Genomic DNA, 57,671 nt, shown 5'->3' on the forward strand with positions numbered 1-57,671 from the left:
AGTGATCCCCTGCGGGAGTCAACGCCTTCGCCAACAGCTGAGGCCAGATGGCCGCCCAGTCCGATCCGTGCGCCATGCCGCTGACAACGTCAACCTGAGTACAATGCCCACCAACGGCCCGCTGAAAACGCCGGGCTACGGTGGGCGGAACGGTTTTATCGGCATCACCGCTAAAATGGATCTGCGGCAGCGTACGCAGTGCGGAAGCGCTGTCGATGGCGCTGACCGCATCAGGCATTGCCGTAACATGATGTAGCGCATTCACATAGGCAACGTCGAGATTACCTGCGACGGTACGCAGCGAACGCACATCGGTACGACGCGCCGCCAGCAGCGCGGCAATGTTGCCTCCGCCGGAATAGCCTACCAGTTCAAGCTTTACGCCCGGATAGCGCGTCACAACCTGGCTAAGCGCATTGTCCATGGCATCAATGACGGCAGGAGAAAAACGCTCGTTCGTCCAGCGACTTACGCTGCAGCTGGGCGGTAAGGGCGGCCCGATGAACTGGCAGGGTCGGGCGAGATACAGCACGTTTTCATTTACATCGGCGGCGGCCAGCATCAGCCCGGTTGGGTTACGCGGCGTTGGATCGTCTGAAGCCTGCGTGCGGCTTTTCCAGGCAAAGCCATCACCCTCAATGTATACACGCAAGCTGTTAACCGGCGGCACGATCCGGCTCCATGTGGCGAGCAAAAACGGTTCGGTTTGTAAATTTTCCCTGAGCAGTCCAGATCGTGCTGCTATCTCATTTGCCCCTGTCCGCGGATCGGTAGACGCGCACCCCGCCAATAAAAAAGATAAATTAATCAATGAAGCTATCACTAAGCCGTGGCGTTTTTTACTCATCCCCTGACGCTCCCTAACCCAAACCGCAATACTCATGGACACCGTGAATTTATTTCACAAAGAAATAATTAAACAAACCTTATTGTTTTTTGCAACGAAATGTATATTCTCCACACAAATGGTATCGGATTAATCCGAAGTGCCTCTCATCTGTTCTTAACAACTATCGCAACATTGCAGTGGCAAAAAATGAAAAAAAAACGTCTTAGCCAGCTGATTTCCCTGCTGGTAGCTTCAACGGCGGCACAGGGCGTGCTGACGACGCACGCTTTCGCAACCTCTGATGTGATTATCGACACACCCTCGAATAATCTTCAGATCGATCACTCCGCTAATCTTGTTCATATCACTGACACGGGCATGCTTACCGGCGCACCCACCACGGCGTTAACCGTGAATCAGGACGTAATGGTCACCACCCTGACCAACGATGGCGTTATTAATGATGTCGTAGATGATTCCTACAGCCCAAACAGCAATATTGTTCAGATTGATGGGACAGTAGACGCATTTAATAATAACGGGACTATTGCCAGCGTTAATCCATATCACAATGGCAGTATTGTTGCGGTAGGGGCCTCAGGCACGGTGGGTTCATTCACCAACAGCGGGACCATTAAAAACGCGCCGGATAATTACAACTACGGTTATGATAATACGGGTGCTGTGAATAACACCGGCCATATCACCACGTTAACCAATACCGTGGATGGTACCATCACGGGCTATCGCGGCATCAATAACCAAGGCATCATTGATACCCTGACCAACGCGGGCGTTATCTCCACGGCCACTAACAACAATGGTATGTTTTACGGTCAAAACGGTGCTATCTATAACCAGGGTACCATTGGTACGCTACATAATACTGGCACGATCCAGACGGATGACACGGAAAACAATTACAACGGTGCGGGTATCTTCAACTACGGAACCATTAACACCCTCATTAATGATAATAAAATCAACGGCAGTTCCTATGGCATTCTTAACAGCGGCGCTATCGGCACCATTGAAAACAATGGCCAAATAACTGCAAATGAATTAGCGATCTACATCAATAATTATAACAATATTGAGAATAATACCACCGGAAAAATTGTTAACAATGGCGAAATCGACGGGCGCTATATAGGGATTTACATCTTTAGCTCCAATAACCAGAACCCGGCGATAGAGCTTGTTAACAACGGTATGTTGACCGGTGGTGAATATGCCTTCTTCATCGACAACTATAACAGCAATACCACCGACGTTACGCTGAATAACACCGGTTTAATAAAAGGCGATATTTACTCCGGCAGCACTAAGCCATTGACGATTAACGGCGGAACGACAACGCAGGGCACCTTGACCGGCCTCAATGGCATCGGCAATATCAACAACTACGGTTCCGGTGTCGTATTCGGCACAGGCTCGCTGCTGCTAAACGATCATATTTATACAGCCGATACCGTGCTCAACCGCGAAGCCGCGTTGCAGGTGAATAATTCGATTACCATCTCCGGCAACTACCATCAGAATGCCGCCGCTACGCTGATCTCCGGCATTGCCGATCTCGAAACGTTGGGCAATGATGTTACGGCTGATACCGGCTATGGTCGCCTGAACGTCACGGGCAACGCCACCATTGATGAGAACTCAAGCGTTAAGCTGCTGCGTACCGGTAGCACCTACAATTTTGCGGAAGGTCAGCGCTATGTGGTGATCAATGCTAATGGTGCAGATACCAACTACAACGCCGATAAGCTGAACTACCAGGCCATCGGCTATAACGGTACGGTAACAGGCTCGGTCTATGAGGATGGGGCCAGCAAGGCGCTGGTATTAACCGTAGGTGCAAAACCGGTCATCATCCCGCCTGTGGTGACAGAGCCGGAAGAGCCTGTCGTGACCCCTCCGGTTGACGTCCCGCCAGTGGTGACGGAGCCGGAAGAGCCTGTGGTCACGCCGCCGGTCGTTACCGAGCCTGTGGTTACCCCGCCGGTTGTTACCGAGCCCGTGGTCACCCCGCCGGTTGTTACCGAGCCCGTGGTCACCCCGCCGGTTGTTACCGAGCCCGTGGTCACGCCGCCGGTTGTTACCGAGCCCGTGGTCACCCCGCCGGTTGTCACCGAGCCCGTGGTCACCCCGCCGGTTGTTACCGAGCCCGTGGTCACCCCGCCGGTTGTCACCGAGCCCGTGGTGACCCCGCCAGTTGTCACCGAGCCAGTAGTTACTGAGCCAGTAGTTACCGAGCCGGTGGTTACTCCGCCGACCGTTACAGAGCCAGCACCCGCCGAGCCAATCAAACAGGGCCTGGCCACTATTCCGAGTGCCACCGCCGCCCTTGGCGGCCTGGGGAACTACTCGGGTATCTCTCCGCAGCTGCTGGAGCTGTATAACGCCTCGCTGGCGATTGAAGGGACTCAGGAAGCGAACCGCGTAGGCGAGCGTCTGTCACCAGGCCAGAACATTAACACCAGTTCTGCGGCGACCGTCGCCACCTCTACTGCGCAGGCGGTGGTCGGGGCACATATTGATGCCGTACGTAACCCGTCCGCCTCCGGCAACAGCGGCGTTGCCACCGGTGACGACTACGCCAGCAACTGGATCGTCTGGGGCCAGCCGTTTGGCGGCTACGCACGCCAGGAGAGTACGGATGACGTCAGCGGTTACTCGGCGAAATTTGGCGGTCTGATCCTCGGTGCCGATCGTGCGCTGGGCGACGACTGGCGTCTGGGTGCGGCGGTGAACTACAGCAACACCTCCGTACACGGTAAAGATAACCTGTCCGGCAACACCTCTACCGCTGACAACTACGGCGTGATTGGTTATGCAGGCTACACCGGCGATCCGTGGTATCTGAACCTGTCCGCGGGTGTTAACCGGCAGAACTACAGCTCCGTTCGCCGGGCTGACTTCACCGGCTTCTCCGGCGCGGCAAATGGCAAGTTCAACGGACAGTCCATCACGCTGCAAACCGAGTTCGGCTACCCGCTGACGCTGCCCGCTGATGTGGTGCTGACCCCGCTTGCCGGCCTGACGTATGGTTATCAGCACGTTGATGGGTATAAAGAGACCGGCGGCAACGGCATGGCGCTGGACGTCGGCAGCCTCCACTCCCAGTCCGTGGTGAGCGATATCGGTGCGCGGATTGAGAAGACCTTCGCAACGGGTATGGGCAACCTGACACCGTTTGCTCAGGTCTCCTGGATCCATCAGTATGACGATCGTCAGGTTAGCAGCCGCGCTTCCTACGCCGCAGATACCATCGGTGAAACCAGCTTTATCACCAAAGGCGCAGCGCCGGTAGAAGATATGGCAGGACTGGCCATTGGCAGCACGCTGTATGACGCGAACGAGCTGAGCTTCGACGCACGCTACGATCTGCAGGCAGGCGACCGCTATCAGGCGCACACCTTCAGCCTGCGTTTACGCAAGACCTTCTAAGTCGGGTTGATGCTTAAGAACCCGCCCTCGTGGCGGGTTTTTGTTTTGTGGCTGGCTGCGCCTGTAGCCAGACGCGCTAAAATCCCGCACCATGCACTATAATTCGGCAACGCTTCACGTGACTGGCAGCCTATGACAACGCAACTGCTTACCCGACACTGGCGCATCCCCGGCGCGGTGATGCTTCTGCTCACAGCGCTCTTCGCCCTCTTCACGCTGCACAGCCACTGGGGCGTATTCCTGCAGTGGTGTCTGAGCACGCAAATCACGCTCCACCGCTACCTGGTGATGTACCTGCTGCAGCTCAATAACCACCAGTACAGCGGCGGCCTGTGGTTGCTGACCGGCGCGTTTCTCTACGGCGTGCTGCACGCGATTGGCCCAGGCCATGGCAAATTTATCGTGGCCACCTATCTCAGCACTAACCAGGAGAGCCAGCTGGCCACCCGGGTAGTGCCGTTTCTCGGCAGCCTGATGCAGGGGGTGAGTGCGATCCTGTTCGTGTTTATTTTGGCGGTGGGCTTTAACCTCGCAGCGGGCGACCTGAGCGAAAGCCGCTGGTACGTTGAGAAGATCAGCGCCCTGATGATTGGCGGGTTTGGTGCCTACATTATTTACCGGGCGCTGAAGAGTTTCAGACCGCAGAGGCTCCGCATCGCCTCCCTGACGCCGCTCGGGCAGCAGCACGCCCCAGACTGCGGCTGCGGTCATCATGGCGTAGGCGTAGCGACGCAGGGCGACTGGAAGACGCGGCTGGGGGTGATTCTGGCGATCGGTGCGCGCCCGTGCAGCGGAGCGATTATGATCCTGCTCTTCTCTAACGCGCTGGGGATTGTCAGCTGGGGGATCGCGGCGGTTATGACGATGTCACTGGGTACGGCGCTGTCGATTATGGGTCTCTCGCTGGCGGTACGCTATGCCCGCGGGCGTACATCGGCGCTGTTTGGCGGCGAGGCGCAGCGGCTAACGTGGATCGTGCCTGTGCTGAAGGTTGCCGGCGGCGTGGCGCTAATTCTGTTTGCTACCGTGCTGTTTTTAACCGTGATCCCGGTAAGCGCCAACGGGGATTACATCGCGGCGGGTTGTTAATGACAACTTGCTGATACCAGACAATAAAAAAGCGGGCCGAAGCCCGCTTTTTACTGAGTGCTGAAACTTACTCGTTAATCTTCGGATGCTGATCGACCAGGCGCGAACGCTTCTTCTGCAGCTCCGCGATCTCCTCATCGATATCCTCGATCTTCTGCTCAATGTTGTCGTGATGCTCCTGCAGGATCTCACGTGCTTCCTGCATATCCGATGCCGCAGGCGTCGCACCGCGCAACGGTCGGTTGGCCGTCTCCTTCATCGTGATACCGGTGATCAGACCAATCACTGCCACAACCATCAGGTAGTAGGCTGGCATCATCAGATTCTCGGTGCTCTCTACCAGCCAGGCCGCCAGCGTAGGCGTCAGGCCCGCAATCAGAATCGAGATGTTGAAGGCGCTCGCCAGGGCGCTAAAGCGCAGGTGCGTCGGGAACATGGCCGGCAGCGTGGAAGCCATAACGCCGGTAAAGCAGTTCAGGATCACCGCCAGCATCAGCAGACCGGCAAAAATCAGACCGATCACATCGCTGTTAATCATCGTGAAGGCCGGGATAGCCAGTAAGAACAGCGCAACGCTGCCGATAATAACAAACGGACGACGGCCGAAACGGTCGCTCAGCAGGCCCATAACGGGCTGGACAAACAGCATCCCGATCATGATGGCGATAATAATCAGCACGCCGTGATCTTCCGAGTAGTGCAGGTTATGCGACAGGTAGCTCGGCATATAGGTCAGCAGCATGTAGTAGGTCACGTTGGTGGAGATCACCAGGCCGATACAGGCCAGCAGGCTGCGCCAGTGCTTGGTGGCAATCTCTTTAAACGACACCTTGGGTCCATGCTGTAACCCTTCACGATCGCCCTGCTCCAGCTTATCAACATGCTGCTGGAACGCAGGCGTCTCTTCCAGGGCATGACGCAAGTAGAGGCCAATCAGCCCCAGCGGCAGCGCAAAGAAGAACGGAATACGCCAACCCCAGTCGAGGAAGTTCTCCTCGCCGACGACGGTAGAGAGCACCACCACCACGCCTGCACCCAGCACGAACCCGGCAATAGAGCCAAAGTCCAGCCAGCTGCCCATAAATCCGCGCTTACGGTCCGGGGAGTATTCGGCAACAAATATCGATGCGCCGGTGTACTCGCCCCCCACTGAGAAGCCCTGAGCCATCTTACAGACCAGCAGCAGGATCGGTGCCCAGATACCAATGCTTTCATAAGAAGGTATCAATCCGATACAGAAGGTACTGATCGACATAATCACAATGGTGATGGCAAGTATCTTCTGGCGGCCGTATTTATCACCCAGCATACCGAAGAACAGTCCGCCTAGCGGTCGAATCAGGAAGGGAACGGAGAACGTACCCAGAGCAGCAATCATCTGTACGCTGGGGTTAGCATCCGGGAAGAAGACCTTACCGAGCGCGTAAGCCACAAAGCCATACACACCAAAATCAAACCACTCCATCGCATTACCGAGCGATGCCGCGGTAATAGCCTTACGCAGTTTGCCGTCATCAATAATGGTGACGTCATTCAGTGTAATAGGCTTAACTTTTTTCCTTTTAAGCATCTTTATCCTCTTTTGACTTGCGCCCTTAATCGCCTGGCCAGGAAGGCATACGCCCCTATAGTGATGCTAAACGTTCAGGATGCCGCAGCATCCCTCTTCAAGAGTAGCAGGTTTAGATATTCAGTTTGGTTAAAGCTTGTACAACTAAACCTGTTAACGCCTGATTGGGCACTTAACGAGCTATTAACATTAACAGGGTTTAAATTTGTGATCAACTTCACATAAAGTGTGCGGTTACTCTATTTCTATGGCCTTTGGAAATGCGCGCAGAGTTAACAAGAAGGCGGTGGCAATAAATATAAAATAAGGGTGCGTATACGGTTTCCATCAATAACGTGGGTAATTATTTTATCGCTAGCGATTTTAAAACGGCAATTTTTACAAGGTATTTACACTAATTTTCCCTCGCTAATACATTACATAGCTTTACGCGAAATATGTGACGAAGATAACTAAAACATTGTTTTATTTTCATTGAATCGATATTCCAAAGATCGCATCATAGCCGCAGTTCTAACGCACCAGGGCTAACGCAGGCGGTTACGCCAGCCGCGTATTCTCCTGGTTCGATTTGCATGATGATAGTGAAGGCCTCAACGCCAGGATGCCTTAACGAATTGAAATTAAAACTATTATTTTCTCGCTCATGCAGCGTGATGAGAAGTGAGGGTTCATAATGAAAATCAAGGCCACAATTGAACGCATTCCCGGTGGGATGATGCTAGTCCCGCTGCTGCTGGGCGCGATTTTAAATACCTTAGCCCCCGATACCGGTGCCTATTTCGGTTCATTCACCAAGGGTATGATTTCCGGTACGGTACCGATTCTGGCCGTCTGGTTCTTCTGTATTGGCGCATCCATTGATTTGCGCGCTACCGGTACGGTCTTACGTAAATCCGGCACCCTGGTGCTGACCAAAATTGCCGTCGCATGGCTGGTGGCAATGATTGCCGCCAGCTTTATTCCGGAACAGGGCATTCAGACAGGCTTCTTTGCCGGGATTTCCGTGCTGGCGATTGTCTCTGCGATGGATATGACTAACGGTGGCCTCTACGCCAGCCTGATGAACCAGTACGGCACCAAAGAGGAGTCCGGCGCGTTCGTTCTGATGTCGCTGGAGTCCGGCCCGCTGATGACCATGGTGATCCTCGGCTCTGCTGGCCTGGCCTCATTCGAGCCACACCACTTTGTCGGGGCGGTACTGCCGTTCCTGATCGGCTTCGCGCTGGGCAACCTTGACCACGACCTGCGGGCGTTCTTTAGCAAGGCAACGCCGGTGCTGATCCCGTTCTTTGGTTTCGCGCTGGGTAACACCATCAACCTGAAAGTCATTATGGACACCGGCCTGCTGGGTATCTTCCTCGGCGTAGCGGTTATTATCATCACCGGTATCCCGCTGATTTTGGCTGACAAGTTTATTGGCGGCGGTAACGGTACGGCGGGGGTTGCGGCCTCATCAGCGGCAGGCGCGGCGGTGGCTAACCCTGTCATCATTGCTCAGATTAACCCGGCGTTCGAACCGGTAGCGGCATCAGCGACAGCGCTGGTAGCAGCCAGCGTGATTGTGACGGCGATTTTGGTACCGATTATTACGGCACTCTACGCAAGGCGCTTTGGCGAGCCGCAGAATGCGGTAAGTAGAGAGAAGCCGGTCGAAGCCGACTCGTTACACCACTAAGACACTGATTTGTCCTTCAGCCCCTCCTGCCAACCGGGAGGGGTTACACACCCTCCCCAAAGATCTCATCCACCATTGCCGTTGCCAGCCGCGTTGCCGAACAGAGCCTCGGCATGCCCAGCGCCACGTTTTGCCAACTCTGGGTAATGGTCCAGCATATCGGGTGGCGATCCGCATCGCACCAGTCTCCCAGCCAGCCCAGCATATCTTTGTAATCCATCAGGCCCGGCGTCGTAGGGGTAGTTAACCACTGATGATAGAAGTGGCGCGTGGCGGGCGAAGCGTTGATGCCCTGGGCCAGAAAATCGGCGGCCATGGCCCGGAGATTGTCCTTAAGCAGCGAGGAGGCCTCCGGGCTGGTCAGGCGGCAGGCGTCGCCGAAAGCCCCCCAGCGGAGCTCCTCAAGCGCGATATAGCAGCGTCCGGCCATAGACCAGCCGTTGTACTTGCCAGCACGCCAGCGGGTAAATATCTGCTCGCTATGCGCGCCCGCCTGCACCATCAGGCCACGCTGGGTTAAGGCTTTCTCTTTCCAGGCCGCGCGCTGACTGAAGTGCTTATACAGCTCGCTAATCTGCTCAGGCAAGGCGGTGGAGGCGGCAGGACGGCGTTCGATGCTGTTCAGAAGCGCAGCCAGACGCTGGGTAATGCGCGCGAGCGCAAGCTGGCCCGGATCGAACATGCTTGCCAGCTTCTCGGCCAGGCCAAGGCGCAGGGCATCGCTCTCATTAAAGACGCCCGCCATTGCCCACGGGCGCAGCTGCGTTTGGTTCATGATCTCCTGCGTCAGGCGATCGCGTAACAGCTGCTGCTGCGGTACGATCTGCGCCTGGCGGGGAGCATCAATGCCCAGCACCAGATCGACGATAAACTTTGGATGGATACACTCCAGCGTGCTCCCGGGTCCGTTCAGTAGTCGATTTTTCATGGTTGGTCTGCCGCGAATAGGGTTTGAATATCATCGCGTAACAGGCGGGCATCCTCGTGGATCCATTTTGCCGTCGTCATACACTGCTTCAGGTGCTGACGAAGCGCCATTACCGATGACTCGTTCTGCTGGCGGATGGCCAGACTGTCACGCAGGCTCTCCTGAAGTCCGGAAAGGCTTAACGAAAATTCGGCAAAGAAGGTGGCCATTCCTGCCGTAACTGAAACATCGACCTGTGCCGCTAAAGCTTTACGAATTTGTGCACAAAAATGCGCAACATGGGCGGTCAAATTCGTATGCAACAGTGAAACATCGATAACATAACGCGTGCGGGTGACGACGTAGTCATTCCACCCCCAGCCGGGGTTATTGAGCCAGCGGGACATCGACTCCCGCACGCCGCTGACGCGCGACTGCCCCACCGGCAGATCCTCTGAGGTAATAGCGTCGACAAAGAGCTGGCGCGTATTAAAGTTCAGGGTGCTGGCCTGGAAAGCAGGCAGGCTGATACGCGCCCGGAACCCGGTATGGCTTAGCTCCTCTTTGATGCGCGTTTCGATAGGGCGCATGGCGTCATGCAGGGAGCGCGTGAGGGTATTCTCCAGCTGGTCAAAACGCAGAGCCAGCTCGCGGCCAATCTTCTCCTGCGCCGCCAGCAGTATCACTTCGCAGGCGGAGCGGATCTTGCTCAGCACGATCTGCGCCTGCCCTTCATCCTCCAGCACCAGCTTGCCTGGGCCAAATTCCTCACTCTGCTGCAGGTTGGCAAAGCTGAGGTTGGCCATCTCCGTCAGCGAGCCATCCTTAAAATAGCTATCGATTGCGCTGACGATATCCGCCTGCTGACCATTAATGAAGAGATCCGCTGCGGTCAGCGCCTCGTCAACCTCATGGTTTACCTCGTCGGTAACCCGCGCCTGGCAGCGCTTCAGCAGGGTCATATCCTCTTCGAGGCGAGCGATATTGTGCTCAAGTTTCTCAAACGCCACGGTCAGGCTCTGATAGCGAAAATCCAGGTACTCGTTAGCGCCGTGGGCGTAGTTTAAAAGCTTATGCGACGCCGAACGCAGGGCGTAGAGCGAGGCGTTGGCATGGGCGGCATGAAGCAGCTTACGGATCGGCTGCTCAAACAGCGAATCCTCCCACAGCAGCTCTGCCGCATGATGAATGTGGGCGATGTCATCGAGATCCGCCAGCCGCCAGCGACGGCCCAGCGCCTCTTCGGCAAAGTCCTGCACCCACGGCTGCTCGTCGGGATCGGGTAGCTTACCGCGCAGGTTCAGCTCGTGGCGGGCGCGGTTCGCCAGATAGCCCCACATAGAGGAGACCGGGAAGATCTGCTCAGGGTTGATATTGCCCTTCATCAGCGTCCCGGCGATCAGCGCCCGGACCTGCTCCTCATCGTCGCTGTTGCGATCCTTTTGATCGAATTTGTTCACCAGCGCGTAGAGCGGTACGGACTTGCCTACCGCCGCGATCGCCTGGCGTACCTCTTCATCCGAGATGGATTTGAGCTGGGTGTAGTCGAGCACGGCCAGCACCGCCGAGGCGCGCGCCAGCTGCTCGGCCAGCATCTGCTGCAGGTGCGGCTGCCCGGCCTCGTTTGGTCCAGGGGTATCCAGCAGCGTCAGCTGGCCCATGCTGTTCTCCAGCCCGGCGAGGTGCACAAACTCAACCTCAATCACGGGAATATGCTCAATGGCGGTATAGGCGGAGAAGGGGAAATCGACCTCCAGTGCTTTTGACAGACGCACCAGATCGTTCAGGCTCTTCAGGCAGTGGAAAATAGGCTGCGCGCCAAGATAGTGTTTATCGAAGGCGTCGCCCTGCTGGATACGATCCAACAGGGTCGTCATATCCTTGTCGATCTCCAGCTTCTGCGCCAGCCGCTCGCGGTCAACGGTAAACAGCCGGGTCTGGAGCTGCTGCGTCAGGGCGTCGATTGGCCCAACGTGGGAAAAGTGCAGCACCGGCTCTTTCTGTCCCGGCGTATGGCGAATAAGGGTTGGCAGGGCCGTCATCGGCCGGTTACGGTTGGGCAACACCTCGGTACCGACAATGGCATTAATTGTCGTCGATTTTCCTGCCTTCATCGTGCCGACAATGGCCAGCACCATCTCCAGCCGGGTAATTTTTCGCAGCTCGTTATCAAGAGTGGCGTACTGTGCTTCTACGCCCCGGGTACTAAAATGCAACGGCAGCACGTTGGCGGTGTCTCTGTCCCCGGCAGACAATGCGTTATCCAGCGTCGCCATAGGTATGGCCTGTACCGACTGGAGATTATGCAGTGAAAGCTGTAACAGCCTCTCGGCTTCCTGGCTTAATTCGAAAATTGTCTGTGTGTGCATGATGAAAGTCTTTCCTTAACGCAAATTTTTCTTACTTTTATTTAGCCGTGCTATTTATTTAGTAAAGTTTCGGCTTTTATAATTACGTGTGGAAAATATCTAAAAAAGATAATCGCCTGAAGACGCTCAGGAAAATAAATAGTTTTTGTCTCAACTCATCGACAGATCTTTCGTTCCGGACCAAGAAACCAGAGCGATTAGAGAGCGTAGCGCATTTTTATGGGCAAAAAGGATATATCTTCATATATTTACCCACCTAATTTGAGGGTAAGAAACCCCCTTCGGCAGAAGAGTGAGCGGGTGCCAGATGCCGTCGCGAATAGCGCTTGATGCTTCATCTCACCATATATGAATTGATGAAAAGTGGCAATTTCCCCCGAAAAATATTCTAAATATCATACATAAACCTATTCTTCCTGCGTCATACCGCTAGCATCGCTCACGGTTGTGCCAGGTTGTGTCAAGACCAGACATTTTTCTCTGCTTTTGCATAAAAATAATAGCACCGACAACTGTAAGGTATTAGTGTATAATCGCCCTCTTTCTCGGCCTGTTGCCGAGCGTTTTGCGGGCCGCGCGTCCGCGTTGCCAGTCTTGCGAGGAGCGTACCATGTCACTTCCCCACTGCCCAAAATGCCAATCCGAGTATACCTATGAAGATAACGGCCTGCTTATCTGCCCGGAGTGCGCTTATGAATGGACCGAAAGCGAAGCCGCAGCCGATACCGATCAATTAATCGTCAAAGATGCTAACGGCAATCTGCTGGCGGATGGCGACAGCGTGACGGTAATTAAGGATCTCAAGGTCAAGGGCAGCTCCTCAATGCTGAAGATCGGCACCAGGGTTAAAAATATTCGCCTCGTTGAGGGCGATCATAATATCGATTGCAAAATCGACGGCTTTGGCCCGATGAAGCTTAAATCAGAATTCGTTAAAAAGAATTAATCTCCGGCGACCCATTTTCAGACCGTGCTGGCACTATCTTCATTATCCGGTCATGGTAACTTAACCCAAATGTCACACTCGGCGGCCAGGATAGGACGATTCTAACCGGAGGTCGTCCATGCAGGGTGCTCAACACCATTTTCGCCGTCTATCTAAAGCCATGAGCGAGCCGGGGGTCATTGTCACCTTCAGCCCGCTTAACGATGAGTGCCAGTCGCTCGATCTCGCCAGCGTGCTGCTAACGTTAACCGATAGCAGCCGCGCCCCGCTGATTTTACAGGTTGCCAGCCTGAGCGGCGGGCGGATGCTGCGCCTGACCGGCAACGGCATCGCCGATGAGCGCATGGTTGCTCCCCAGCTGCCGGAGCGCATCGTGCATGAGCTTAGCGAACGTCTGCCCCCCTTCTCGCCGGATGTCGATCTGCTCCTGACCTGCGGCGAACGCCTGATGGCCATTCCGCGCACGACCCATATCGAAGTCCGTTAACTAGCGCGTCTGCGCTTTTCGTAGCGCCTGCGCCAGCTGGGCGCGGGTAAAGGGTTTACGCAGCAGCTCAACGTCCGGCAGAGCCGGGTTGTCCGCCGGGCGCAGATCCTGGCCGCTGATCAGTAGCAGCGCCAGTCCGGGATAGTGCTGGCGAGCAAACTGTATAACCTCCGCACCGCTCAGCCTGCCCGGCAGCATCAAATCGCTCAGCAGAAAATCGATATCCGGCGCGGCGGCCAGCAGCGCCAGCGCCTGCTCGCTGTTTTCCGCCTCCAGCGTCAGGTAGCCGAGCTGGTGCAGCTGCTCGCACAGCGTCTGGCGCACGTCGGCTTCATCCTCCAGGACCAGAATCAGCCGGTCGGTGTTATCGCCATCGGGTATCAATTCCGGTGCGTTGATGTCATGAGCCAGCTCTGAGGCGCGGGGCAGGTGCAGCCGCACCGTTGTGCCCTGCTCCGGCGCGCTCTCAATCTCTACCCGCCCGCCGGACTGGCGAATAAACCCGTAGACCATCGACAGGCCAAGGCCGCTGCCGCTGCCGGTCTGCTTGGTGGTAAAAAAGGGTTCGAATACCCGGGCTTTAATCTCCTGCGACATACCGCAGCCGCGATCGGCCACCTCCAGCGTCACCATATCCTGACGGCGTCCATCGCTGCGCGTAACCCGTTGGTTCCAGGTGCGGATGCGGATAACGCCGCTCCTGCCCTCCATCGCATCGCGGGCGTTCATCACCAGGTTGATCAGGGCGTTCTCCAGCTGTCCGACGTCGATCCATGCCGCCCACGCCGGCTGTTGCGCCTCAATCTCCAGCGTCAGGGAGGCAGGCAGAGAGTGGCGCAGCAGCTCGGTGAGGTTTTCCAGCAGAGGCTGCATCGCCACCGCCTGCGGGTGCAGGGACTGCTTGCGCGAAAACGCCAGCAGGCGCTGGGTGAGCAGCGCGCCCCGCTCGGCGGCCTTCAGCGCCCGGCTGATGCGCGGCGCATCCGGCGAACCGGGGCTGACCAGCTCCAGGCTGCCAATGATCACCGCCAGCAGGTTATTAAAATCGTGCGCCAGTCCGCCCGTCAGCTGCCCCACCGCTTTCATTTTCTGGCTGTGCAGCAGCGCCTCCTCCAGCCCCTGCCGTTCGGTGCGGTCAATCTCCATCTGGGTGGTCTTCTCTCGCAGCAGCCGGGAGGTGTGCTCCAGCGAGGCGGTATTGCGGGCAAAGACGTTAAACGCGCGCGCCAGCTCCCCCAGCTCGTCCCGCCGCTGCAGCGCCGGAACGGATACATCCTGCTCCCCCCGAGCCAGCCGACTCATCGCCCGGGAGATAGCCGTCAGGTTTGACCCCAGGTTCCGGTAGATGTACCAGCCTGCAAAGCCGGTGATCACCAGCGCAAGCAAGGTAAAGGCGATGATAAACAGGATGATGGACCTCAGCTCCCGGTGGCTTCGATCGATACGCTGCTGGGACACGTCCACGATGCGTTCAACGTACTGGTTGATATCCGTATTCAAAAAGGCCACCAGCGCCTTGATATGGTACATGTACCAGTTGATCGCCAGATCGCTCTCCTCAAGCTGCAAAGAGAGCGGCCCCAGCTTGCGCAGCTCGGCGGTGAGGTCGCCCAGCACGGTGTTGATGAGGGGTGCGCTCGCCCCCTCGGGCAGCTGGGCCATAATGGTATCCAGCGCCGCTATCGTCGGACGCGGGTAAGGGGTTTGGATCGCCGCGCCGATCAGGCGGTCTATCTCATCCAGCAGTCGCGCATCCGGCACGCTGCCGCCATCGCGTAGCAGGATCCCCTGGATCTGATGCAGGTAACTCTGGTTTTGGTAGAGCGAGCTGAGTAGCGCGTTACGCTGCAGGTGACGCCGATGGCCCCGCTCCAGCATCTGCGTTGCGCTGTGCTGTAGTTCGGTGCTGCGCTGTATGATGCGCGCCACCAGCTGCTGCTCGTTGCGCGCCAGCGGCGCATGGGCCAGCTGTTCTAGCGAGCGTTGCAGGGCCGCCTGCGTCGCCTTCAGCCGCTCGGCTTCCCCCTGATACTCCAGCGCCCCCACCACCTGCGACAGCCTGACCGCCGCCGTCGCTACGTTCGCCGTATCCCGCGCAAGGTTCATGCTGCCGGACATATCGTCCAGCGTCTGCTGCTGCACCAGCTCCTGGATCTGGCTGGCGTGGCGAAACCCCAGCACCGCCGCGCCGCTGACCATCAGCGTCACTACCATCACCAGCAGGTTAAAGATGAGCAATCGCCCGCGTGCGCTGGCGAAAAAGTGACTTCCTTGCTGCGGCATATCACGCTCCGGGAAGAAAAATCCCAATATGACAAATATGAACGGCCTCTGACATTTTGCGTTTACGTTCCTGTGATGGAGTGCTGATATCGCCCACCTCGCAGGAGATCCGCCATGAGCAGGACACCGGTACTGGAAATGCGCAATATTGCCAAAGCCTTTGGCAAATTCTATGCGCTCAAGGGTGTGGATCTCACGGTCTGGCCCGGTGAAATCCATGCCCTGATGGGAGAGAACGGCGCGGGGAAAAGCACGCTGATGAAGATCCTCGCCGGGGCTTACACCGCCACCAGCGGTGAGATCCTGATCGACGGCCAGCCCTACAGCATCAAAGGCCCGAAGGATGCACTCTCTGCCGGTATTACCCTGATCTACCAGGAGATGCAGCTCGCCCCGAACCTCACCGTCGCCGAAAACATTTTTCTCGGCAGCGAGCTCTCCAGCGGTGGGCTGGTAAAGCGTAAAGAGATGGTTACCCAGGCACAGAGCGTCATTAACCGCCTCGGGGCGCAGTTTAAGGCCAGCGATCTGGTGATGAAGTTGACCATTGCCGAGCAGCAGCAGGTCGAGATCGCCCGGGCGCTGCACCGCAACAGCCGCGTGCTGGTGATGGATGAACCCACCGCCGCGCTCTCCTCCCGGGAAACCCATCGTCTGTTTGAGCTGATCCTGCGCCTGCGCGACGAGGGGATGGCAATTATCTATATCAGCCACCGCATGGCCGAGGTGTACGAGCTCTCCGACCGCGTCAGCGTCCTGCGTGATGGGCAGTACGTCGGCAGCCTGATGCGCGACAAGCTAAACGCTGGCGAACTGGTGCGCATGATGGTGGGCCGTCCGCTCAGCGACCTGTTTAATAAAGAGCGCGACATTACCCCTGGCGAAACCCGCCTCAACGTGCAGAACCTCACCGACGGCGGCAAAATCCACCCTATCAGCCTGCACGTGCGCGCCGGGGAGATCGTCGGCCTCGCCGGGCTGGTGGGCGCGGGTCGCTCCGAGCTGGCGCAGCTGATTTTTGGCGTACGTCGCGCCACCGGTGGGGTCATTGAGATTGACGGCGAGCCGGTGGTGATCCACTCCCCGCGTACCGCTATCGATTTAGGCATTGGCTTTCTCACCGAAAACCGTAAAGAGCAGGGGCTGTTTCTCGAACTGGCCGCTGCCGAAAATATCACCATGGCAACGCTGGAGCGCGACGCGAACTACGGCATGCTGGATCGCAAAAAGGCCCAGGCCATCTCCGACGATGCTATTCAGCTCTTACAGATCCGCGTTCCCCACGCGCAGGTGCGGGCGGGGGGGCTCTCCGGCGGCAACCAGCAGAAGCTGCTGATCTCCCGCTGGGTTGCCATTAATCCGCGCATTCTGATCCTCGACGAGCCAACGCGCGGCGTCGACGTCGGGGCGAAAAGCGAGATCTATCGCATCATGAACCAGATGGCGCACAAAGGCGTGGCGATCCTGATGATCTCCAGCGAGCTGCCGGAGGTGGTTGGCATGAGCGATCGCGTCTACGTGATGCATGAAGGCACCATTGCCGGCGAGCTGCACGGAGAGGAGATCACCCAGGAAAATATAATGACGCTGGCAACCGGCGTAGATGAGGCGGTACACCATGGCTAAAAAAGAGACCTTAGCGCCAACCCCACAGCAGGTGGCGAAATCCGCGTCGGCAAAGAAAATGCTGATGGGGGATCTGATGCAAACGGTGGGGATCCTGCCGATCCTGATCCTGATCGTCGCCGTCTTTGGATTTATTGCGCCTAACTTCTTTACCGAGAGCAACCTGCTCAATATCACCCGTCAGGCGTCGATTAATATCGTGCTGGCGGCGGGCATGACTTTCATCATCTTAACCGGCGGTATTGACCTGTCGGTGGGCTCGATACTGGGCACTACCGCCGTGGCGGCGATGGTCGTCTCATTAATCCCGGAGCTGTCGATGCTGTCGATCCCGGCGGCGCTGATGCTCGGCCTGGTGCTGGGTCTGTTTAACGGTGCGCTGGTGGCCTTTGCCGGGCTGCCGCCGTTTATTGTCACCCTCGGCACCTATACCGCCCTGCGCGGCGCGGCCTACCTGCTGGCGGATGGCACCACGGTGATCAACTCCAGTATTAGCTTCGAGTGGATCGGCAATAACTATCTCGGGCCGATCCCGTGGCTGGTGGTTATCGCCCTGGCGGTGATCGCCATCTGCTGGTTTATCCTGCGCCGAACCACCCTCGGGGTTCACATCTACGCCGTCGGCGGCAACATGCAGGCGGCGCGCCTGACCGGGATCAAGGTGTGGCTGGTGCTGCTCTTTGTCTACGGCATGAGCGGCCTGCTCTCCGGCCTCGGCGGCGTGATGAGCGCCTCGCGCCTCTACAGCGCCAACGGCAACCTTGGCGCCGGCTACGAGCTGGACGCCATCGCGGCGGTGATCCTCGGCGGCACCAGCTTTGTCGGCGGCATAGGCACCATCACCGGTACGCTGGTGGGGGCGCTGATTATCGCCACCCTCAACAACGGCATGACGCTGATGGGTGTCTCCTACTTCTGGCAGCTGGTGATCAAAGGGGCGGTGATCATCATTGCGGTGCTAATCGATAAATACCGTACCCGTCACCATCAAAGTGCATAACAACAATACCCTACACATAAGGAACAGAATATGCGTTTGAAACCCTTAGTCACCGCGCTCTGTGCTGGCGCACTGCTTGCCGCAACGCCGTTTGCGCAGGCCAAAGATCTGAAGTCCATCGGCGTAACGGTGGGCGACCTGGCGAACCCGTTCTTTGTCCAGATCACCAAGGGCGCAGAGCTGGAGGCGCGCAAGCTGGCCGGAGAGAACGTCAAGGTGACGCTAGTCTCCAGCGGCTACGATCTCGGCCAGCAGGTATCGCAGATCGATAACTTTATTGCCTCAAAAGTAGACATGATCATTCTCAACGCGGCGGACTCCAAAGGCATTGGCCCGGCGGTGAAGCGCGCCAAAGAGGCCGGGATCGTGGTGGTGGCCGTTGACGTGGCGGCCGAGGGCGCTGACGCGACCATCACCTCCGATAACACCCAGGCCGGTGAGATCGCCTGTAAGTACATCACCGATCGCCTGAAAGGCAAAGGCGACGTGGTGATCATCAACGGGCCGCCGGTCTCAGCGGTGCAGAACCGCGTTGAGGGCTGCCAGACCGAGTTCAAGCGTCACCCAGGCATCAAGGTGCTCTCCTGGAACCAGAACGCCAAGGGCAGTCGCGAAGGTGGCCTGGAGATCATGACCTCCCTGCTGGCGGCCAATCCGAAGATCGACGGCGTATTCGCTATTAACGATCCTACAGCGATCGGGGCCGATCTTGCCGCGAAGCAGGCCCAGCGTAACGAGTTCTTTATCGTTGGCGTAGACGGCTCGCCGGACGGGGAAGAGGCGCTGAAACGTGAGAACTCCCTGTTCGTGGCGACCCCGGCACAGGATCCGCAGGTGATGGCGGCGAAGGCGGTGGAGATTGGCTATGACATCCTGCAGGGCAAACCTGCGCCGAAAGAGCCGGTGCTGATCCCGGTCACGATGATCGATAAGCAGAGCGTGGCGAACTACAAAGGCTGGACGGTTAAATAACGTAAATGCCGGGTAGCGCTGCGCTTACCCGGCCTACGCCTCTGGAGGCCATATATGAAACGCTCCGCGATTAACGAAATCCTTGGCCATACGCGGCAGTTTTTCTCCATGCATGACGTGCACCTGCCAGCATTTGCCAGCTTCGCCCCGGCCCGCTGGCGGCAGCTGCCTGCCGATGCCTGGCAGGAAGTGTTCGATCTCCGGCTGGGCTGGGACGTGACCGCCTTTGGCGGAGCGAACTTTGCGACACAGGGGCTGACGCTATTTACCCTACGCAATGGCTCCCCCACCGGGACACCGTGGCCCAAATGCTATGCGGAAAAGATCATGCACGTCCGCGACGGCCAGCTGACCCCCATGCATTTTCACTGGCGCAAGCGCGAAGACATTATTAACCGCGGCGGCGGTAATTTGATTATCGAACTGTGGAACGCCGGGGTCGACCAGCAGACTGAACAGACCGACGTGACGGTGGCCATCGACGGCTGTTTACAGACGCATACGGCGGGCAGCCAGCTGCGCCTGGCGCAAGGAGAGAGCATCTGCCTGCCGCCGGGTCTGTATCACAGCTTCTGGGGCGAACACGGCTTTGGCGATGTGCTGGTGGGCGAGGTCTCCTCCGTCAATGACGATGACCATGACAACCACTTCCTGGAGCCGCGCGATCGCTATAACAGCATTGAAGAAGATGAGCCCGCCCAGCTGGTGCTCTGTAACGAATATTCCCTGTTTCTCTACCCGGTTCCCTAATCAAGGAGGCTGCAATGCCGCTGATCTCTCTTGCCGAAGGTCTGAAACATGCCCGTGTGCACCAGTATGCGCTGGGTGCGTTTAACGTACTGGATACCCACTTTCTGCGGGCGCTGTTTGCCGCCGCAAAACAGCAGCGCTCGCCGTTTATCATTAACATTGCCGAAGTGCACTTTAAGTATTTGTCGCTGGATACGCTGGTAGAGGCGGTGAAGTATGAGGCCGCCCGGCACGATATTCCGGTGGTGCTCAACCTCGATCACGGCCTGCACTTTGAGGCGGTTGTTCAGGCGCTGCGCCTCGGTTTTACCTCCGTGATGTTTGACGGCTCAACGCTGGACTATGAAGAGAACGTGCGCCAGACGCGGGAGGTGGTGAAGATGTGCCACGCGGTCGGCGTCTCGGTTGAGGGCGAGCTGGGGGCGGTAGGCGGTGACGAAGGTGGGGCGCTGTACGGCCACGCCGACGAGGCCTTCTTTACCGATCCGCAAAAGGCCCGGGACTTTGTCGACCGAACCGGCATCGATGCGCTGGCCGTGGCGATCGGCAACGCCCATGGCAAATATAAAGGTGAGCCGAAGCTCGACTTTACCCGCCTGGAGGCGATTCGCCAGCAGACAGCCCTGCCGCTGGTGCTGCATGGCGGCTCCGGCATCAGCGATGCGGACTTCCGCCGCGCTATCAGCCTGGGGATCCATAAAATCAATTTCTATACCGGTATGTCACAGGCCGCCCTGGCCGCGGTAGACAAAAGCATGACCGCGCGGGATCAGATCTATGACGAGTTCGCCGAGCTGATGCTCAGCATTGAGCAGGCGATCGCCGACATTGTTGCCGAGCAGATGCGCATCTTCGGCAGCGAGGGGAAAATCTGATGACACGCAGAGGCATTATCGCGGCGGGCAATATGCTGGTGGATCACGTCCACCAGATCGTGCAGTGGCCGGAGCGCGGCTGGCTGGCCGAGATTGTCCACAGCGAACGCTCCACCGGCGGCGCGCCGTTGAACGTTCTGCTGACGCTGGCGAAGATGCGTACCGGCCTGCCGCTACAGGCGGTGGGGTTGGTGGGTGAAGATAACGACGGCGACTACATTATGGCGATGCTGGAGCAGTACCACATCAACCGCCAGCATGTGCAGCGCACCACCTTTGCCCCCACCTCCATGTCGCAGGTAATGACCGATCCCAGCGGCCAGCGCACCTTCTTTCACTCTCCCGGTGCCAACCGCCTGCTGGATCTGCCCGCCTTCGATCGCCTTGATAGCACCATGAAGATTTTCCATCTCGGCTACCTGCTGCTGCTGGACAGCCTGGATATGCCGGACGACGAGTTTGGCACCCGCAGCGCCCGGCTGCTGGCCCAGATGCACGGTCTGGGCTTTGAAACCTCACTGGATCTGGTGTCGCGCAAAGGCGATCCCCGCTACCGCCCGCTGGTAAACCCCGCCCTGAAGCATCTGGACTATCTGGTGATCAACGAGCTGGAGGCGGGCGAGTTCAGCGAGCTGACGATCCGCCACGAAAACGGCGAGCCGCATATCGAGCATATCGCCCAGGCAGCGGCGCAGCTGCTGGCCGCCGGCGTGAAGCAGCGGGTGGTCATCCACTGCCCTGAAGGGGCATGGGGGCAAACGCCGCAGGAGCCGGGCATCTGGATCCCCTCCTGGCACCTGGCGCAAGAGGAGATTATCGGTAGCGTGGGGGCGGGAGATGCCTTCTGCGCGGGGTTCCTTTACGGCTGCCATGAAGCCTGGTCGTTACCAGAGAGTATTCAGCTTGCCCACGTCTGTGCCCGAGCCAGCCTGCTTGCCGCCAACGCCATTGACGGGGCGAAATCCTTGGATGAGCATCGGGCATTTATCCGCGATAACGCTCAGGCCGCGATCTCATTATGAACCACGTCGGCAGCGAACACGTAGCCCAGGCCACGAATGGTTTTGATCAGCGCAGGCTGATGCGGGTTCAGCTCGATTTTGCGCCGTAGCCGCATAATCAACACGTCGATGGTGCGGTCAAATACATCCATGCTCTCGCTATGGGTGAGGGCCAGCAGCTGTTCGCGGCTCAGCACCCGTCGCGCATTCTGCATTAGCGCCAGCAGCAGGCCATACTCGCCCTGGGTGAGCGGCGTCAGCTGGCCGTGCGGATCGTGCAGCTCACAGCGGGTCGTATTCAGGCTCCAGCCGTTAAACGCCATATCCGCCCCTTTCGCGAGCGGACTCTCCGCCGCTAGCGCACCGGTGCGCCGCAGCACCGCCTTCAGGCGGGCCACCACCACGCGGGGGTTAAAGGGTTTGGCGATATAGTCGTCTGCGCCCATCTCAAGGCCCACCACCACGTCCGATTCGCTGCCCAGCCCGGTGAGCATTACCACCGGTAGCGCAGGCCGCGCTCGCTGCAGCTGTTGCAGCACCATCAGCCCGTTGGTATCCGGCAGCACCATATCGAGCAGTACCAGCGCGATTTCGGGTTGCTCAGCGGCAAGCGTTAACGCATCCCGACCGCTATGACAGACGTGCACGGCAAAGACATGCTCATTAAGCACATCCTGCAAGAGTTCGCAGACTGCCGCATCATCATCCACTATCAGAATTGCCGGTTTCATCATCTACGCCCGCCAGAGAGACATGCCTAAGTGTTAGCCATTCTGGTGAGGATCGGCAGCAAATCACACTGCGACGTGCTGGATCTTTAACCGCTGTCACACCCCTTAGTTTTTCGACACGTCAAATGTGTCGATGCCCTGTTCATCGACAGGGTTTTACCCGGTACTCGCCCGTAATCCCTGCCAATGCCCACAGTAACAATGTGGCATGTAAGATGCATAGTGGGGCCAGGAGCGCAAATGCGCGCTGTATTTAACTGGAGCAGAAGCGATGAAAAAAGTCGTCACGGTTTGCCCGTACTGCGCCTCAGGTTGCAAGATCAACCTCGTGGTGGATAACGGAAAAATCGTTCGCGCGGAGGCGGCGCAGGGGAAAACCAATCAGGGAACCCTGTGCCTGAAAGGCTACTACGGCTGGGATTTTATCAACGATACCCAGATCCTCACTCCGCGTCTGAAAACACCCATGATCCGTCGCCAGCGCGGCGGTAAGCTGGAAGCGGTCTCCTGGGACGAAGCGCTGAACTATGTCGCCGACCGCCTGAGCGCCATCAAAGAGAAATATGGTCCGGACGCCATTCAGACCACCGGCTCGTCGCGCGGTACCGGCAACGAAACCAACTATGTGATGCAGAAATTTGCGCGCGCCGTTATTGGCACCAATAACGTCGACTGCTGCGCACGCGTCTGACACGGCCCCTCGGTTGCAGGTCTGCACCAGTCGGTCGGTAATGGCGCAATGAGTAATGCCATCACGGAAATTGATAACACGGATTTAGTCTTTATCTTTGGCTATAACCCGGCAGATTCCCACCCTATCGTCGCCAATCATGTGATCCGTGCGAAGCGTAACGGGGCGAAAATTATTGTCTGCGATCCGCGCAAAATCGAGACCGCGCGCATTGCCGATATGCACCTTGCGTTGAAGAACGGCTCGAACATCGCGCTGCTCAACGCCCTTGGGCATGTCATTGTTGAAGAGAAGCTCTACGACGCGGCGTTCGTGGCGAACCGCACCCAGGGCTTTGAAGAGTACTGCAAAATTGTGGAAGGCTACACGCCAGAGTCCGTCGAGGAGATTACCGGCGTTAGTGCTCAGGCGATCCGTCAGGCGGCGCGGCTCTATGCCGGGGCGAAAACGGCATCAATCCTGTGGGGCATGGGCGTGACCCAGTTCTATCAGGGGGTTGAGACGGTGCGTTCCCTCACCAGCCTGGCGATGCTCACCGGCAACTTAGGCAAGGCGCACGTCGGCGTCAACCCGGTACGCGGACAGAACAACGTGCAGGGCGCGTGTGATATGGGCGCGCTGCCGGACACCTATCCAGGCTACCAGTACATCAGCGATCCGGCGAATCGGGAAAAATTCGCCCGCGCCTGGGGCGTAGAGAGCCTGCCGGCCCATACCGGCTACCGCATCAGCGAGCTGCCGCATCGGGCGGCGCATGGCGAAGTGCGGGCGGCCTATATCATGGGCGAGGATCCGCTGCAGACCGACGCCGAGCTTTCGGCGGTGCGCAAAGGGTTTGCGGACCTTGAGCTGGTCATCGTGCAGGATATCTTTATGACCAAAACTGCGGCGGCGGCGGATGTGATTTTACCGTCAACGTCGTGGGGCGAGCATGAGGGCGTCTATACGGCGGCGGATCGTGGTTTCCAGCGCTTCTTTAAGGCGGTAGAACCCCAGTGGGATCTGAAAACCGACTGGCAGATCATCAGCGAGATCGCCACGCGGATGGGCTACCCGATGCACTACGACACTACCCAGCAGATCTGGGACGAGCTGCGCCACCTCTGCCCGGACTTCTACGGTGCGACCTACGAGAAGATGGGCGAGCTGGGCTATATTCAGTGGCCATGCCGCGATGAGTCAGAGGCTGACCAGGGAACGTCATACCTCTTTAAAGAGAAGTTTGATACCGACACCGGGCTGGCGAAGTTCTTTACCTGCGACTGGGTTGCCCCTATTGATAAGCTCACCGACGACTACCCGATGGTGCTCTCTACGGTGCGTGAGGTGGGTCACTACTCCTGCCGCTCAATGACCGGCAACTGTGCGGCGCTGGCCGCGCTGGCCGATGAGCCAGGCTATGCGCAGATCAATACCGCCGACGCCGCCCGGTTGGGCATTGAGGATGAGGCGCTGGTGTGGGTCAACTCGCGCAAGGGGAGAGTCATCACCCGGGCGCAGGTCAGCGACCGCCCGAACCCGGGCGCGGTCTACATGACCTACCAGTGGTGGATTGGAGCCTGTAACGAACTGGTGACGGAGAACCTGAGTCCGATAACCAAAACGCCAGAGTATAAGTACTGCGCGGTACGCGTGGAGGCAATCGACGATCAGCAGGCCGCCGAGCGGTACGTCATTGACGAGTATAACAAGCTTAAATCCCGACTGCGGGAGAGCGCATTAGGATAAAACAGGCATGCTAATTAACACCGGCCTCGAATTAGAGGCCGGTGTTATATATTCATATGGATTATTATTTATAAAGTCCTGTGAGTGCACTCGAAGAAAAATGTAATTAAGTTAGTAAAATTACATCTCTATTTCTCTTTTCTTTTAACCTGAAGGCGATATCATTATTGGCGGGTGCTTAAGGCTTTCTGTCTTAAGCACGCTCAGTGTTATTCCGAACAACGTTGAGAGTGTGGTAGTCAGAGAGTTGAAAGCCCCGGGCAATGTTTTCATAAACCCGGGGGCTACTCTCACACAACTCCGACAAGTTGAGAGTAGCCTCTTACCCTTTTTTTTGCAAGGAGTAAAAGGCATGACGCCATTAAAATATCTGTTAGCCATTCTGTTAGTGGTTTGTCTAACAATTCTGACCTTTGCCTTTATTAACCGCGGAAGGCTTTGCGAGTTTAATATAAAAAACGATCGTCAGGAGGTGGCGGCTAAATTAGCCTGCACAGCAGGCTAACTCAACGGGCGGGGTAACCCGCCCGAATTGCCAGCGTTGTGTCCTTAATGCACCCTTTTATAATTCTCACAAATACATTCACACTATGTGAATAATAAAAAACCCGCCTCGGCGGGTTTTTTTATTACTCATAAATGACTACTGATTGACGGTGGTTTTAAATTTGCCCAGCGTCTCGCGCTCGTAGGCCAGTGCTTTTTGGCTGTCGAATTTGCGTTCCCACTTGGCAATCACCAGCACCGCCAGCGCGTTACCTACCACGTTCAGCGCGGTACGGGCCATATCAAGGATACGGTCAACGCCTGCGATAAACGCCAGCCCTTCCAGCGGGATGCCCACGCTGCCCAGGGTCGCCAGCAGCACCACAAAGGACACCCCCGGTACGCCAGCGATGCCTTTCGACGTCACCATCAGCGTCAGCACCAGGATGATCTCCTGGCCCAGAGAGAGGTCAATGCCGTAGAGCTGGGCGATAAAGATGGCGGCGATGCTCTGATAGAGCGTAGAGCCGTCGAGGTTAAAGGAGTAACCGGTCGGCACCACGAAGCTGGTGATGGACGCCGGTGCACCGTAGGCCTCCATCTTCTCAATGATACGCGGCAGAACGCTCTCCGAGCTGGCAGTGGAGTAGGCCAGGATCAGCTCGTCCTTCAGGATACGGATCAGCGTCCAGATGCTTAGCTTGCACATCCGCGCCACCGCGCCCAGCACCACCAGCGCAAAGAACAGGATCGCCACGTAGACCAGGATAACCAGCTTGGCGAGCGGCCACAGGGAGGCGAAGCCAAAGTTGGCTACCGTCACCGAGATCAGAGCAAACACACCAATTGGCGCATAGCGCATCACCATGTGGGTGACTTTAAACATGGTCTCTGAAATAGAGCGGAACACGGTCACCAGCGGATCGCGGTGCGCGGCAGGCAGGGACGACAGCCCGAGGCCAAACAGCACCGAGAAGAAGATGATCGGCAGCATGTCGCCCTTCGCCATAGAGGCGACAATATTCGTCGGAACCAGCGAGAGAATAGTGCCCATCAGCCCGTGGGCATGGCTCTGCACTTCCGCCGTAGTGCTCTGATATTTTGAAATATCCACCGTCGCCAGCTGCGTCATATCAATGCCCGCCCCCGGCTGGAACACGTTCGCCAGCGTGATACCCAGCACGATGGCAACGGTAGTGATGATTTCAAAATAGAGAATCGTTTTGACACCGATACGGCCAAGCTGCTTCGCATCGCCCACGCCTGCAATGCCCACAACCAGCGTGGAGATTACAATCGGAACCACAATCATCTTGATCAGGTGGATAAAGATATCGCCCGCCGGTGAAAGCAGGTTTGCAATCAGCCACTCGCGGCTATCGCTTTGGTAATGCAGGAAACTACCCAGAAGAATACCCAGCACAAGGGCCAGCAAAATCTGCCAGGCCAGGCTGACTTTCACATTTTTCATAACTACAGACGTCCTCAATGAAGCACCATTCCGTGTACCGGAACGATACATACTGAAAGGGGTGTGATTAGCGTTGCTTAGTAAAGCGGGGTTTTTTAATGCGCATTATCAGTACCATCTGCATGGTATCAAGTGCAACCCTTTAAGATGAGGGTCTTTCACCACGAAAGTGCATAAGAAGCGACTTTTATCCCACACTTAATGCATAACTATATGTTATGGATAAGCTTTTCATTACCTCTCCTGCAAACATCACTACTGGTGATTATTTCCCTGCAAAGATTCATTTGCTGAATTTTCAACCATTCAAACAATGCGTGATCTTCCGCCCAAAAAGTAAACAAAGCCGTGCTTCACTCTTCCCTTAACGTTTACGTGACATATCCTTAACATCTTACAAGGAGAACAAAAGCCATGAGCCAAATACATAAACACTCTGTTCCCGCCAATATCGCGGAAAATTGCCTGATTAACCCGGAGCAGTATGAGGCGAAATATCAGCAATCCGTCAGCGATCCTGAGACCTTCTGGGGTGAAGAGGGCAAAATTCTTGACTGGATCCGGCCCTATCAGAAGGTAAAAAATACCTCCTTCGCGCCGGGTAACGTCTCTATTAAATGGTATGAGGATGGCACACTTAACCTGGCCGCCAACTGCCTCGACAGGCACCTGGCCGAGCGCGGCGATCAGACGGCCATTATCTGGGAAGGCGACGACGCCCAGCAGAGCAAACATATCTCATATCGCGAGCTGCACGCCGACGTCTGCCGCTTCGCCAATGCTCTGCTGGCGCTGGGCATCAAAAAAGGCGACGTGGTAGCGATCTATATGCCCATGGTGCCGGAGGCGGCGGTAGCCATGCTCGCCTGCGCGCGCATCGGCGCTATTCACTCCGTGATCTTTGGCGGCTTCTCACCGGAAGCGGTGGCCGGACGCATTATCGACTCCAGCTCGCGGCTGGTGATCACCGCCGACGAGGGCGTGCGGGCCGGGCGCAGCATCCCGCTGAAAAAGAACGTCGACGATGCGCTGAAAAATCCCAACGTAACCACTATCGAACATGTGGTAGTGCTCAAGCGTACCGGGGGTAATATTGAGTGGCAGGAGGGGCGCGATCTCTGGTGGAGCGACGTCATGGCGCAGGCCAGCAGCGAGCATCAGCCGGTAGAGATGAACGCGGAAGATCCGCTCTTTATCCTCTATACCTCTGGCTCCACCGGTAAGCCAAAAGGGGTGCTGCACACCACCGGCGGCTATCTGGTCTATGCAGCCACCACCTTTAAGTATGTCTTTGATTACCATCCCGGCGACATCTACTGGTGCACCGCCGACGTTGGCTGGGTCACCGGTCACAGCTATCTGCTCTACGGCCCGCTGGCCTGCGGGGCCACTACCCTGATGTTTGAGGGCGTACCGAACTGGCCTACCCCGGCCCGTATGGCGCAGGTGGTCGATAAGCACCAGGTTAATATTCTTTATACCGCACCGACGGCGATCCGCGCCCTGATGGCGGAAGGCGACAAGGCGATTGCCGGTACCGACCGATCGTCGCTGCGTATCCTCGGCTCGGTGGGTGAACCGATCAACCCGGAAGCCTGGGAGTGGTACTGGAAGAAGATCGGTAACGAGAAGTGCCCGGTCATCGACACCTGGTGGCAAACCGAAACCGGAGGCTTCATGATCGCCCCGCTGCCGGGTGCCACCGAGCTGAAAGCGGGCTCTGCGACCCGTCCCTTCTTTGGCGTTCAGCCGGCGCTGGTAGATAACGAAGGGACGCCGCTGGACGGTGCCACCGAAGGCAACCTGGCGATAGTCGACTCCTGGCCTGGCCAGGCGCGTACGCTGTTTGGCGATCACGAGCGCTTCGAGCAGACCTACTTCTCGACCTTTAAAAACATGTACTTCAGCGGTGACGGCGCGCGGCGCGACGAGGACGGCTACTACTGGATCACTGGCCGGGTGGACGACGTGCTCAACGTCTCCGGCCATCGCCTCGGCACGGCGGAGATTGAATCCGCGCTGGTCTCGCATCCTAAAATCGCGGAAGCGGCAGTCGTGGGCATCCCCCACAACATTAAGGGCCAGGCGATCTACGCCTACGTCACGCTGAATCACGGCGAAGAGCCGTCCCCGGCGCTCTACACCGAAGTGCGCAACTGGGTCCGCAAAGAGATCGGCCCGCTGGCCACGCCGGACGTGCTGCACTGGACCGACTCGCTGCCGAAAACGCGCTCCGGCAAAATCATGCGCCGCATTCTGCGCAAGATTGCCGCTGGGGACACCAGCAACCTCGGAGATACCTCAACGCTGGCCGATCCGGGCGTGGTGGAAAAACTGCTCGAAGAGAAGCAGGGTATCACCATGCCGTCGTAACGATTCCATCCTCACCCTCTCCCGCATGGGAGAGGGAATAATAATAACCCTCCCCTACAAAATACGTCTGGAGACTCTGTGATGAATAACGATATTTGTCAGCAGATAGAGAATAGTGCGCACTACAGGGAGCTCGTCAAGAAACGGCAACGGTTTGCCTTTATCCTTTCCATCATCATGCTGATTATCTATGTCGGCTTTATTCTCCTGATCGCCTTTGCTCCCGGCTGGCTCGGTACCCCGCTCCACCCGGGAACCAGCGTGACGCGCGGCATTCCCATCGGCATCGGTGTCATTATCATTTCGTTCCTGCTGACCGGCGTCTATGTATGGCGCGCTAACGGGGAGTTCGACCGACTCAACAAGGCCGTCCTGCGCGAGGTAAAAGCATCATGAAACGTCTTCTGACGGCGCTTGCCGCCACGCTTCCTTTTGCTGCGAATGCAGCCGATGCTATCTCCGGTGCGGTACAGCGCCAGCCAACCAACTGGCAGGCGATCATTATGTTCCTGATCTTCGTGGTCCTGACGCTTTACATCACCTACTGGGCCTCGAAGCGCGTCCGCTCGCGTAATGATTACTACACCGCAGGCGGCAATATCACTGGCTTCCAGAACGGGCTGGCGATCGCGGGTGATTTTATGTCCGCCGCCTCGTTCCTCGGCATCTCGGCGCTGGTCTATACCTCTGGCTACGACGGGCTGATCTACTCTCTCGGCTTCCTCGTCGGCTGGCCAATTATTCTGTTTTTGATCGCCGAACGTCTGCGTAATCTCGGACGCTTTACCTTTGCCGACGTCGCCTCCTACCGTCTGAAGCAGGGGCCGATCCGCATTCTCTCCGCCTGCGGCTCGCTGGTAGTGGTCGCGCTCTATCTGATTGCCCAGATGGTCGGCGCGGGCAAGCTTATCCAGCTGCTGTTCGGCCTCAACTACCACATTGCGGTAGTGCTGGTGGGCGTGCTGATGGTGATGTACGTGCTGTTCGGCGGTATGCTGGCCACGACCTGGGTACAGATCATCAAGGCGGTGCTGCTGCTGTTCGGGGCCAGCTTTATGGCCTTTATGGTGATGAAGCACGTCGGCTTCAGCTTCAATAACCTGTTCAGCGAGGCGATGGCGGTGCATCCGAAAGGGGCGGCTATCATGAGTCCTGGCGGGCTGGTGAAGGATCCGATCTCGGCCCTCTCCCTTGGTCTCGGCCTGATGTTTGGTACCGCCGGGCTGCCGCATATCCTGATGCGCTTCTTTACCGTCAGCGACGCACGCGAGGCACGGAAGAGCGTCTTCTACGCCACCGGGTTTATGGGCTACTTCTACATCCTGACCTTTATTATCGGCTTTGGTGCGATCATGCTGGTCGGGGCTAACCCGGCGTTTAAAGATGCGGCAGGCGCGCTGATCGGCGGCAACAACATGGCGGCGGTGCATCTGGCCAATGCGGTAGGCGGGAACCTCTTCCTGGGCTTCATCTCTGCCGTGGCCTTTGCCACTATTCTGGCGGTGGTTGCCGGGCTGACGCTGGCAGGGGCATCGGCGGTATCGCACGATCTCTATGCTAACGTCTTCCGCAAAGGCGCCTCCGAGCGCGACGAGCTGAGAGTGTCGAAAATTACCGTGCTGGCCCTTGGGGTCGTCGCCATCCTGCTTGGCATTCTGTTTGAGAACCAGAACATCGCCTTTATGGTGGGACTGGCCTTCTCTATTGCTGCCAGCTGCAACTTCCCTATCATCCTGCTCTCTATGTACTGGTCGAAGCTCACCACCCGTGGGGCTATGATTGGCGGCTGGCTGGGGCTGTTGACGGCGATAGTGCTGATGGTGCTTGGCCCGACGATCTGGGTACAGATCCTTGGCCATGAGAAGGCGATCTTCCCGTACGAGTACCCGGCGCTCTTCTCTATCGCCGTGGCGTTTATCGGTATCTGGGTCTTCTCCGCCACCGATAACTCACCGGAGGGTAATCTGGAGCGTGAGAAATTCCGTGCCCAGTTTATCCGCTCGCAAACCGGGCTGGGTATCGATCAGGGTCGCGCGCATTAATCCTCTCCTCCCCGGCCATTCTGGCCGGGGATCACAGTTCTCTTCTTACAGTCGCGATACAGTATCCCAATCTATTTGAAACGTTGTTTTAATACGAGAGGATACGATGAAGCGATATGCCCTTGTCGGAACCGGTGGTCGGGCCGGACTGTACATCTCTGCTATTGGTGGTCAGTGGCGCGAAACGGCGCAGCTGGTGGCCTTCTGCGATACCAACCAGACGCGGATGGACTACGCGAATCAGCTGTTACAGAGCAGCGATAGCGAGCCGGTATCCACCTGGAAAGCAGAGCAGTTTGCCGAGATGATCCGCGAAACACGTCCGGACACGATTATTGTTACTACCATGGACCGCACCCACGATGACTATATCGTGCAGGCGCTACGGGCCGGGTGCGACGTCATTACTGAAAAGCCGATGACCATTGATGAGCAGCGCGCCCTGCGTATCCTTGACGCTATCGAAGAGACGGGCCGCAGCGTGCGCGTGGCCTTTAACTACCGCTACGCGCCGCACCACAGCAAGATACGCGAGCTGCTGATGAACGGTACGATTGGCGAGGTCTACTCCGTCCATTTTGAGTGGCTGCTCAACACCGAACACGGCGCGGACTACTTCCGCCGCTGGCACCGGGAGAAGCGCAACAGCGGCGGCCTGCTGGTGCATAAATCGACTCACCATTTTGACCTGATGAACTTCTGGCTGGGGAGCTATCCCGAGCGCGTCTACGCCGAGGGCGGGCTGCGCTTCTACGGTAAAGAGAATGCCGAGCGGCGCGGCGTCACGCAGTTCTATCCACGCGCCCACGGCTATGAGCAGGCGAAAGCGGATCCCTTTGCATTACAGATGGCCGACAACCCGCAGCTGAAAGCGCTCTACCTCGACGCCGAGCATGAGGATAACTACTTCCGCGACCAGAGCGTATTTAGCGACGGCATTACCATTGAAGACACCCTGTCGGTGCTGGTGAAGTACCAGAACCGGGTGCAGCTCACCTACTCCCTGAATGCCTACCTGCCCTGGGAGGGACTGAACGTGGTGTTTAACGGCAGCGCGGGACGGCTGGAGATGAAGCTGGTGGAGAAATCCTACGTTAACGCCGGCGGTGCACGCGAGAACGAAGGTAGCCTGGAGGGGTGCGACATTACGGTCTTTCCGATGTTTGCCGCGCCGTGGAAAGCGGAGTTCACCGTTGGCGAAGGCGGCCACGGCGGTGGGGATAATGCCATGCTGGCGGATCTGTTCGGCGAACCGGGGGACGATCCCCTCAGGCGCGCCGCCGATCACCGGGCGGGCGCAATGTCGATCCTCACCGGCATTGCCGGGAATATCTCCATGCAGCAGCAGCGCCCGGTTAACTTCCGCGAATTTGAGCTGGTCGCCCGATTGAAGTAAAGCCCACGCCGCTGGTCAGAACATGACTCTGGCGACCAGCGGCGCAATCAGCACCATCACCACCCCGGAAAGCATCATTACCAGGCTGGCAACAACGCCCTCCTGCTGGCCCAGCTCGTAGGATCGCGCCGTCCCCGCCCCGTGCGAGGCCGCGCCAAACCCGGCCCCTTTCGCCATGCCTTCGCGGATAGCAAGGCGCAGAAACAGCATATCCCCTACTGCCATCCCGAAGACGCCCGTGACCACCACAAACAGCGCCACCAGATCCGGCTGGCCTCCCAGCGGCCCGGCCGCTGCCAGCGCAAAGGGCGTGGTGACCGAACGCACCGCCAGGCTGCGCTGGATCTCATCCGGCAGGGTAAACAGACGTGCCAGCCATACCGAGCTGGTCACCGCCACTACCGTCGCGGTGACTATCCCGGCGGTAAGCGACATCCAGTGACGCTTGATCATCGGCAGGTTGTCATAGACCGGCACCGCAAAGGCGATGGTTGCCGGACCGAGCAGCCATAGCAGCCAGTGCGCCTCGCCCATGTAGTTCTGGTAGGAGATATGGCCGAACACCAGCATCAGTACCAGCACAATCGGCGTGCAGACCAGCGGCATCAGGGGCAGCGTGCGAAAGCGGCGGTAGAGCCTTTTATTGGCAAAGTAGATGAGTAGCGTGACGCCCAGGCAGAGCAGACCCATGTGAAAGTCAGTCATGGCCGCTGCCTGCGAAGTTCGTAGCGGTAGACCTTATCCACCACCCAGGCCGTTGCCCCGAGAACCATCAGCGTGCTCAGGGCGATGACGGCAAAAATACGCCAGCCGTCGATCAGCAGCAGCTGGGCGTAATTCACCACCGCCACCACCGCAGGCACAAAAAAGAGCAGCATCTCTGCCAGCAGCCAGCTTGCTCCGGCCCGCACCCATTTCAGGGGAACGATGCGGCACGTCACCAGCGCGAGCAGAATGACCATGCCTACCAGGTTAGCAGGCAGCGGCAGGCTGAGCCATTGCACCAGATACTGGGCCATAACAAAGAGACCGGCATAGAGCAGCACCTGCAGCGGGATTTGCAGCCAGCGCAGGAGAGCAGGCGTAACACGGCTTAACGCCACGTCCATTAGGGTATGTCCATGAGATGTGATCGAAGACACAGTATAGAGAGCCACTACAGCGGGTTGAAATGAATTAAACTCATCGCATGCATAGTCTTCCGGAATAGTAGTTTTCCGGAATAACAGTTGAAAGGAATAGCCATGGATATCAGAACGCTGCGCTATTTTGTGGAAGTCGTGCGTCAGCAGAGTTTCACCCGCGCAGCGGAGCGGCTGTTCGTTACCCAGCCCACAATCAGCAAGATGTTAAAAAACCTGGAGGACGAGCTAAACACGACCCTGCTGATCCGCGATGGACGCAGGCTGCTGCTCACCGATACCGGCCGGGTGGTGTTTGAACGTGGCCAGGCCATTCTTGCTGAGTTCCGCCAGTTGGAGGCCGAGCTGGACGATATTCAGCATCTCAACAAAGGGGTGCTGCGGCTGGGCATACCGCCGATGGTGGGCATGCTGATGGCCGGGCCGATCGGCCTGTTTCGTCAGCGTCATCCCGGCGTGGAGCTGAAAATCGCCGAGTTTGGAGGTTTAACGGTCCAGCAGGCGGTCATGAACGGCGAGCTGGATCTGGCGATGACGGCTCTGCCGGTAGAGGAGGAGAGCGCCCTGACTACCCTCCCCCTATTCAGCCATCCGCTGTGCGTGCTGGTTCCCCGATCCGGCGACTGGATGAAGTGCGAGGCGGTCTCCCCCGAGATGCTGGCCGACCATCCGCTGCTGATCTACAACGAGGATTTTGCCCTCAGCCAGCAGCTAATGCAGCTCTTCAACCGCCATGATGTAAAGCCGCGCATCGCCGTACGCAGCGGCCAGTGGGATTTTCTTGCCGCAATGGTGCAGGCGGGAGTGGGGATTGCGATTTTGCCGGAGCCGATTTGCCAGCGACTGGACAAGCAGACATTGCGCTGGATCCCTTTGCAGAGTGATTTGCAGTGGCAGTTGGGAATGATCTGGCGGAAGGGGATCTATCTGTCGCACAGTGCCCAGGCGTGGCTGGCGTGCTGCGAGGGATTTTGGCTACCGCCAGAGTAAAAAACGCCGGGTGGCGGCTTCGCCTGACCCGGCCTACGGTTATTTATTCTCTATCAGCAGTGCCTCCAGCAGGTCGAGATCGTGCAGCAGCTTCTGCATCGTCTCGTTACTGATCTGTCGCGTGGCGCGCAGGTGATACAGTTCGGCGCGCTCGGAGCGCAGCGCGGCCAGACGGAAGCGACGCTCAAGGTTCTCCTCCTGCATCGAGCCCTCGGCGTTGTTACGCCCGTCGGCCCGGCGGCGCAGGTTACCGATCACCCGCGAGCTTACCTCGGTCAGCAGCTGGTTATCGATATTCTCTTCGCTGTTAGCCGCCAGACGCTCCTGCATCTTCTGGATCGCCACAATCGCCACATCGGCAGTGACCGAACGCGCCAGCCGCTCCTCTTTCGCCTGCTGAACATGGTCCCCGATCTCCATATGCTGAAGCAGGATCGGCAGCATCACCACACCGACAAACAGCGAGAAGAGGATCACGCCGGCAGCGAGGAACACCAGCTCGTAGCGGGCCGGGAAGACGTTACCGTCCGGCAGCAGCAGCGGGATAGAGAGCACGCCCGCGAGGGTAATAGCCCCGCGCACCCCGGCGAAAGAGGCGATCAGCAGCTCACGGGTGCTCCAGGAGCCGAACTCCATCGGCTTCCTGGTTAAGAAGCGCTGACTGAATTTTTTCATTGTCCACAGCCAGCCGAAACGCACCAGCATCAGCGCAGCGTAGATCAGCACGATGTCGGTAAACAGCATCCAGGTTTCGACATTGGGGTCGGCCTCGGCGGCCACCAGCGAGGATTCGAGGATCCCCGGCAGCTGCAGGCCCAGCAGCAGGAACACCATGCCGTTAAACACAAACTCCAGCATCGCCCAGGTGCTGTTGGCCCGCAGGCGCATCGCCAGCGGCGCGCGGCGCATTACCCCGGAGCGGGTGATGGTCATCCCTGCCGCCACGGCGGCCAGAATGCCCGAGAAGCCAATGTGTTCCGCAATCAGGTAGGAGGCAAACGGCAGCAGGAACAGCAGCACGATCTGCGTCGCTGGCTCATCGCCGCCCCAGCGGCTGAGGAAGCGCAGCGAGCGGCCATACAGCCAGCTCACGATGAAGCCCGCCAGGATACCGCCCACCGCCACCTTAAGGAACTCTACCGAGGCCCCGCCGACGGTAAACACCATCGTGCCCATCGCCACCGCGACGGCAAACTTCAGCGAAACCAGGCCGGAGGCGTCGTTCATTAACGCTTCGCCCTGCAGAATGCCCATGATTTTTTTCGGGATGCGTCCTTCCCCGACGATGCCGGAGAGCGCCACGGCGTCGGTCGGGGAGAGCACGGCTGCCAGCGCTAAGGCCGGCACCAGCGGAATACCCGGTACGATCCAGTAGATAAGGAAGCCAATGCCGACCACGGTGACCAGCACCAGCGCCAGCGCGAGACCAAGAATCTCCCGCCCGTGTTCGAGGAACTCCCGCGTCGGCGTTTTCCAGCCGTCGGCGAACAGCAGCGGTGGAATGAACAGCACCAGAAACAGCTCGGGATCGAACTCAACGTGCAGGCCAAACGTCGGCAGCGCCAGCATGGCGCCGATGGCAATCTGCATCAGCGGCAGCGGGATCTGGAACGGTAAAACGCGCGTGATAACGCCGGAGAGAGAGACCACAAGGGTCATGATGAGAATGGTAAAGAAGATTTCCATGCGTTCCCTGTTTGCGATGTTTTTTATATCGAGAGGTGACGAACGATGACGAGGCATCATGCCTCTCATAATAGAACATGCAGGCTAACGCAAAGGAAACAAGATGTGCCTTAAAAACAAAAATGGGCGGCCAGAGCCACCCATTTTAAGGTGCAGAGGGGCTTAGATTGCCCAGCCGCCGGCGTAGAAGGCCACCAGCGCAATGGCGATCACCACCGTGCCGATATTCAGACGACGCCATTCACCAGAGACGATGCGGCCAATCACCAGCGAGGCGAAGCCGATCATGATGCCGGTAACGATGTTACAGGTCAGCACGATAAAGACAGCGGTGATCAGACCGGCCATCGCATCAACAAAATCGGCAAAGTCGATTTTAGCCACGTTGCTCAACATCAGCAGGCCAACGTACATCAGCGCCGGCGCCGTGGCGTAGGCTGGAACCAGGTAGGAGAGCGGGGAGAGGAACAGGATCAGCAGGAACAGCACGCCAACGGTAATGGCCGTCAGCCCGGTTTTACCGCCCGCTGCCGTACCGGCCGCCGATTCGATATAGACCGCTGCCGGGGCTGCACCCACCAGGCCGGAGAAGACGCTGCTCAGGGAGTCGGTGGTCAGCGCTTTGCCGCCATCGATAATCTGGCCGTCTTTATCCAGCAGGTTTGCCTGGCCGGCTACCGCGCGGATAGTCCCGGTGGCATCGAACACCGCCGTCATCACCAGCGCCAGCACGCTTGGCAGCACCAGCGGGTTCAACGCGCCAACGATGTCCAGGCTACCGATCAGCGAGTTGCCTTGATCGTCGCTCAGCGACGGCATCGCAAAAATGCCGGAGAAGTGTACGGTCGGATCGAAAAGCAGACCCACAATCGACACGCCAATGATGGTCAGCAGGATACCGCCCGGCACCTTCAGCTTCTCCAGGCCGATAATCACAGCCAGACCAATCAGAGACATCATCACCGGGAAGCTGTCGAAGTTGCCCAGCGCCACCGGCAGCCCTTCAATCGGGTTTTTCACCACCAGGCCAACGCCGTTTGCGGCGATCAGCAGCAGGAACAGGCCGATACCGATCCCAGTGCCATGCGCCACGCCCTGCGGCAGGTTGCGCAGGATCCAGCTACGAATGCCGGTAGCGGAGATCACGGTAAACAGGACGCCCATCAGGAACACTGCGCCAAGGGCGACCGGGACGCTAATCTGCTGGCCCAGCACCAGGCTGAAGGCGGTAAAGGCGGTCAGTGAGATGGCACAGCCAATGGCCAGCGGCAGGTTTGCCCACAGCCCCATGACGATAGAGCCCACACCGGCCACCAGACAGGTAGCAACGAACACCGCGGCGGGTGGGAAACCCGCTTTTCCCAACATGCCTGGAACGACGATCACGGAGTAGACCATCGCGAGGAAGGTGGTTAACCCGGCGACGACTTCCTGACGGACAGTGCTGCCACGAGCAGAAATTTTAAACCAGGCGTCAAGCGAACCGCCGGTACGCGCTGAAGGCGTAGACATAGAAAACATCCCCTGAAGAGTTTTATTTTTCGTTGTTTAGCGTGGTGGACAATCCACTGCCCGTTAAACGTCATCGTTCCAAAACAGGTTGTGGCTAAGCAGAGCCACAAAAAGCAAACGTTTAACTCCGCGCAAACAAAACGGCTGTAAAAAAAGGCAAACGATTATCTAGCGTTCACAGGGGGCATTTCAACTTAACTTTATCGGTTTTTACTAAATTTCCCTTATGACGGCGAAAAACCAGGCAGCGGATGCGCAAACGTTATCGTCTATGCGCAACCTGGCAACATTTTTGACCAGACCCGCCCCCGTCTCTCTTCATCCATCGTTTTTTAACATGCTCACGCGCCGGGAAGATCGAAGGGGCCGCCCTGGGCGATGGCGCGCTGCCACGCCGGACGATTTTCAACCCGCGTTTTCCACGCCTGCAGGTTGGGCAGATGGTCGACGCCGCCGCGTGCCAGCAGGGCAAATACCGGGAAGCTCATCTGAATATCTGCCATGCTGGGCTGCTCGCCGGTAAACCACGGCTGGCTGCCGAGCTGCGACTCAATGTAGCGCGCATGGGTTTCAAGCTGTTTATTGAGCCAGGCTTTTTGCACGCCCTCCCCCAGCGCTTTGCCCAGGGTACGCAGTCCAAAGGGCACCGGCGGTTTGCCGAGGCTGCCAAACACCAGCTTCATGAGCAGAAGGGGCATCAACGATCCTTCGGCATAGTGCAGCCAGAAACGGTACTGGAGCTTCTGTTGCGTATCCGTTGGCTTGAGCTGACCGCGGGTATCATAGGTTTCCTGCAAATGTTCAAGGATTGCGCCGGATTCGGCGACGATGGTGCCGTTATCATCCAGCACCGGTGATTTCCCCAGCGGATGCACTCTCTTTAGCGCCTCGGGGGCCATCATGGTTTTTTCGCGCTGGTAGCGCACAATTTGGTAGGGCAGACCCAGCTCTTCCAGGGCCCAAAGAACGCGCTGGGAACGCGACTGATTAAGATGATGTACAGTGATCACGGTTGTCTCCTGCTATCGATATGAGATAAGGCCTTGTCAGGCTTGCCCTTGCCTTCCCTAACTATAGAAAATTGCGCATGATCCGCAGAAAATTTCGGCATAACAGGTGGGCTTATCTCTGGCAATCTCGGTCTGGTGGCATAGACTAAAAGTGTCAACACAAACCGGAACCTCAACAACGCGTTCGAGCGAGGGGTGTTGATGTCGGGGGAAACCCTCCTGTAAAAGAGCGGGATAGAGCGAAAGACAAAGACCGGAAATAACTAAAGCGCCCTTGTGGCGCTTTAGTTTTATTTGTCGTTCGCCTCATCTTCTAACAGACGGGCCCCGGTTCCCTGCTCTCCCAGCCGGTCGCCTGGGTTACGTAGCGGACAGTCGCTGCGCGACAGACAGCCACAGCCGATACAGCCATTCAGATCGTCCCGTAGCGCCTCAAGCGTATGAATACGTCTGTCCAGCTCCTCCCGCCACTGGGAAGAGAGCTGCTCCCACGTTTTGGCATTCAGCGTATGACCCGCAGGCAGCACGCTCAGCGCTTCGCCGATGGTCGCCAGAGGAATACCGATGCGCTGGGCAATCTTGATGATGGCCACATAGCGCAGCACGTCACGGGTATAGCGCCGCTGGTTGCCCTCATTACGGACGCTTTTAATCAAGCCTTTACTCTCATAAAAGTGCAGAGCCGAGACGGCGACCCCGCTACGCCTCGCCACTTCGCCAGGGGTCAGCATCGCTTTTATGCGCGGCAATTTCTTTTCCATAAAGCTCTTTACCTCAAGTTAACTTGAGGAATTATACTCCGCTTCAGACCAAACGACGACTTCAGCACTGAAAAAGAGGCAGCAGTATGTCCCATCAGCAAATTATTCAAACGCTTATTGAATGGATTGATGAACATATCGACCAACCCCTGAACATTGATGTAGTGGCGCAGAAATCCGGATACTCTAAATGGTATTTGCAGCGGATGTTTCGTGCGGTGACTCACCAGACGCTGGGGGATTATATCCGTCAGCGGCGGCTGGTAATGGCGGCAGAGGCGCTACGCACGACGCAGCGGCCAATCTTTGATATTGCGATGGAGCTGGGGTACGTCTCGCAGCAGACCTTTTCCCGCGTGTTCCGGCGGGAGTTTGACCGCACGCCGAGCGATTACCGGCATCAGATGTAGCGCAGGCAAATCAGCGCAGCGACTGCCGGGTCCACGCCATAAAGTCCTGCGGCGACAGGGCCTTTGCGAAGTACCAGCCCTGGCAATACTGCACGCCACGCTTTAATAGCCAGGTCACCTGCTCTGAGGTTTCCACACCTTCGGCAATGATCTTGAGGCGTAAGCTTTGCGCCATCTCAATGATGTGTTCCGCAATCAGATGGCTGGTACTGTTGGTGGTCAGCGTATCGATAAAGGACTTATCGATTTTCAGAATATCGACGTTCAGAGAATATAAATTGTGCAGGTTGGAATAACCGGTACCAAAATCATCAATCGCCACCTCATATCCCGCCTGACGAAACGCCTGGATAACCGGCGTTGTTTTCGGCACATCGATAAATCCACGCTCGGTAACTTCAATTTTAATTTGCTGAGCCTTGACGGCATGCTGTTGGGCTTTATCAGAAATTAAAGCAATCAGGCGAGAGGAGTGGAAGTCCGAAGCGGATAGGTTAATTGAGATATAGAGCTGCGGATTTTCTGATAAGAAACGGCCTAAATCAGCGAAGACTTCCTCAACCGCATAATCGGTTACCCGTTCAATGAGCCCCTCTTTTTCGGCTAGCGGTATGAATTCCGCCGGGCTCATCACCTGCCCTTCAAAACCAGGCCAGCGTAACAGCGCTTCGGCCCCCACGCACTGGCCGGTTTTAATATCAATAATTGGTTGATAATTGAGCCGAAGCTGGCGTTTTAGCAAGGCGCGATGCAATAGACGGCGCGGCGAATTAATTTCCTGGTGGGTTCGGGACCACATTAGCAAAATAATGATGCTGCAAATCATCCCCAGCGGCAGCGTGAGCGTCGCCTGGTGATAGAGAAACTGGAAATAGCGATCGCTGGAGGTCGAGACAATAATCGCTATGGGGCGCTTTTCAGAGTTGGCGATGGTATAGAAACGCCCGGCATGCTGAAAGGTAAAATCGTTATTCTGTATCAAACCTGCCAGTACCCGGGCATCTGCCGTTGGGCTCACCGAGAAGAACGCCTTGGTTATCGTGTCATACAGGCCGTAGGCCAGCGAGGGGTCATCCGACATGACTTCGCTATAGGCCAGCGGATTGACTACTATCGCATAATGACCGCGCTGCATATAGACCATCTTATAGCCAGCATAAAACGGCGTGTCACGATAATAGTAGTTGGAGATATCCGGAGAACGCGTATATTCCGCTGCGGGAATAATATAGGGTTCGGCGGGCGCCAGTGAGGTGGAACATAAAAAACGATTGCCGTTGGCGTATATTATATCAGCAACGTAGAGCTGCCCGCGGATAATATTGAGCATATTATAGCGATGCGCTGGCGAACAGATCCGGCCTTTAAATTTCTCTGCTTCGCTGCGAGCGCTATCAACCTGCTGAATAACCAGCTCGGTTTTATCCAGTGCAAGTTGCGCAAATGAACGCAGCTGTATGCCGGTCTCTTTAACGGCGCGGATGTGAGCAAACCATAGCGCCAGCATCACAGGCAGCAAAACTACCATGATGATCCCGACAATCCTTAGCGCCTTGCGGCGTGCGCTATGATTCATTTCCGCCCTATATCCCTGCTTGATGTGTGCCTGCATTGTCGGCAGGAAGCTTTGATAAACAGGTGATTACGTTGCATGAATCATCAGACATTAGCAACCGACTTTTATCATTAATAACCTAATATTTGGTTATGACGATAATATTTGTCCGTAAGCCAAACTAAAAGTGTTCGCCCTGTTTATATTAAGGAAAATAATTATCCAGCTATCATTGCCGGTTTTTCGTTACGCCACAGGGGATCGCTGATTAAGCCAAACTGCCAGGGCAATAAAAAAGGATGCGCGCTGCGTCTATTTTTTCGTCGGTGTAAACCAGCGTTGAGCGAATAATGCCCGCACTTATTCCCGTACATTTTCAATGGTTAAAGCGTCGTCAAAAAGCGCACGCTGCGACTGGCTAATAAAAGAACAAATGTGATATAGTTCACATATATTGTGATACATCTGATGAAACAAAGTACAGAAAATGGCTACCTTTACCACCAGCGTTGTCCTGCTGCGCTGGCAGCTTATGAGCGCAATCCTGATGTTTTTAGCTAGCTCGCTGAACATCAAATTCCGTAAATCTGACTACATAGGGCTGGCGGTCGTTAGTAGCGGCCTCGGCGTAGTAGCGGCCTGCTGGTTCGCCACCGGGCTGCTCGGCATTACCCTGGTCGACGTGGCGACTATCTGGCACAACATCGAAAGCATAATGATTGAAGTCGCCAGCCACGCCCCGCCAGAGTGGCCTGTGGTCATGACCTGAGTAAAAAAACAAAAACCCCGACGCGTCGGGGTTTTTTTATGGTTTACGCGAGCTTAGCGCGCACTCAGAACGGAATGTCGTCATCAAAGTCCATCGGCGGCTCGTTGTTAGACGGTGCCGGAGTGGACTGCTGCGGACGCTGCTGTGCGCCGCCGCTGAACTGGTTCTGATTGCCGCCCTGCGGCTGCTGAGGCTGACCCCAACCGCCCTGCTGGCCACCGCCCTGCTGACCGCCTGCCGGTGCACCGCCGCCCTGACGGCCGCCGAGCATCTGCATGGTGCCGCCCACGTTCACCACCACTTCAGTGGTGTATTTTTCCACGCCGGACTGATCGGTCCATTTGCGGGTGCGCAGGGCACCTTCGATGTAAACCTGAGAACCTTTACGCAGATACTCACCGGCCACCTCGGCCAGTTTGCCAAACAGCACAACGCGGTGCCATTCGGTCTGCTCTTTCATCTCACCGGTCGCTTTATCACGCCAGGATTCGGAAGTAGCCAGCGTAATGTTGGCTACTGCGCCCCCATTCGGCATGTAGCGTACTTCCGGGTCCTGGCCCAGATTACCGACGAGAATCACCTTGTTTACGCCTCTGCTGGCCATGGTTGTGTCTCCTGAATACGTTTCTTAATCTCAATAGTGTAAGCGCGCGATTGTAACTTACCAAGCGACGCTTTGATACCTTGCGAGAAGGATTCCAGTAATCCGTCCGCCATGCGCTATTTTCGCACAAATGCGCCTGGGATGCATTCTTATACTGTATATCCATTCAGGTTTTTTTGTGTCATAATTAACCGTTTCAGTTCAGTTCGCCGGATGTCCTTCAAACATACCGAGCGCCGAGTCTCATACCGGGAAAGGTGAATGGATAAGATAGAAGTACGGGGCGCGCGCACCCACAATCTCAAGAATATCAACCTCGTTATCCCACGCGACAAACTGATTGTCGTCACCGGGCTTTCAGGTTCAGGTAAATCATCCCTGGCTTTCGACACCCTCTATGCCGAAGGTCAGCGTCGCTACGTTGAATCGCTCTCCGCCTATGCGCGCCAGTTCCTGTCGTTAATGGAAAAGCCGGATGTCGATCATATCGAGGGGCTCTCGCCCGCGATCTCTATTGAGCAGAAGTCGACCTCGCATAACCCACGTTCGACCGTCGGGACCATTACCGAGATCCACGACTACCTGCGTCTGCTATTTGCCCGCGTAGGCGAGCCGCGCTGCCCGGATCACAACGTGCCGCTGGATGCGCAGACCGTCAGCCAGATGGTGGATAACGTGCTGTCGCAGCCGGAAGGCAAGCGCCTGATGCTGCTCGCACCGATCATCAAAGAGCGTAAGGGTGAGCACACCAAGACGCTGGAGAACCTGGCAAGCCAGGGCTATATCCGTGCGCGTATCGATGGTGAAGTGTGCGACCTCTCGGATCCGCCGAGTCTTGAACTGCATAAAAAACATACTATCGAAGTGGTCATTGACCGCTTCAAGGTGCGGGACGATCTGACCCAGCGCCTGGCCGAGTCGTTTGAAACCGCGCTGGATCTCTCCGGCGGGACGGCGATTGTTGCCGATATGGACGATGCGAAGGTGGAAGAGCTGCTCTTCTCCGCTAACTTTGCCTGCCCGATCTGCGGCTACAGCATGAACGAGCTGGAACCGCGCATGTTCTCCTTCAACAACCCGGCCGGGGCCTGCCCGACCTGTGACGGGTTGGGCGTACAGCAGTATTTCGATCCAGACCGCGTGATCCAGAACCCGGAGCTGTCGCTGTCCGGCGGCGCGATCCGCGGCTGGGATCGCCGTAACTTCTACTACTTCCAGATGCTACGCTCGCTGGCGGATCACTATAAGTTTGACGTTGATGATGCCTGGGAAAGCCTGAGTGCGTCGGTGCAAAAAGTGGTGCTGTTCGGCTCCGGTAAAGAGAGCATCGAATTCAAATACATGAACGATCGCGGTGACACCTCCGTGCGCCGTCATCCGTTTGAAGGCGTTCTGCACAACATGGAGCGCCGTTACAAAGAGACCGAGTCCAGTGCGGTACGTGAAGAGCTGGCGAAGTTTATCAGCAACCGTCCGTGCGCCTCCTGTGACGGCACGCGCCTGCGTCGTGAAGCGCGCCACGTCTTCGTTGAGGATACGCCGCTGCCGGCAATCTCCGACATGAGCATCGGCCACGCAATGGACTTCTTCAACAACCTTAAGCTGGCAGGCCAGCGGGCGAAGATCGCCGAGAAGGTGCTGAAGGAGATTGGCGACCGTCTGAAGTTCCTGGTAAACGTCGGTCTCAACTACCTGACTCTCTCCCGCTCGGCGGAGACCCTCTCCGGGGGTGAAGCGCAGCGCATCCGTCTGGCAAGCCAGATCGGTGCCGGCCTGGTCGGGGTGATGTACGTGCTGGATGAGCCGTCCATCGGTCTGCACCAGCGCGACAACGAACGCCTGCTGGGCACGCTGATCCACCTGCGCGACCTCGGCAACACGGTGATTGTCGTTGAGCATGATGAGGACGCCATCCGCGCCGCCGACCACGTGATTGATATCGGTCCAGGCGCAGGCGTTCACGGCGGTCAGGTGGTGGCGGAAGGCCCGCTGGATGCCATCATGGCGGTACCGGAGTCGCTGACCGGCCAGTTCATGAGCGGCAAGCGGCAGATCGCCGTACCGAAAGATCGCGTACCTGCCGATCCGTCGAAGGTGCTGAAGCTCTCCGGCGCACGCGGTAACAACCTGAAGGACGTTACGCTGACCCTGCCGGTAGGCCTGTTTACCTGCATCACCGGCGTCTCCGGCTCGGGCAAATCGACGCTGATCAACGATACGCTATTCCCGATTGCCCAGCGCCAGCTTAACGGTGCGACCATTGCCGAGCCGGCACCCTACCGTGAGGTTCAGGGTCTGGAGCACTTCGACAAGGTGATAGATATCGACCAGAGCCCAATTGGTCGTACTCCGCGCTCAAACCCGGCTACCTATACCGGTGTCTTTACGCCGGTGCGTGAGCTGTTTGCCGGCGTGCCGGAGTCACGCTCGCGCGGCTACACCCCGGGGCGTTTCAGCTTTAACGTGCGCGGCGGGCGCTGCGAGGCCTGTCAGGGCGACGGCGTGATCAAGGTCGAGATGCACTTCCTGCCGGATATCTATGTGCCGTGCGACCAGTGCAAAGGCAAACGCTATAACCGCGAAACGCTGGAGATCAAATACAAGGGCAAGAGCATCCATGAAGTGCTGGATATGACCATCGAAGAGGCGCGTGAGTTCTTTGATGCCGTTCCGGCGCTGGCGCGGAAGCTGCAAACCCTGATGGACGTGGGACTCTCCTACATCCGTCTCGGCCAGTCTGCCACCACGCTTTCGGGCGGTGAGGCGCAGCGCGTGAAGCTGGCGCGTGAGCTGTCAAAACGCGGTACCGGTCAGACGCTCTATATTCTGGACGAACCGACCACAGGCCTGCACTTTGCTGACATCCAGCAGCTGCTGGAAGTGCTCCACCAGCTGCGCGATCAGGGCAACACCATCGTCGTTATTGAACACAACCTCGACGTGATCAAAACGGCGGACTGGATTGTCGATCTCGGTCCGGAAGGGGGCAGCGGCGGCGGCGAGATCCTCGTCTCCGGTACGCCGGAAACGGTCGCAGAGTGCGAAGCCTCGCACACTGCCCGCTTCCTTAAACCGATGCTGAAATAGTTAGACGGAAAGCTGCTGCCTGACCGCGTCAGGCAGCGCTTCCACCGCCAGCTTGTAAGACGCATCCACCAGGTAGTAAATCTGCGAATCGGGCAGCGACCCATCAAGAAAAACCGTGCTCCAGTGCGCCTTGTTCAGACGCGCGCTTGGCCGTACATCTGCATTTTCGCTGCGCAGCAGCTCGGCCAGTTCCGGGCTGGTTTTCAGCGACACCGCCGGGCGGTTATCAACGTCATGCACCATCGCAAACAGTACGTCTGCTACTTTGATCTGCGTAGCCTTCCAGTCGCTGTGTACGCTCTGCTCCGCGCCTGGTTTACCCATGCAGTAGGGCAGCAGTTCCGAATTGATCATTTCTCTTCCCCTTGTAGTGTTGCGATGATTTTGCGTGACCCGCCGTGAATGCGGTGCTCTCCTAACCAGATACCCTGCCATGTCCCCAGCTGTACGCGGCCGTTCTGCACCGGCAGCAGCAGCGATACGCCAAGCGTCGAGGATTTAATATGGGAGGGCATATCGTCCGGCCCCTCAGCATCGTGCTCGTAGCGGACACTGTCCGGCACCGCCTGCAGAAAATGCTGCTCCATATCATGACGCACGGTGGGATCGCAGTTTTCATTCAGCGTGAGAGAGGCGGAGGTGTGCTGTAGCAAGAGGTGCAACAAACCCGTTTTGATGCGGTTAAGGGAAGGAAGCTGTTCCAGCACCTCGTCCGTCACCAGATGGAAACCGCGTGGCTTTGCGCCAAGCCTGAGAGTTTGTTGATACCACATAGCGTGCTCCAGAGTTATTTCACCTGATGCTAAGTGTGTAACACGTAGGGCAGAACAGCCAGAAAAGGAGGAAAATAAGGCAACCTGGCGATTGCCTTTTGCCGATCAATACTCGGAGTTGACGATGACCTCTTCGCCATACATTCCCGCCTGCGGCAGGGGCCGATAGGTAGAGTTAGAGGCGCGCAGCACGCGAATGCCCCGTGCACCCACTTCACGAGCGGCGCGAATGTCGTTATCCGAGTCGCCGTAGAACATCTTGATCTGCTTATCCTGCAGCCACTGGGTTTTGGTGTTCTGGCCCGGCTGGTCACCGGCAAAGATCACCGGATTCATATTCGCAGCGGGGATCTGAAAATCATCCTGTAGCGTTTTTGACACGGTCTCGGTTTTGGTCTGGCTACGCCCGGTCACGAAATAGATCGCATCGCCACGTTTGACGTGCATAGCGATCAGCGTCCGCGCCACCTCTTTCGGAATGCTGAACGCATCCCAGCCGTTGTTCATCTTCTCCCAGAATTCAGGATTGTGCAGATACGCTTCGCTCTGCGGTGAAAAGGTCTCTTTGCCCCGCCAGAAGCCTGGACTGGAGAAGAGCACGGTATCATCGATATCAAACCCAACGGCCATCGGCGGGCGGCCCTGGAGGCTATTTTCAATTTGCGCGACGGAGACCCAGTGAATGGGTGCTTGCTCAGCCAGTTTCGCAACGTTGGTTCCCGGATAGAGCGGCGAGGGAACGGAGGCGTGCGCGCTGGCAGCGCCTACGGTAAACAGCAGACAGAATGCACTGAGTGCGAGAGGCATTTTACGCATATTCATCCTTAAACGTGATAATCAGGCAGGATTTTCCCCGGCATTACGCCGGGGAAGGCGCGTATTATGCCATCACAGCGGCAAAGGCCTGTGCGACGCGGTGCACATTACTGCTATTCAGGCCCGCCAGGCACATACGTCCGCTGGCAATCAGGTAGACACCAAACTCTTCACGCAGGCGGGTAACCTGCGCTGCGCTCAGCCCGGTATAGCTGAACATGCCGCGCTGCTGTAACAGATAGTCAAAATTATGCCCCGGCACCGCCTCGCGCAGCACGTTCACCAGCTCATGGCGCATGGCAGAGATGCGCAAGCGCATCGCTTCAACTTCCGCCAGCCACTGGGCTTTCAGGGTTGCATCACCCAGCACGGTGGCCACCAGCTGCGCGCCAAAGTTTGGCGGACTGGAGTAGTTGCGGCGTACGGTGGCTTTCAGCTGCCCCAGCACGCGCCCGGCGGTGTCGGCATCGTCACAAATGATAGACAGGCCGCCGACGCGCTCACCGTAGAGCGAGAAGATCTTCGAGAAGGAGTTGCTCACCAGCCCTGGCAGACCAGCATCGGCGATGGCGCGAATAGCGTAGGCATCCTCTTCCATGCCGGCGCCAAAGCCCTGATAGGCGATGTCGAGGAACGGGATCAGCTCGCGCGCTTTCAGCACCTCGATGACTGCGTCCCACTGAGGATTGGTCAGGTCAGCCCCGGTTGGGTTATGGCAGCACGGATGCAGCAGAACGATACTGCGGGCGGGTAGGGTTTGCAGTTTTTCCAGCAGGGCGTCAACGCGCACGCCGTTGGTTTCGCTATCAAACCACGGGTAAGTACTTACTTCGAATCCGGCCCCTTCAAAGATGGCGATATGGTTTTCCCAGGTCGGATCGCTAACCCAGACGCCGGAGTCAGGGAAGTAGCGCTTCAGGAAATCGGCACCCACCTTCAGCGCGCCGGAGCCACCGAGCGTCTGGATAGTCGCAACGCGGTTCGCCTTCAGCACCGGATGTTCAGCACCAAACAGCAGCGGCGCGATGGTGTGACGGTAGCCCGGCAGGCCTTCCATTGGCAGATAGAGCGATGCGCCATGCGGCTGGGCGTTCAGGCGCGCCTCCGCTTCGGCCACGGCCTGCAGCTGCGGGATCAGGCCGTCTTCGTTGTAGTACAGGCCGATGCTGAGGTTTACCTTATCGCTACGGGGATCTTCTTTGAAACGCTCCATCAGCGTCAGAATGGGGTCGCCAGCGTAGGCGTCAACGTTTTGAAACACGCGGTGGTTCTCCAGGTTTACAGGCGGGGTTTCAAACACAATAAACCGGAAGCGGATAGAGATCGAGGAGTTGTTAGCATTTGTAGGCCCGGCAAGCGCAGCGCCGCCGGGCGCAACCATTAATCTACATATTGCATCGCGACCCGAGACGTCAGCCGCGTAATAAGTTCGTAAGCACTTACTTTTGTAATCTCAGCGATGCGCTCTACCGGTAGCCCGTCGCCCCACATCACCACCGGATCGCCTGTACGCTCCTGGGCCTCTGGCCCAAGGTCAACGCAGATCATATCCATCGCCACGCGCCCGACGATAGGCACTTCGCGGCCGTTGATCAGCACTGGCGTACCGGACGGCGCGGCGCGGGGATAGCCATCGCCGTAACCCATCGCCACCACGCCGAGACGCGTATCGCGCTCGCTGGTCCAGGTTCCGCCGTAGCCTACTGGCTCACCCGCACGGTGCGGACGCACGGCGATCAGCGTTGAAGTCAGGGACATGACCGGCTGAAAGCCAAAGTCAGCGCCCCAGGGCTTTTGATCCAGCGGCGAGACGCCATAAAGAATGATGCCAGGACGGACCCAGTCAAAATGGGCCTGCGGCCAGAGCAGAATGCCGCCGGAGGCCGCAATAGAGCGCAGGCCCGGCTTACCTTCGGTGAAGGTGTTAAAGATATCCAGCTGCTGCTCGGTTGCACCACACTCTGGCTCATCGGCCCGGGCAAAGTGGCTAACGATATTCACCGGCTGGCGCACGTTTTTACAGGCGCAAAGACGCTGGTAGAACGCGCTGGCCTCTTCAGGGCGCACACCCAGCCGATGCATGCCGGTATCGAGCTTCATCCAGACGGTGATGGGTTCAGGCAGCGCCGCACTCTCCAGCGCCTCCAGCTGCTCAATATTGTGCACGGCGGTATGCAGCTTGTGCAGGGAGAGCGTAGAGAGATCGTCGGCAGAAAAGAACCCCTCCAGCAGCAGAATGGGCTGGGTAATGCCGCCCGCACGCAGGGTTAGGGCCTCTTCGAGACGGGCAACGCCAAAGGCGTCGGCGTCGGGGAGCGTTCGCGCGGTCTCCAGGAGACCGTGTCCATAAGCGTTCGCTTTCACCACTGCAACCAGTTTGCTGGCGGGAGCCAGCTCGCGCAGGCGTTGCAGATTGTGTCGCAGAGCGCGGCGGTTGACTACTACGGTTGCCGCTTGCATGTTAATCCTTCATTGATAGAAATATTAATCTCTTAAATCATTCGAGCTACAGGAAGGCAGCAAGCAAGTGAATCCCCAGGAGCTTACTGAAGTAAGTGACTGGGGTGAGCGAGCGCAGCTAACACACCTGTAGCTTGAAGGGTGACAGAGATTACTCATCGTCATACTGTGGTCCCGCATAGTTATCAAAGCGCGACCACTGCCCGTTAAAGGTCAGGCGTACCGTACCAATCGGGCCGTTACGCTGCTTACCAATAATAATTTCCGCGATGCCTTTCAGATCGCTGTTCTCGTGGTACACCTCATCACGGTAGATAAACATGATCAGGTCGGCATCCTGTTCGATAGAGCCGGATTCACGCAGGTCGGAGTTGACCGGGCGCTTATCGGCACGCTGCTCCAGGGAGCGGTTAAGCTGCGACAGGGCCACGACCGGCACCTGTAACTCTTTCGCCAGCGCCTTCAGCGAGCGGGAGATCTCCGCGATCTCCAGCGTACGGTTGTCGGAGAGCGACGGAACGCGCATCAGCTGCAGGTAGTCGATCATGATCATGCTCAGGCCGTCATGCTCGCGGAAAATCCGGCGGGCGCGGGAGCGCACCTCGGTCGGCGTCAGGCCAGAGGAGTCATCGATATACATGTTACGCTTCTCGAGCAGAATACCCATGGTGCCGGAGATACGCGCCCAGTCCTCATCGTCAAGCTGGCCGGTACGGATGCGGGTCTGATCGACGCGGGAGAGCGACGCCAGCATACGCATCATGATCTGCTCGGCAGGCATCTCCAGGCTGAAGATCAGCACTGGCTTATCCTGCAGCATCGCGGCGTTTTCGCACAGGTTCATGGCGAAGGTGGTTTTACCCATCGACGGACGCGCCGCCACGATGATCAGATCCGAACGTTGCAGGCCCGCCGTTTTCTTATTCAGATCCTGATAGCCGGTATCAACGCCGGTAACGCCGTCGTGGGGCTGCTGAAAGAGCTGCTCAATACGCGCAACGGTGGCCTCAAGGATCTGATCGATGCTTTTCGGCCCTTCGTCTTTATTGGCCCGGTTTTCGGCAATCTGGAAAACGCGGGACTCGGCGAGATCGAGCAGGTCTTCGCTGGTACGGCCCTGCGGATCAAAGCCCGCGGTGGCGATTTCGTTAGCCACCGAGATCATCTCGCGCACCACCGCACGTTCGCGGACGATGTCGGCATACGCGCTGATGTTCGCCGCGCTTGGCGTATTTTTCGATAGCTCTGCCAGATAGGCAAAACCGCCTACGCTGTCCAACTGGCCCTGCTGCTCCAGCGACTCCGCCAGGGTGATCAGGTCGATGGGCTTGCTCATCTCCTGCAGGCGATGCATCTCAGTGAAGATATGCCGATGTGGACGGGTATAGAAATCTTCCGCTACAACGCGCTCGGCAACGTCGTCCCAGCGTTCGTTATCCAGCATTAAACCGCCCAACACCGACTGCTCCGCTTCGATTGAGTGTGGCGGCACTTTCATCCCCTCGACTTGCATGTCGCGGGGTTCAGTCTGTTTGTTGAAGGGTTTATTTCCTGCCATAGTGAATGGAGTACCGAGATAAATTGTGGGTCGAAACTTTATCATATTTTGGATTATGACACCCGACCCTAATGATACCCTGGCTTAGGATCTTTGGGAGGAAACATGGCAACAAGAGTTGAATTTCACAAGCATGGTGGCCCTGAGGTATTAAAAGCGGTGGAGTTTACCCCCACCGATCCGGCAGAGAACGAGGTGCAGGTCGAGAACAAGGCTATTGGTATCAACTATATCGATACCTACATCCGCAGCGGCCTCTATCCGCCGCCGGCGTTGCCAAGCGGTCTCGGTACAGAGGCGGCAGGCGTAGTGAGCAAAGTCGGTAAAAACGTTAGCCACATTAAGGCAGGCGATCGGGTGGTCTATGCCCAGTCAGCGCTGGGTGCCTACAGCTCGGTGCACAACGTGCCTGCGGATAAGGTCGCTCTGCTGCCAAATGCCATCTCCTTTGAGCAGGCGGCCGCCTCGTTCCTTAAAGGACTGACGGTCTTCTATCTGCTGCGTAAAACCTATGAGATCAAGCCCGACGAGCCGTTTCTGTTCCATGCGGCGGCGGGCGGCGTAGGGCTTATTGCCTGCCAGTGGTCCAAGGCGCTGGGCGGGAAGCTGATCGGCACCGTGGGTAGCGCGCAGAAGGCGCAGCGGGCATTGCAGGCCGGCGCGTGGCAGGTGATTAACTACCGCGAAGAGAGCATCGTTGAGCGCGTTAAGGAGATCACCGGCGGTAAAAAGGTGCGCGTGGTCTATGACTCGGTAGGAAAAGATACCTGGGAGTCCTCGCTGGACTGCCTACAGCGTCACGGCCTGATGGTCAGCTTCGGCAATGCCTCTGGCCCGGTCACCGGCGTTAACCTCGGCATTCTTAACCAGAAAGGTTCCCTGTATGCCACCCGCCCTTCCCTTCAGGGTTACATCACTAACCGGGAGGAGCTGGAGGAGGCGAGCAACGAGCTGTTTTCACTGATTGCCAGCGGCGTGATTAAGGTAGACGTGGCGGAAGATCAGAAGTTCCCGCTGGCGGAGGCGCAGCGCGCGCACGAGACGCTGGAGAGTCGGTCAACGCAGGGATCGAGTTTGCTAATCCCCTGATTCCCTCTAAATAATTCGAGTAGCAGGAAGGCGGCAAGTGCGCGAGTCCCCAGGAGCTTACATAGGTAAGTGACTGGGGCGAGTAAGCGCAGCCAACGCACCGGCTGCTTGAAGTATGACGAGGGAAAAGAATTAGGGCTTCCCTTAAGGAAGCCCTTTCTTTTTTTTAGTTCGGCTGTATGTAGGGTACAGCTCGATGAATTCAAAAGACGCGCAATAGTGACAGATTCGATACCTAAATCCTATGCGGTTTGGCTGAACCTGCCAGAGAAAAATGCCAGGTTGTGATCAAGACCGCATAACTTAGTAACGCCAGCGGCTATTACGCTGATACAGCGGCAGTTTTGGCTTTTTCACCGCCCGGATAACCCAGACGATGGCCACCGCCAGCAGCAGCCAGGGCAGCAGTTTAAACATCAACGCAAACAACCCACCGACGAACATCAGCGCCGTGGCCACTGCCAGAGCAACAATAATGCCCAGCAGCGAGACGCCCGTTACCAACAGCATCATAAAAAATCCAATCACAAACAGTAGTTCCAGCATGGCTTTTCCCCCTTAATAGTTACCCAACCTATTACAAGAATCGTGCCAGAGTGTAATTTATTGATAATAAAGCAAAACGCCCCGCAGAGTGCTGCGAGGCGTGGTGAATTTAGCTAACTTTTAGCGAATTTTTAACGCTTATCTGCGACCAGCTTCAGCGCCTGCTCCAGCACGTTAATATCTGCCCCTGCTTTATGCGCGTTTTCACTCAGGTAGCGACGCCACTGGCGCGCGCCTGGAACGCCCTGGAAAAGCCCCAGCATATGGCGAGTAATATGCCCGAGATAGGCCCCGCTGCTCAGCTCACGCTCGATATACGGATACATGGCCCGCACCACCGCAACCGGATCGGCATCTTCACGCGCTACGCCAAAAATCTCACGGTCAACCGCAGCCAGGATGCCTGGGTTTTGATACGCCTCACGCCCGACCATCACCCCATCCATATGCTCAAGGTGCGCCTTTGCCTCTTCCAGCGATTTAATACCGCCGTTGATGGACATAGTCAGGTGTGGGAAGTCGCGCTTAAGCTGATAGACACGCGGGTAGTCCAGGGGCGGGATCTCGCGGTTCTCTTTGGGACTGAGCCCAGAGAGCCAGGCCTTGCGGGCATGGATAATAAACGTCTCACACTCGCCCCTGCCGGAAACGGTATCAATAAAGCTGCAAAGAAATTCGTAGCTGTCCTGATCGTCAATGCCGATGCGGGTCTTCACCGTCACCGGAATAGAGACTACGTCGCGCATGGCTTTGATGCAGTCGGCCACCAGCTGCGCATTACCCATCAGGCAGGCCCCGAACATGCCGTTCTGCACGCGATCGGACGGACAACCAACGTTGAGGTTGATCTCATCGTAGCCGCGGGCTTCGGCCAGTTTCGCACAGTGGGCCAGCTGCGCCGGATCGCTGCCGCCCAGCTGAAGCGCCACGGGATGCTCTTCGTCGCTGTAGGCCAGGTAGTCGCCTTTGCCGTGAATAATCGCCCCGGTGGTCACCATCTCGGTGTAGAGAAGCGTCTCCCGCGACAGCAGACGCAAAAAATAGCGGCAGTGGCGATCGGTCCAGTCGAGCATGGGCGCGATGGAGAAGCGGTGGGCGGCGAAGGCGGTAGCGGGCGTGACTGGCGGCATAGCGTACGTTTTTTCATCAAAATGGAAAAGGGGCGCTACTATAGCATACTCATTTCGCCTGAACAGCACGCCGGAACATTGTGCATAACCTATGCCCCGGATATCTTGTAATACAAGGTGCTGAACAGTGGATTATCAGACGCAAGAGCTGTTCAGGGAGTGTGTTTCTCTGACGACTTAAGGATTAAGCGTATGTCTCTTTGGTTTTCTTATTTGGGATTAGCTGCCGTATGGGTAGGTTTTTTTTTCTTTGCTTTTCTCTTCTTCTTTTTTGGTGCAAACAAAAAAAAGTATAACCAGCTCATTGAGTTATACCATGATCGTGGCTTCTCGTTTTATGCCCCCTATCATTTCCACTCTTTAATGGGTTTTTTCGGCTCTTTTACGCTTGTTTATTACTTTCTCTGTCTTTTGAAAAAGAAAGCCCCCCTTTTCATGTGGAATGATAATAAAGAAGTATACAATTTCTTTGATAGCATCCCAGGCGATCTCTATAGCTGGATGCATGGGTATTACAGAATTACACTTCTTTGTATGTGCTCGTGCGCTTTCGTTTTCTTCATGGTTCTTGCAAAATTCGTGGCTGAACATTTTGGTTAAGTAACCTGAACAGCACGCCGGAGGCATTGCGCCTCCGGCGGATAGATCATTAGAACGTCAGGCTGAGCTGCGCGCCTGCGCCCCAGGTTTCATCTTCGCCGTACAGACCCATCAGATCGACGTGAACACGGTTAAACGGCGCAAAGCCGATACCGGCGGTGGCGACGTTGCTGTCGTCCCCTTTCACATCGGCACGGTAGCCCGCACGCACCGCCAGCCAGTCAAGCGGACGCACTTCAGCACCCACGCCAACGTACTGGGAAGCCTCTTCGCTCTTAAAGCCTTTGGTTTCGGTTACATCGCCATCGGCGCTGAGGGTCACCAGATCCGTGTGCCACGCCAGACCTGCGGTCACCACCGGGCTGATCTGGTAGGTATCTTTGTAGTTGCGTACTTCCCCGGTGCGGCCGTTGCGGATCTGGATATCTTTGGTATCGATATCACGAGAGATCAGGTTCTGCCCGCTCAGGCCTACGGTCCAGTTATCACCAAAGTCAGCGGCAATACCGGCATCAACGTTGAAGCCGGTATCGTCGTTACGATAGCGGCTGCTGTTGAAGTCGCTGCTGTCGTAGTCGTAGATAGAGGTGGTGTAGTTGAACAGCCAGGTTTTTTGCAGCTTCGGCGTTACGCCGATAGAGACCGGCACGTCGCCAAACTGGAACTGACGCGCCACGGCCACGCCGTAATCGGAGACGATAGCGGCCCGTCCAGATGCAGTAGAGTTCAGGTTACGGGTGATCTCATCCGAGCCGGATGGAGAGAGCGCAGCGTTCAGCGCCACGCCTGCCGCAACCAGGTCGCTGTTTTGAATATTGCGCAGATAGTTAATATCCTGCTGGTCGATAGCAGAGCTCACGCGCGCATGCGCATAGGCTTTGGTTACGAATGCAAAGGAGAGAACGTCGTTGGGGATGCTGACTGCAATGCCCGCAGCGGCATTAGCGTGCGCCGTTTTACCCTTCAGGAAATCCAGCTCGTCGGCGAGGTCGCGTGCTGCTCCCTGGAACTGATCGATAGTGCCCAGCGGATTCGCAATAATTTGCGCCGTGGTCAGGTTATCAATGACGTCATCGTAATAGTCAACTTTGTCGTTAATATCATCGATTTCGTCCTGCAAATTATCTTTATCTGTAATCTGTGCCTGGACGCTTGGCAGGATGACAGTCACATTATCATCCGGTTTGGCCTTCGCCAGCAGTGCCGGGTTAATCAGTACGCCACTGCCGTAGCTGGCGGATGCGACACCGGTTCCGCCCATGGCATCACTACGTGCTTCTGCCCATGTATTCGCTGCCCCTGCCTGAGTGACTACTCCAAAAGAGACCGCAAGTGTTACCACTGAAAGCTTAAAAATTTTTTTCACAGTTTGCCCTGTCTTATTGATCAAAGGTCGATTTATGCCCTGCCAGTTATCGCCTGGCGAGAGGTGAACTATTGCTGTGAAAAGCGATGCTAAATGCAGCTAATTCGTTTTTTACCTGCATGAGAATATTTTTATTCGTAACAATCTGCGTCTTTTTATAAAGACTCTTTACTTATAGAGGAGGAAATTCGATTGGGGAAGTTTTTCTACTACGGGCGTTGAAAATTTCAGGTAAATGCCAGGGGTAAGGCCTCTTGCGGGCGGAAGGATGGCGTGGATCTCGGCGTTCGCCACAGGATATGGTAAAGTAGCAGTTTCAACGTTATTACATTACGTCACTTGAGGATGCCCAATGGATAAGACCACTTCGCAGCAGATGCTGGCACATGCTGAAACGCTGTGCGCGCAGCGCAACGTGCGCCTGACCCCGCAGCGCCTTGAGGTTCTACGCCTGATGAGCCTGCAACAGGGTGCGATCAGCGCTTACGATTTACTCGATCTTTTGCGTGTCTCTGAGCCGCAGGCCAAGCCGCCAACGGTTTATCGCGCTCTCGACTTCCTGCTGGAGCAGGGATTTGTGCATAAGGTTGAGTCGACAAACAGCTACGTGCTGTGTCACCTCTTCGATCAGCCCACGCATACGTCGGCGATGTTCATCTGCGATCGCTGTGGCGTGGTAAAAGAGGAAGCGGCTGAGGGCGTGGAAGATATCATGCATGCGCTAGCGGCAAAGATGGGCTTTGCGCTACGGCATAACGTTATTGAGGCGCACGGGCTTTGTGCAGCGTGTTCGGAAGTGGAAGCCTGTCGTCATCAGGGCGAGTGCCAGCACGATCACAGCATCTTAGTGAAGAAAAAACCGCGTTAGGCTACGAGGTAGAGCAGGAAGGGTCGGTACATCCTTGTACCGTCGGGCAGGGCATTCAAGCTGTCTATCTAGCGTGATTACCAGCGATACTCGTTACGAGTTTCCCATTCGCCGACTTCTTTCTCGGCCTGGTCTTTCTGATAACCGTAACGTTCTTGAATTTTACCGACCAGCTGGTCGCGTTTACCT

General features: G+C 57.0%; 50 protein-coding genes (3 of these 50 running past the window's edge). 25 read left to right on the plus strand and 25 right to left on the minus strand.

Annotated elements, in window-relative coordinates; all coding sequences use genetic code 11:
- Nucleotides 1–5, plus strand: the 3' portion of a protein-coding gene (locus NR795_RS14825) for a hypothetical protein (RefSeq protein ID WP_257758608.1). It extends 1,672 nt beyond the left edge of the window; 5 of the gene's 1,677 nt are visible here — the last part of the coding sequence; the start codon falls outside the window, past its left edge; the stop codon is at nucleotides 3–5.
- Here NR795_RS14825 and NR795_RS14830 read toward each other — a convergent pair.
- Nucleotides 1–847 carry the 5' portion of an alpha/beta fold hydrolase gene (locus NR795_RS14830; protein WP_257758609.1) on the minus strand. Its footprint begins 17 nt before the window's first position, so only the first 847 of its 864 coding nucleotides appear in the window; it begins with the start codon at nucleotides 845–847; the stop codon falls past the left edge of the window. The two genes, NR795_RS14825 and NR795_RS14830, sit on opposite strands and share 22 nt — an antisense overlap.
- Before the next feature lie 189 nt (nucleotides 848–1,036).
- On the opposite strand from NR795_RS14830, the gene NR795_RS14835 reads away from it, so the two are divergent.
- Both NR795_RS14835 and NR795_RS14840 read left to right on the plus strand, forming a co-directional pair.
- The gene (locus NR795_RS14835) at nucleotides 1,037–4,279 is read left to right on the plus strand and encodes an autotransporter domain-containing protein (RefSeq protein ID WP_257758610.1); all 3,243 of its coding nucleotides are present in this window, start codon (nucleotides 1,037–1,039) and stop codon (nucleotides 4,277–4,279) included.
- Between the two features lie 132 nt (nucleotides 4,280–4,411).
- On the plus strand, nucleotides 4,412–5,368 hold the full coding sequence (locus NR795_RS14840) for a nickel/cobalt transporter (RefSeq protein ID WP_144816659.1): 957 nt from the start codon (nucleotides 4,412–4,414) through the stop codon (nucleotides 5,366–5,368).
- 67 nt (nucleotides 5,369–5,435) lie between these two features.
- On the opposite strand, the gene proP is transcribed toward NR795_RS14840, so the two are convergent.
- Nucleotides 5,436–6,938, minus strand: coding sequence for a glycine betaine/L-proline transporter ProP (gene proP / locus NR795_RS14845; RefSeq protein ID WP_257758611.1), 1,503 nt, complete (start codon nucleotides 6,936–6,938; stop codon nucleotides 5,436–5,438).
- A gap of 676 nt (nucleotides 6,939–7,614) precedes the next feature.
- Between proP and kdgT the strand changes: the two genes are divergently transcribed.
- Entirely contained in the window at nucleotides 7,615–8,616 is a 1,002-nt protein-coding gene (kdgT, locus tag NR795_RS14850) for a 2-keto-3-deoxygluconate transporter (RefSeq protein WP_144816664.1), read from the plus strand.
- 43 nt (nucleotides 8,617–8,659) lie between these two features.
- Here kdgT and NR795_RS14855 read toward each other — a convergent pair whose 3' ends face one another.
- The gene (locus tag NR795_RS14855) at nucleotides 8,660–9,544 is read right to left on the minus strand and encodes a diguanylate cyclase regulator RdcB family protein (protein WP_144816666.1); all 885 of its coding nucleotides are present in this window, start codon (nucleotides 9,542–9,544) and stop codon (nucleotides 8,660–8,662) included.
- Entirely contained in the window at nucleotides 9,541–11,892 is a 2,352-nt protein-coding gene (gene crfC, locus NR795_RS14860; protein ID WP_257758612.1) for a clamp-binding protein CrfC, read from the minus strand. The genes NR795_RS14855 and crfC overlap by 4 nt, the downstream gene beginning before the upstream one ends.
- Nucleotides 11,893–12,502: 610 nt before the next feature.
- Between crfC and NR795_RS14865 the strand changes: the two genes are divergently transcribed.
- The gene (locus NR795_RS14865; RefSeq protein ID WP_144816671.1) at nucleotides 12,503–12,838 is read left to right on the plus strand and encodes a zinc ribbon domain-containing protein YjdM; all 336 of its coding nucleotides are present in this window, start codon (nucleotides 12,503–12,505) and stop codon (nucleotides 12,836–12,838) included.
- Nucleotides 12,839–12,956: 118 nt separating this feature from the next.
- Complete coding sequence (locus tag NR795_RS14870; RefSeq protein ID WP_257758613.1) at nucleotides 12,957–13,325, plus strand: phosphonate C-P lyase system protein PhnH; 369 nt, start codon at nucleotides 12,957–12,959, stop codon at nucleotides 13,323–13,325.
- Here the strand turns inward: NR795_RS14870 and NR795_RS14875 are convergent, their stop codons facing one another.
- Nucleotides 13,326–15,608: a hybrid sensor histidine kinase/response regulator gene (locus tag NR795_RS14875; protein WP_257758614.1), complete on the minus strand. Its 2,283-nt coding sequence runs from the start codon at nucleotides 15,606–15,608 to the stop codon at nucleotides 13,326–13,328.
- Nucleotides 15,609–15,722: 114 nt separating this feature from the next.
- Here NR795_RS14875 and NR795_RS14880 point away from each other — a divergent pair, with 114 nt between their 5' ends.
- From NR795_RS14880 to NR795_RS14905, 6 genes are read left to right on the plus strand one after another with little or no spacing between them, the layout of a single operon-like run.
- The gene (locus NR795_RS14880; RefSeq protein WP_257758615.1) at nucleotides 15,723–17,234 is read left to right on the plus strand and encodes a sugar ABC transporter ATP-binding protein; all 1,512 of its coding nucleotides are present in this window, start codon (nucleotides 15,723–15,725) and stop codon (nucleotides 17,232–17,234) included.
- Nucleotides 17,227–18,234: a ribose ABC transporter permease gene (locus tag NR795_RS14885; RefSeq protein WP_144816680.1), complete on the plus strand. Its 1,008-nt coding sequence runs from the start codon at nucleotides 17,227–17,229 to the stop codon at nucleotides 18,232–18,234. The genes NR795_RS14880 and NR795_RS14885 overlap by 8 nt, the downstream gene beginning before the upstream one ends.
- Before the next feature lie 30 nt (nucleotides 18,235–18,264).
- Nucleotides 18,265–19,206 carry an ABC transporter substrate-binding protein gene (locus tag NR795_RS14890; RefSeq protein ID WP_257758616.1) on the plus strand — a complete coding sequence of 314 codons (942 nt, stop codon included), beginning with the start codon at nucleotides 18,265–18,267 and terminating at the stop codon, nucleotides 19,204–19,206.
- A 54-nt stretch (nucleotides 19,207–19,260) separates the two neighbouring features.
- Entirely contained in the window at nucleotides 19,261–19,956 is a 696-nt protein-coding gene (locus NR795_RS14895) for a D-lyxose/D-mannose family sugar isomerase (protein ID WP_257758617.1), read from the plus strand.
- Between the two features lie 14 nt (nucleotides 19,957–19,970).
- A complete protein-coding gene (locus NR795_RS14900; protein ID WP_144816687.1) occupies nucleotides 19,971–20,831 on the plus strand; it encodes a ketose 1,6-bisphosphate aldolase in 861 nt (286 codons plus the stop codon).
- Nucleotides 20,828–21,853, plus strand: a complete 1,026-nt coding sequence (locus tag NR795_RS14905) for a carbohydrate kinase family protein (protein WP_144816689.1) — start codon at nucleotides 20,828–20,830, stop codon at nucleotides 21,851–21,853. Before NR795_RS14900 ends, NR795_RS14905 begins: the two co-directional genes overlap by 4 nt.
- On the opposite strand, the gene NR795_RS14910 is transcribed toward NR795_RS14905, so the two are convergent.
- Nucleotides 21,832–22,563, minus strand: coding sequence for a response regulator (locus NR795_RS14910; RefSeq protein ID WP_144816860.1), 732 nt, complete (start codon nucleotides 22,561–22,563; stop codon nucleotides 21,832–21,834). The two genes, NR795_RS14905 and NR795_RS14910, sit on opposite strands and share 22 nt — an antisense overlap.
- A 271-nt stretch (nucleotides 22,564–22,834) precedes the next feature.
- On the opposite strand from NR795_RS14910, the gene fdhF reads away from it, so the two are divergent.
- Together fdhF and NR795_RS14920 are read left to right on the plus strand one after the other, a co-directional pair.
- Entirely contained in the window at nucleotides 22,835–24,982 is a 2,148-nt protein-coding gene (gene fdhF, locus NR795_RS14915; protein WP_144816691.1) for a formate dehydrogenase subunit alpha, read from the plus strand.
- Between the two features lie 352 nt (nucleotides 24,983–25,334).
- Nucleotides 25,335–25,487, plus strand: a complete 153-nt coding sequence (locus tag NR795_RS14920; protein WP_042388790.1) for a Hok/Gef family protein — start codon at nucleotides 25,335–25,337, stop codon at nucleotides 25,485–25,487.
- A gap of 138 nt (nucleotides 25,488–25,625) precedes the next feature.
- Here the strand turns inward: NR795_RS14920 and gltP are convergent, their stop codons facing one another.
- Nucleotides 25,626–26,939, minus strand: a complete 1,314-nt coding sequence (gene gltP, locus NR795_RS14925) for a glutamate/aspartate:proton symporter GltP (protein WP_144816693.1) — start codon at nucleotides 26,937–26,939, stop codon at nucleotides 25,626–25,628.
- Between the two features lie 414 nt (nucleotides 26,940–27,353).
- On the opposite strand from gltP, the gene acs reads away from it, so the two are divergent.
- The 4 genes from acs to NR795_RS14945 all read left to right on the plus strand — a co-directional run bounded on the left by acs (nucleotide 27,354) and on the right by NR795_RS14945 (nucleotide 32,750).
- Entirely contained in the window at nucleotides 27,354–29,312 is a 1,959-nt protein-coding gene (acs, locus tag NR795_RS14930) for an acetate--CoA ligase (protein WP_144816695.1), read from the plus strand.
- 81 nt (nucleotides 29,313–29,393) lie between these two features.
- The gene (locus NR795_RS14935) at nucleotides 29,394–29,708 is read left to right on the plus strand and encodes a DUF485 domain-containing protein (protein ID WP_144816698.1); all 315 of its coding nucleotides are present in this window, start codon (nucleotides 29,394–29,396) and stop codon (nucleotides 29,706–29,708) included.
- Entirely contained in the window at nucleotides 29,705–31,354 is a 1,650-nt protein-coding gene (actP, locus tag NR795_RS14940; RefSeq protein WP_144816700.1) for a cation/acetate symporter ActP, read from the plus strand. Before NR795_RS14935 ends, actP begins: the two co-directional genes overlap by 4 nt.
- Before the next feature lie 106 nt (nucleotides 31,355–31,460).
- On the plus strand, nucleotides 31,461–32,750 hold the full coding sequence (locus tag NR795_RS14945) for a Gfo/Idh/MocA family protein (protein ID WP_257758618.1): 1,290 nt from the start codon (nucleotides 31,461–31,463) through the stop codon (nucleotides 32,748–32,750).
- 15 nt (nucleotides 32,751–32,765) lie between these two features.
- On the opposite strand, the gene NR795_RS14950 is transcribed toward NR795_RS14945, so the two are convergent.
- Together NR795_RS14950 and NR795_RS14955 are read right to left on the minus strand one after the other, a co-directional pair.
- Nucleotides 32,766–33,455, minus strand: coding sequence for an LrgB family protein (locus NR795_RS14950; RefSeq protein WP_257758619.1), 690 nt, complete (start codon nucleotides 33,453–33,455; stop codon nucleotides 32,766–32,768).
- Entirely contained in the window at nucleotides 33,452–33,859 is a 408-nt protein-coding gene (locus NR795_RS14955) for a CidA/LrgA family protein (protein WP_257758620.1), read from the minus strand. The genes NR795_RS14950 and NR795_RS14955 overlap by 4 nt, the downstream gene beginning before the upstream one ends.
- A 135-nt stretch (nucleotides 33,860–33,994) precedes the next feature.
- Here NR795_RS14955 and NR795_RS14960 point away from each other — a divergent pair, with 135 nt between their 5' ends.
- Nucleotides 33,995–34,882, plus strand: coding sequence for a LysR family transcriptional regulator (locus NR795_RS14960; RefSeq protein WP_257758621.1), 888 nt, complete (start codon nucleotides 33,995–33,997; stop codon nucleotides 34,880–34,882).
- 39 nt (nucleotides 34,883–34,921) lie between these two features.
- Here the strand turns inward: NR795_RS14960 and NR795_RS14965 are convergent, their stop codons facing one another.
- The 4 genes from NR795_RS14965 to soxR form a co-directional block, all read right to left on the minus strand.
- On the minus strand, nucleotides 34,922–36,568 hold the full coding sequence (locus tag NR795_RS14965) for a Na+/H+ antiporter (RefSeq protein ID WP_144816712.1): 1,647 nt from the start codon (nucleotides 36,566–36,568) through the stop codon (nucleotides 34,922–34,924).
- Between the two features lie 162 nt (nucleotides 36,569–36,730).
- On the minus strand, nucleotides 36,731–38,080 hold the full coding sequence (locus tag NR795_RS14970; RefSeq protein ID WP_144816715.1) for an NCS2 family permease: 1,350 nt from the start codon (nucleotides 38,078–38,080) through the stop codon (nucleotides 36,731–36,733).
- Between the two features lie 341 nt (nucleotides 38,081–38,421).
- Nucleotides 38,422–39,090: a glutathione S-transferase family protein gene (locus tag NR795_RS14975; protein ID WP_144816718.1), complete on the minus strand. Its 669-nt coding sequence runs from the start codon at nucleotides 39,088–39,090 to the stop codon at nucleotides 38,422–38,424.
- Nucleotides 39,091–39,380: 290 nt separating this feature from the next.
- Nucleotides 39,381–39,851, minus strand: coding sequence for a redox-sensitive transcriptional activator SoxR (soxR, locus tag NR795_RS14980; RefSeq protein WP_144816721.1), 471 nt, complete (start codon nucleotides 39,849–39,851; stop codon nucleotides 39,381–39,383).
- A gap of 86 nt (nucleotides 39,852–39,937) precedes the next feature.
- Between soxR and soxS the strand changes: the two genes are divergently transcribed.
- Complete coding sequence (gene soxS, locus NR795_RS14985) at nucleotides 39,938–40,261, plus strand: superoxide response transcriptional regulator SoxS (RefSeq protein WP_042388822.1); 324 nt, start codon at nucleotides 39,938–39,940, stop codon at nucleotides 40,259–40,261.
- A 10-nt stretch (nucleotides 40,262–40,271) separates the two neighbouring features.
- Here the strand turns inward: soxS and NR795_RS14990 are convergent, their stop codons facing one another.
- On the minus strand, nucleotides 40,272–41,837 hold the full coding sequence (locus tag NR795_RS14990) for an EAL domain-containing protein (RefSeq protein ID WP_257758622.1): 1,566 nt from the start codon (nucleotides 41,835–41,837) through the stop codon (nucleotides 40,272–40,274).
- Nucleotides 41,838–42,303: 466 nt separating this feature from the next.
- Between NR795_RS14990 and NR795_RS14995 the strand changes: the two genes are divergently transcribed.
- Entirely contained in the window at nucleotides 42,304–42,585 is a 282-nt protein-coding gene (locus tag NR795_RS14995; RefSeq protein ID WP_144816725.1) for a YjcB family protein, read from the plus strand.
- 64 nt (nucleotides 42,586–42,649) lie between these two features.
- On the opposite strand, the gene ssb1 is transcribed toward NR795_RS14995, so the two are convergent.
- Complete coding sequence (gene ssb1, locus NR795_RS15000) at nucleotides 42,650–43,189, minus strand: single-stranded DNA-binding protein SSB1 (RefSeq protein ID WP_144816727.1); 540 nt, start codon at nucleotides 43,187–43,189, stop codon at nucleotides 42,650–42,652.
- 261 nt (nucleotides 43,190–43,450) lie between these two features.
- Between ssb1 and uvrA the strand changes: the two genes are divergently transcribed.
- Complete coding sequence (uvrA, locus tag NR795_RS15005) at nucleotides 43,451–46,276, plus strand: excinuclease ABC subunit UvrA (RefSeq protein ID WP_144816729.1); 2,826 nt, start codon at nucleotides 43,451–43,453, stop codon at nucleotides 46,274–46,276.
- Here uvrA and NR795_RS15010 read toward each other — a convergent pair whose 3' ends face one another.
- From NR795_RS15010 to dnaB, 6 genes are all read right to left on the minus strand, one after another.
- Nucleotides 46,277–46,630: an MmcQ/YjbR family DNA-binding protein gene (locus NR795_RS15010; protein ID WP_144816731.1), complete on the minus strand. Its 354-nt coding sequence runs from the start codon at nucleotides 46,628–46,630 to the stop codon at nucleotides 46,277–46,279.
- A complete protein-coding gene (locus NR795_RS15015) occupies nucleotides 46,627–47,049 on the minus strand; it encodes a secondary thiamine-phosphate synthase enzyme YjbQ (protein WP_257758623.1) in 423 nt (140 codons plus the stop codon). The genes NR795_RS15010 and NR795_RS15015 overlap by 4 nt, the downstream gene beginning before the upstream one ends.
- Before the next feature lie 105 nt (nucleotides 47,050–47,154).
- Nucleotides 47,155–47,865: an acid phosphatase AphA gene (gene aphA / locus NR795_RS15020; RefSeq protein WP_257758624.1), complete on the minus strand. Its 711-nt coding sequence runs from the start codon at nucleotides 47,863–47,865 to the stop codon at nucleotides 47,155–47,157.
- A 64-nt stretch (nucleotides 47,866–47,929) separates the two neighbouring features.
- Nucleotides 47,930–49,126, minus strand: a complete 1,197-nt coding sequence (gene tyrB, locus NR795_RS15025) for an aromatic amino acid transaminase (RefSeq protein WP_257758625.1) — start codon at nucleotides 49,124–49,126, stop codon at nucleotides 47,930–47,932.
- 119 nt (nucleotides 49,127–49,245) lie between these two features.
- Entirely contained in the window at nucleotides 49,246–50,325 is a 1,080-nt protein-coding gene (gene alr / locus NR795_RS15030; protein WP_257758626.1) for an alanine racemase, read from the minus strand.
- A gap of 151 nt (nucleotides 50,326–50,476) precedes the next feature.
- Entirely contained in the window at nucleotides 50,477–51,883 is a 1,407-nt protein-coding gene (gene dnaB / locus NR795_RS15035; protein WP_042388864.1) for a replicative DNA helicase, read from the minus strand.
- 105 nt (nucleotides 51,884–51,988) lie between these two features.
- Here dnaB and NR795_RS15040 point away from each other — a divergent pair, with 105 nt between their 5' ends.
- Nucleotides 51,989–52,972, plus strand: a complete 984-nt coding sequence (locus NR795_RS15040) for a quinone oxidoreductase (RefSeq protein ID WP_144816742.1) — start codon at nucleotides 51,989–51,991, stop codon at nucleotides 52,970–52,972.
- 303 nt (nucleotides 52,973–53,275) lie between these two features.
- On the opposite strand, the gene pspG is transcribed toward NR795_RS15040, so the two are convergent.
- The gene (gene pspG / locus NR795_RS15045; protein ID WP_042388868.1) at nucleotides 53,276–53,518 is read right to left on the minus strand and encodes an envelope stress response protein PspG; all 243 of its coding nucleotides are present in this window, start codon (nucleotides 53,516–53,518) and stop codon (nucleotides 53,276–53,278) included.
- Nucleotides 53,519–53,649: 131 nt separating this feature from the next.
- A complete protein-coding gene (dusA, locus tag NR795_RS15050; protein WP_144816744.1) occupies nucleotides 53,650–54,648 on the minus strand; it encodes a tRNA dihydrouridine(20/20a) synthase DusA in 999 nt (332 codons plus the stop codon).
- Nucleotides 54,649–54,840: 192 nt separating this feature from the next.
- Here dusA and NR795_RS15055 point away from each other — a divergent pair, with 192 nt between their 5' ends.
- Nucleotides 54,841–55,248 (plus strand): hypothetical protein, encoded by a 408-nt coding sequence (locus NR795_RS15055; protein WP_257758627.1) that lies wholly within the window; start codon nucleotides 54,841–54,843, stop codon nucleotides 55,246–55,248.
- A 49-nt stretch (nucleotides 55,249–55,297) separates the two neighbouring features.
- Here NR795_RS15055 and NR795_RS15060 read toward each other — a convergent pair whose 3' ends face one another.
- On the minus strand, nucleotides 55,298–56,614 hold the full coding sequence (locus NR795_RS15060; RefSeq protein WP_144816753.1) for a conjugal transfer protein TraF: 1,317 nt from the start codon (nucleotides 56,612–56,614) through the stop codon (nucleotides 55,298–55,300).
- 352 nt (nucleotides 56,615–56,966) lie between these two features.
- Between NR795_RS15060 and zur the strand changes: the two genes are divergently transcribed.
- The gene (zur, locus tag NR795_RS15065) at nucleotides 56,967–57,482 is read left to right on the plus strand and encodes a zinc uptake transcriptional repressor Zur (protein ID WP_144816755.1); all 516 of its coding nucleotides are present in this window, start codon (nucleotides 56,967–56,969) and stop codon (nucleotides 57,480–57,482) included.
- Nucleotides 57,483–57,559: 77 nt separating this feature from the next.
- On the opposite strand, the gene NR795_RS15070 is transcribed toward zur, so the two are convergent.
- Nucleotides 57,560–57,671 carry the 3' portion of a CsbD family protein gene (locus tag NR795_RS15070; protein ID WP_042388878.1) on the minus strand. The gene runs 98 nt beyond the window's last position, so 112 of the gene's 210 nt are visible here — the last part of the coding sequence; its start codon lies off the right edge, out of view; the stop codon is at nucleotides 57,560–57,562.

The sequence above is a fragment of the Pseudescherichia sp. L3 genome, from assembly GCF_024656065.1.
Lineage (GTDB): Bacteria > Pseudomonadota > Gammaproteobacteria > Enterobacterales > Enterobacteriaceae > Pseudescherichia.

Coding starts and splice junctions, on each gene's coding strand:
- NR795_RS14945 (WP_257758618.1), top strand. CDS start 31,461: ATGAAGCGATATGCCCTTGTCGGAACCGGTGGTCGGGCCGGACTGTAC.
- NR795_RS14890 (WP_257758616.1), top strand. CDS start 18,265: ATGCGTTTGAAACCCTTAGTCACCGCGCTCTGTGCTGGCGCACTGCTT.
- NR795_RS14960 (WP_257758621.1), top strand. CDS start 33,995: ATGGATATCAGAACGCTGCGCTATTTTGTGGAAGTCGTGCGTCAGCAG.
- dnaB (WP_042388864.1), bottom strand. CDS start 51,883: ATGGCAGGAAATAAACCCTTCAACAAACAGACTGAACCCCGCGACATG.
- NR795_RS15015 (WP_257758623.1), bottom strand. CDS start 47,049: ATGTGGTATCAACAAACTCTCAGGCTTGGCGCAAAGCCACGCGGTTTC.
- proP (WP_257758611.1), bottom strand. CDS start 6,938: ATGCTTAAAAGGAAAAAAGTTAAGCCTATTACACTGAATGACGTCACC.
- NR795_RS14955 (WP_257758620.1), bottom strand. CDS start 33,859: ATGGACGTGGCGTTAAGCCGTGTTACGCCTGCTCTCCTGCGCTGGCTG.
- NR795_RS14900 (WP_144816687.1), top strand. CDS start 19,971: ATGCCGCTGATCTCTCTTGCCGAAGGTCTGAAACATGCCCGTGTGCAC.
- NR795_RS14990 (WP_257758622.1), bottom strand. CDS start 41,837: ATGAATCATAGCGCACGCCGCAAGGCGCTAAGGATTGTCGGGATCATC.
- soxS (WP_042388822.1), top strand. CDS start 39,938: ATGTCCCATCAGCAAATTATTCAAACGCTTATTGAATGGATTGATGAA.
- NR795_RS15055 (WP_257758627.1), top strand. CDS start 54,841: ATGTCTCTTTGGTTTTCTTATTTGGGATTAGCTGCCGTATGGGTAGGT.
- NR795_RS14950 (WP_257758619.1), bottom strand. CDS start 33,455: ATGACTGACTTTCACATGGGTCTGCTCTGCCTGGGCGTCACGCTACTC.
- NR795_RS14995 (WP_144816725.1), top strand. CDS start 42,304: ATGGCTACCTTTACCACCAGCGTTGTCCTGCTGCGCTGGCAGCTTATG.
- NR795_RS14895 (WP_257758617.1), top strand. CDS start 19,261: ATGAAACGCTCCGCGATTAACGAAATCCTTGGCCATACGCGGCAGTTT.
- NR795_RS14935 (WP_144816698.1), top strand. CDS start 29,394: ATGAATAACGATATTTGTCAGCAGATAGAGAATAGTGCGCACTACAGG.
- NR795_RS15010 (WP_144816731.1), bottom strand. CDS start 46,630: ATGATCAATTCGGAACTGCTGCCCTACTGCATGGGTAAACCAGGCGCG.
- alr (WP_257758626.1), bottom strand. CDS start 50,325: ATGCAAGCGGCAACCGTAGTAGTCAACCGCCGCGCTCTGCGACACAAT.
- NR795_RS14970 (WP_144816715.1), bottom strand. CDS start 38,080: ATGTCTACGCCTTCAGCGCGTACCGGCGGTTCGCTTGACGCCTGGTTT.
- NR795_RS14875 (WP_257758614.1), bottom strand. CDS start 15,608: ATGCCGCAGCAAGGAAGTCACTTTTTCGCCAGCGCACGCGGGCGATTG.
- NR795_RS14870 (WP_257758613.1), top strand. CDS start 12,957: ATGCAGGGTGCTCAACACCATTTTCGCCGTCTATCTAAAGCCATGAGC.
- crfC (WP_257758612.1), bottom strand. CDS start 11,892: ATGCACACACAGACAATTTTCGAATTAAGCCAGGAAGCCGAGAGGCTG.
- NR795_RS14855 (WP_144816666.1), bottom strand. CDS start 9,544: ATGAAAAATCGACTACTGAACGGACCCGGGAGCACGCTGGAGTGTATC.
- ssb1 (WP_144816727.1), bottom strand. CDS start 43,189: ATGGCCAGCAGAGGCGTAAACAAGGTGATTCTCGTCGGTAATCTGGGC.
- NR795_RS14840 (WP_144816659.1), top strand. CDS start 4,412: ATGACAACGCAACTGCTTACCCGACACTGGCGCATCCCCGGCGCGGTG.
- NR795_RS14910 (WP_144816860.1), bottom strand. CDS start 22,563: ATGAAACCGGCAATTCTGATAGTGGATGATGATGCGGCAGTCTGCGAA.
- NR795_RS14885 (WP_144816680.1), top strand. CDS start 17,227: ATGGCTAAAAAAGAGACCTTAGCGCCAACCCCACAGCAGGTGGCGAAA.
- zur (WP_144816755.1), top strand. CDS start 56,967: ATGGATAAGACCACTTCGCAGCAGATGCTGGCACATGCTGAAACGCTG.
- NR795_RS15040 (WP_144816742.1), top strand. CDS start 51,989: ATGGCAACAAGAGTTGAATTTCACAAGCATGGTGGCCCTGAGGTATTA.
- kdgT (WP_144816664.1), top strand. CDS start 7,615: ATGAAAATCAAGGCCACAATTGAACGCATTCCCGGTGGGATGATGCTA.
- pspG (WP_042388868.1), bottom strand. CDS start 53,518: ATGCTGGAACTACTGTTTGTGATTGGATTTTTTATGATGCTGTTGGTA.
- acs (WP_144816695.1), top strand. CDS start 27,354: ATGAGCCAAATACATAAACACTCTGTTCCCGCCAATATCGCGGAAAAT.
- uvrA (WP_144816729.1), top strand. CDS start 43,451: ATGGATAAGATAGAAGTACGGGGCGCGCGCACCCACAATCTCAAGAAT.
- NR795_RS14920 (WP_042388790.1), top strand. CDS start 25,335: ATGACGCCATTAAAATATCTGTTAGCCATTCTGTTAGTGGTTTGTCTA.
- soxR (WP_144816721.1), bottom strand. CDS start 39,851: ATGGAAAAGAAATTGCCGCGCATAAAAGCGATGCTGACCCCTGGCGAA.
- NR795_RS14835 (WP_257758610.1), top strand. CDS start 1,037: ATGAAAAAAAAACGTCTTAGCCAGCTGATTTCCCTGCTGGTAGCTTCA.
- actP (WP_144816700.1), top strand. CDS start 29,705: ATGAAACGTCTTCTGACGGCGCTTGCCGCCACGCTTCCTTTTGCTGCG.
- NR795_RS14965 (WP_144816712.1), bottom strand. CDS start 36,568: ATGGAAATCTTCTTTACCATTCTCATCATGACCCTTGTGGTCTCTCTC.
- dusA (WP_144816744.1), bottom strand. CDS start 54,648: ATGCCGCCAGTCACGCCCGCTACCGCCTTCGCCGCCCACCGCTTCTCC.
- NR795_RS14880 (WP_257758615.1), top strand. CDS start 15,723: ATGAGCAGGACACCGGTACTGGAAATGCGCAATATTGCCAAAGCCTTT.
- gltP (WP_144816693.1), bottom strand. CDS start 26,939: ATGAAAAATGTGAAAGTCAGCCTGGCCTGGCAGATTTTGCTGGCCCTT.
- aphA (WP_257758624.1), bottom strand. CDS start 47,865: ATGCGTAAAATGCCTCTCGCACTCAGTGCATTCTGTCTGCTGTTTACC.
- NR795_RS14865 (WP_144816671.1), top strand. CDS start 12,503: ATGTCACTTCCCCACTGCCCAAAATGCCAATCCGAGTATACCTATGAA.